Annotated in this window: 58 protein-coding genes (2 of these 58 cut by a window edge); 41 read left to right on the top strand and 17 right to left on the bottom strand. The window is 37.5% G+C overall.

Translation table 11 applies throughout. The annotated features are described in order from the left end of the window. Window positions 1-1,145: the 3' portion of a YhgE/Pip family protein gene (locus tag H0173_RS03995; RefSeq protein ID WP_483862189.1), read on the top strand. Its footprint begins 1,018 nt before the window's first position; the window shows 1,145 of its 2,163 coding nt (coding positions 1,019-2,163); the start codon falls outside the window, past its left edge; its stop codon occupies window positions 1,143-1,145. Window positions 1,146-1,206: 61 nt separating this feature from the next. On the opposite strand, the gene yhfH is transcribed toward H0173_RS03995, so the two are convergent. Continuing rightward, window positions 1,207-1,341, bottom strand: coding sequence for a protein YhfH (yhfH, locus tag H0173_RS03990; RefSeq protein WP_221844724.1), 135 nt, complete (start codon window positions 1,339-1,341; stop codon window positions 1,207-1,209). Between the two features lie 205 nt (window positions 1,342-1,546). On the opposite strand from yhfH, the gene H0173_RS03985 reads away from it, so the two are divergent. From H0173_RS03985 to H0173_RS03945, 9 genes are all read left to right on the top strand, one after another. Then, complete coding sequence (locus H0173_RS03985; protein ID WP_221844722.1) at window positions 1,547-2,281, top strand: MBL fold metallo-hydrolase; 735 nt, start codon at window positions 1,547-1,549, stop codon at window positions 2,279-2,281. Window positions 2,282-2,293: 12 nt separating this feature from the next. After that, window positions 2,294-3,280 carry a lipoate--protein ligase gene (gene lplA / locus H0173_RS03980; protein WP_221844719.1) on the top strand — a complete coding sequence of 329 codons (987 nt, stop codon included), beginning with the start codon at window positions 2,294-2,296 and terminating at the stop codon, window positions 3,278-3,280. A gap of 121 nt (window positions 3,281-3,401) precedes the next feature. Then, window positions 3,402-3,917: an RNA polymerase sigma factor SigV gene (locus H0173_RS03975; RefSeq protein WP_221844840.1), complete on the top strand. Its 516-nt coding sequence runs from the start codon at window positions 3,402-3,404 to the stop codon at window positions 3,915-3,917. Window position 3,918: 1 nt separating this feature from the next. Further along, entirely contained in the window at window positions 3,919-4,800 is an 882-nt protein-coding gene (rsiV, locus tag H0173_RS03970; RefSeq protein WP_221844717.1) for an anti-sigma-V factor RsiV, read from the top strand. A 192-nt stretch (window positions 4,801-4,992) separates the two neighbouring features. Next, window positions 4,993-6,549, top strand: a complete 1,557-nt coding sequence (locus H0173_RS03965; RefSeq protein ID WP_221844715.1) for a fatty acid--CoA ligase family protein — start codon at window positions 4,993-4,995, stop codon at window positions 6,547-6,549. Between the two features lie 115 nt (window positions 6,550-6,664). Continuing rightward, on the top strand, window positions 6,665-7,441 hold the full coding sequence (locus H0173_RS03960) for an enoyl-CoA hydratase-related protein (RefSeq protein WP_221844713.1): 777 nt from the start codon (window positions 6,665-6,667) through the stop codon (window positions 7,439-7,441). A 170-nt stretch (window positions 7,442-7,611) separates the two neighbouring features. Continuing rightward, window positions 7,612-8,631 (top strand): ABC transporter substrate-binding protein, encoded by a 1,020-nt coding sequence (locus H0173_RS03955; protein ID WP_221844712.1) that lies wholly within the window; start codon window positions 7,612-7,614, stop codon window positions 8,629-8,631. A gap of 221 nt (window positions 8,632-8,852) precedes the next feature. Further along, the gene (locus tag H0173_RS03950) at window positions 8,853-9,863 is read left to right on the top strand and encodes an ABC transporter permease (protein ID WP_221844710.1); all 1,011 of its coding nucleotides are present in this window, start codon (window positions 8,853-8,855) and stop codon (window positions 9,861-9,863) included. Continuing rightward, entirely contained in the window at window positions 9,838-10,632 is a 795-nt protein-coding gene (locus H0173_RS03945; protein WP_221844708.1) for an ABC transporter ATP-binding protein, read from the top strand. Before H0173_RS03950 ends, H0173_RS03945 begins: the two co-directional genes overlap by 26 nt. A 63-nt stretch (window positions 10,633-10,695) precedes the next feature. Here the strand turns inward: H0173_RS03945 and H0173_RS03940 are convergent, their stop codons facing one another. Further along, window positions 10,696-11,247 (bottom strand): helix-turn-helix domain-containing protein, encoded by a 552-nt coding sequence (locus tag H0173_RS03940; RefSeq protein WP_221844706.1) that lies wholly within the window; start codon window positions 11,245-11,247, stop codon window positions 10,696-10,698. Between the two features lie 141 nt (window positions 11,248-11,388). On the opposite strand from H0173_RS03940, the gene H0173_RS03935 reads away from it, so the two are divergent. The 3 genes from H0173_RS03935 to H0173_RS03925 all read left to right on the top strand — a co-directional run bounded on the left by H0173_RS03935 (window position 11,389) and on the right by H0173_RS03925 (window position 13,925). Continuing rightward, window positions 11,389-12,117, top strand: a complete 729-nt coding sequence (locus tag H0173_RS03935; RefSeq protein WP_313770593.1) for an AzlC family ABC transporter permease — start codon at window positions 11,389-11,391, stop codon at window positions 12,115-12,117. After that, entirely contained in the window at window positions 12,110-12,415 is a 306-nt protein-coding gene (locus tag H0173_RS03930; protein WP_221844704.1) for an AzlD domain-containing protein, read from the top strand. Before H0173_RS03935 ends, H0173_RS03930 begins: the two co-directional genes overlap by 8 nt. A 229-nt stretch (window positions 12,416-12,644) precedes the next feature. After that, a complete protein-coding gene (locus tag H0173_RS03925) occupies window positions 12,645-13,925 on the top strand; it encodes a M48 family metallopeptidase (RefSeq protein ID WP_221844702.1) in 1,281 nt (426 codons plus the stop codon). Window positions 13,926-14,001: 76 nt separating this feature from the next. On the opposite strand, the gene H0173_RS03920 is transcribed toward H0173_RS03925, so the two are convergent. Beyond that, window positions 14,002-14,238, bottom strand: a complete 237-nt coding sequence (locus tag H0173_RS03920; RefSeq protein WP_221844700.1) for an IDEAL domain-containing protein — start codon at window positions 14,236-14,238, stop codon at window positions 14,002-14,004. A 186-nt stretch (window positions 14,239-14,424) separates the two neighbouring features. Between H0173_RS03920 and H0173_RS03915 the strand changes: the two genes are divergently transcribed. Beyond that, a complete protein-coding gene (locus tag H0173_RS03915) occupies window positions 14,425-14,994 on the top strand; it encodes a competence protein ComK (RefSeq protein ID WP_221844698.1) in 570 nt (189 codons plus the stop codon). Window positions 14,995-15,028: 34 nt separating this feature from the next. Here the strand turns inward: H0173_RS03915 and H0173_RS03910 are convergent, their stop codons facing one another. Then, the gene (locus tag H0173_RS03910; RefSeq protein ID WP_221844697.1) at window positions 15,029-15,424 is read right to left on the bottom strand and encodes a YhjD family protein; all 396 of its coding nucleotides are present in this window, start codon (window positions 15,422-15,424) and stop codon (window positions 15,029-15,031) included. A 241-nt stretch (window positions 15,425-15,665) separates the two neighbouring features. On the opposite strand from H0173_RS03910, the gene H0173_RS03905 reads away from it, so the two are divergent. The 17 genes from H0173_RS03905 (at window position 15,666) to addA (ending at window position 40,401) form a co-directional block, all read left to right on the top strand. Further along, window positions 15,666-17,642 carry a S9 family peptidase gene (locus H0173_RS03905; RefSeq protein WP_396021177.1) on the top strand — a complete coding sequence of 659 codons (1,977 nt, stop codon included), beginning with the start codon at window positions 15,666-15,668 and terminating at the stop codon, window positions 17,640-17,642. Between the two features lie 439 nt (window positions 17,643-18,081). Next, window positions 18,082-19,020, top strand: coding sequence for an LCP family protein (locus tag H0173_RS03900; protein ID WP_221844693.1), 939 nt, complete (start codon window positions 18,082-18,084; stop codon window positions 19,018-19,020). 99 nt (window positions 19,021-19,119) lie between these two features. Beyond that, on the top strand, window positions 19,120-19,740 hold the full coding sequence (locus H0173_RS03895) for a TVP38/TMEM64 family protein (RefSeq protein WP_221844692.1): 621 nt from the start codon (window positions 19,120-19,122) through the stop codon (window positions 19,738-19,740). 22 nt (window positions 19,741-19,762) lie between these two features. After that, complete coding sequence (gene lepB, locus H0173_RS03890; protein WP_221844689.1) at window positions 19,763-20,317, top strand: signal peptidase I; 555 nt, start codon at window positions 19,763-19,765, stop codon at window positions 20,315-20,317. A gap of 168 nt (window positions 20,318-20,485) precedes the next feature. Next, window positions 20,486-23,743 (top strand): AfsR/SARP family transcriptional regulator, encoded by a 3,258-nt coding sequence (locus H0173_RS03885; RefSeq protein WP_260630987.1) that lies wholly within the window; start codon window positions 20,486-20,488, stop codon window positions 23,741-23,743. Between the two features lie 104 nt (window positions 23,744-23,847). After that, entirely contained in the window at window positions 23,848-25,125 is a 1,278-nt protein-coding gene (locus H0173_RS03880; RefSeq protein ID WP_221844687.1) for a substrate-binding domain-containing protein, read from the top strand. An 83-nt stretch (window positions 25,126-25,208) separates the two neighbouring features. Further along, complete coding sequence (locus tag H0173_RS03875) at window positions 25,209-25,982, top strand: ABC transporter ATP-binding protein (protein ID WP_221844685.1); 774 nt, start codon at window positions 25,209-25,211, stop codon at window positions 25,980-25,982. Further along, the gene (locus tag H0173_RS03870; RefSeq protein ID WP_221844684.1) at window positions 25,960-26,667 is read left to right on the top strand and encodes an ABC transporter ATP-binding protein; all 708 of its coding nucleotides are present in this window, start codon (window positions 25,960-25,962) and stop codon (window positions 26,665-26,667) included. Before H0173_RS03875 ends, H0173_RS03870 begins: the two co-directional genes overlap by 23 nt. A gap of 18 nt (window positions 26,668-26,685) precedes the next feature. Next, complete coding sequence (locus tag H0173_RS03865; protein WP_221844682.1) at window positions 26,686-27,546, top strand: branched-chain amino acid ABC transporter permease; 861 nt, start codon at window positions 26,686-26,688, stop codon at window positions 27,544-27,546. 2 nt (window positions 27,547-27,548) lie between these two features. Further along, complete coding sequence (locus H0173_RS03860) at window positions 27,549-28,550, top strand: branched-chain amino acid ABC transporter permease (protein ID WP_396021174.1); 1,002 nt, start codon at window positions 27,549-27,551, stop codon at window positions 28,548-28,550. Between the two features lie 10 nt (window positions 28,551-28,560). Then, window positions 28,561-28,740: a hypothetical protein gene (locus H0173_RS03855; protein ID WP_221844680.1), complete on the top strand. Its 180-nt coding sequence runs from the start codon at window positions 28,561-28,563 to the stop codon at window positions 28,738-28,740. Between the two features lie 14 nt (window positions 28,741-28,754). Further along, the gene (locus H0173_RS03850) at window positions 28,755-29,771 is read left to right on the top strand and encodes a 3-oxoacyl-ACP synthase (RefSeq protein ID WP_221844678.1); all 1,017 of its coding nucleotides are present in this window, start codon (window positions 28,755-28,757) and stop codon (window positions 29,769-29,771) included. Continuing rightward, on the top strand, window positions 29,768-30,664 hold the full coding sequence (phaZ, locus tag H0173_RS03845) for an intracellular short-chain-length polyhydroxyalkanoate depolymerase (protein ID WP_221844676.1): 897 nt from the start codon (window positions 29,768-29,770) through the stop codon (window positions 30,662-30,664). Before H0173_RS03850 ends, phaZ begins: the two co-directional genes overlap by 4 nt. A 13-nt stretch (window positions 30,665-30,677) precedes the next feature. After that, complete coding sequence (gene fabG / locus H0173_RS03840; RefSeq protein WP_221844674.1) at window positions 30,678-31,418, top strand: 3-oxoacyl-ACP reductase FabG; 741 nt, start codon at window positions 30,678-30,680, stop codon at window positions 31,416-31,418. A gap of 58 nt (window positions 31,419-31,476) precedes the next feature. Further along, on the top strand, window positions 31,477-32,991 hold the full coding sequence (locus H0173_RS03835; RefSeq protein WP_221844672.1) for an acyl-CoA synthetase: 1,515 nt from the start codon (window positions 31,477-31,479) through the stop codon (window positions 32,989-32,991). 173 nt (window positions 32,992-33,164) lie between these two features. After that, window positions 33,165-36,668 (top strand): helicase-exonuclease AddAB subunit AddB, encoded by a 3,504-nt coding sequence (addB, locus tag H0173_RS03830; protein WP_221844670.1) that lies wholly within the window; start codon window positions 33,165-33,167, stop codon window positions 36,666-36,668. Further along, window positions 36,646-40,401, top strand: coding sequence for a helicase-exonuclease AddAB subunit AddA (gene addA / locus H0173_RS03825; RefSeq protein ID WP_221844668.1), 3,756 nt, complete (start codon window positions 36,646-36,648; stop codon window positions 40,399-40,401). Before addB ends, addA begins: the two co-directional genes overlap by 23 nt. A 48-nt stretch (window positions 40,402-40,449) precedes the next feature. Here addA and H0173_RS03820 read toward each other — a convergent pair whose 3' ends face one another. The 6 genes from H0173_RS03820 to H0173_RS03795 are packed head-to-tail and all read right to left on the bottom strand — an operon-like array spanning window position 40,450 to window position 42,406. Further along, window positions 40,450-40,668: a spore germination protein gene (locus H0173_RS03820; RefSeq protein WP_221844666.1), complete on the bottom strand. Its 219-nt coding sequence runs from the start codon at window positions 40,666-40,668 to the stop codon at window positions 40,450-40,452. Between the two features lie 38 nt (window positions 40,669-40,706). Beyond that, window positions 40,707-41,075, bottom strand: a complete 369-nt coding sequence (locus tag H0173_RS03815) for a spore germination protein GerPE (RefSeq protein WP_221844664.1) — start codon at window positions 41,073-41,075, stop codon at window positions 40,707-40,709. Between the two features lie 6 nt (window positions 41,076-41,081). Beyond that, window positions 41,082-41,258 carry a spore gernimation protein GerPD gene (locus tag H0173_RS03810; protein ID WP_221844662.1) on the bottom strand — a complete coding sequence of 59 codons (177 nt, stop codon included), beginning with the start codon at window positions 41,256-41,258 and terminating at the stop codon, window positions 41,082-41,084. After that, window positions 41,255-41,881 carry a spore germination protein GerPC gene (gene gerPC, locus H0173_RS03805; RefSeq protein ID WP_221844660.1) on the bottom strand — a complete coding sequence of 209 codons (627 nt, stop codon included), beginning with the start codon at window positions 41,879-41,881 and terminating at the stop codon, window positions 41,255-41,257. Before gerPC ends, H0173_RS03810 begins: the two co-directional genes overlap by 4 nt. Window positions 41,882-41,931: 50 nt before the next feature. After that, entirely contained in the window at window positions 41,932-42,168 is a 237-nt protein-coding gene (locus H0173_RS03800; RefSeq protein ID WP_221844658.1) for a spore germination protein GerPB, read from the bottom strand. 16 nt (window positions 42,169-42,184) lie between these two features. After that, the gene (locus H0173_RS03795) at window positions 42,185-42,406 is read right to left on the bottom strand and encodes a spore germination protein (protein ID WP_221844656.1); all 222 of its coding nucleotides are present in this window, start codon (window positions 42,404-42,406) and stop codon (window positions 42,185-42,187) included. Window positions 42,407-42,587: 181 nt separating this feature from the next. Here H0173_RS03795 and H0173_RS03790 point away from each other — a divergent pair, with 181 nt between their 5' ends. From H0173_RS03790 to H0173_RS03775, 4 genes are all read left to right on the top strand, one after another. Continuing rightward, entirely contained in the window at window positions 42,588-44,180 is a 1,593-nt protein-coding gene (locus tag H0173_RS03790; RefSeq protein ID WP_221844653.1) for a long-chain-fatty-acid--CoA ligase, read from the top strand. A 48-nt stretch (window positions 44,181-44,228) separates the two neighbouring features. After that, window positions 44,229-45,125 carry a fumarylacetoacetate hydrolase family protein gene (locus H0173_RS03785; protein ID WP_221844651.1) on the top strand — a complete coding sequence of 299 codons (897 nt, stop codon included), beginning with the start codon at window positions 44,229-44,231 and terminating at the stop codon, window positions 45,123-45,125. Between the two features lie 144 nt (window positions 45,126-45,269). Further along, window positions 45,270-45,626 carry a YisL family protein gene (locus H0173_RS03780; RefSeq protein ID WP_221844649.1) on the top strand — a complete coding sequence of 119 codons (357 nt, stop codon included), beginning with the start codon at window positions 45,270-45,272 and terminating at the stop codon, window positions 45,624-45,626. Between the two features lie 140 nt (window positions 45,627-45,766). Next, a complete protein-coding gene (locus H0173_RS03775; protein ID WP_221844646.1) occupies window positions 45,767-48,685 on the top strand; it encodes a bifunctional diguanylate cyclase/phosphodiesterase in 2,919 nt (972 codons plus the stop codon). Between the two features lie 42 nt (window positions 48,686-48,727). Here the strand turns inward: H0173_RS03775 and H0173_RS03770 are convergent, their stop codons facing one another. Beyond that, a complete protein-coding gene (locus H0173_RS03770) occupies window positions 48,728-49,291 on the bottom strand; it encodes a DUF2777 domain-containing protein (RefSeq protein ID WP_221844644.1) in 564 nt (187 codons plus the stop codon). Window positions 49,292-49,577: 286 nt separating this feature from the next. Here H0173_RS03770 and H0173_RS03765 point away from each other — a divergent pair, with 286 nt between their 5' ends. After that, window positions 49,578-51,110: an alpha-amylase family glycosyl hydrolase gene (locus tag H0173_RS03765; protein WP_221844642.1), complete on the top strand. Its 1,533-nt coding sequence runs from the start codon at window positions 49,578-49,580 to the stop codon at window positions 51,108-51,110. Between the two features lie 53 nt (window positions 51,111-51,163). On the opposite strand, the gene H0173_RS03760 is transcribed toward H0173_RS03765, so the two are convergent. Next, window positions 51,164-51,655 carry a YajQ family cyclic di-GMP-binding protein gene (locus tag H0173_RS03760; protein ID WP_221844640.1) on the bottom strand — a complete coding sequence of 164 codons (492 nt, stop codon included), beginning with the start codon at window positions 51,653-51,655 and terminating at the stop codon, window positions 51,164-51,166. Window positions 51,656-51,822: 167 nt separating this feature from the next. On the opposite strand from H0173_RS03760, the gene H0173_RS03755 reads away from it, so the two are divergent. Continuing rightward, window positions 51,823-52,686: a CvfB family protein gene (locus H0173_RS03755; protein ID WP_221844638.1), complete on the top strand. Its 864-nt coding sequence runs from the start codon at window positions 51,823-51,825 to the stop codon at window positions 52,684-52,686. 36 nt (window positions 52,687-52,722) lie between these two features. On the opposite strand, the gene H0173_RS03750 is transcribed toward H0173_RS03755, so the two are convergent. After that, entirely contained in the window at window positions 52,723-52,854 is a 132-nt protein-coding gene (locus tag H0173_RS03750; RefSeq protein ID WP_221844636.1) for a DUF3941 domain-containing protein, read from the bottom strand. Window positions 52,855-52,964: 110 nt separating this feature from the next. After that, on the bottom strand, window positions 52,965-53,822 hold the full coding sequence (locus tag H0173_RS03745) for a DegV family protein (protein ID WP_221844634.1): 858 nt from the start codon (window positions 53,820-53,822) through the stop codon (window positions 52,965-52,967). Window positions 53,823-53,937: 115 nt separating this feature from the next. Here H0173_RS03745 and H0173_RS03740 point away from each other — a divergent pair, with 115 nt between their 5' ends. Both H0173_RS03740 and H0173_RS03735 read left to right on the top strand, forming a co-directional pair. Next, window positions 53,938-54,768, top strand: a complete 831-nt coding sequence (locus H0173_RS03740; RefSeq protein WP_221844632.1) for a YitT family protein — start codon at window positions 53,938-53,940, stop codon at window positions 54,766-54,768. Between the two features lie 20 nt (window positions 54,769-54,788). Further along, window positions 54,789-55,196 carry a Gmad2 immunoglobulin-like domain-containing protein gene (locus H0173_RS03735; RefSeq protein WP_221844630.1) on the top strand — a complete coding sequence of 136 codons (408 nt, stop codon included), beginning with the start codon at window positions 54,789-54,791 and terminating at the stop codon, window positions 55,194-55,196. Window positions 55,197-55,229: 33 nt separating this feature from the next. Here H0173_RS03735 and H0173_RS03730 read toward each other — a convergent pair whose 3' ends face one another. From H0173_RS03730 to H0173_RS03720, 3 genes are all read right to left on the bottom strand, one after another. Beyond that, window positions 55,230-55,430, bottom strand: a complete 201-nt coding sequence (locus H0173_RS03730) for a DUF3813 domain-containing protein (protein WP_221844628.1) — start codon at window positions 55,428-55,430, stop codon at window positions 55,230-55,232. Between the two features lies 1 nt (window position 55,431). Next, window positions 55,432-55,584: a hypothetical protein gene (locus H0173_RS03725; RefSeq protein WP_221844626.1), complete on the bottom strand. Its 153-nt coding sequence runs from the start codon at window positions 55,582-55,584 to the stop codon at window positions 55,432-55,434. Between the two features lie 125 nt (window positions 55,585-55,709). After that, window positions 55,710-56,525: a Cof-type HAD-IIB family hydrolase gene (locus H0173_RS03720; protein ID WP_260630986.1), complete on the bottom strand. Its 816-nt coding sequence runs from the start codon at window positions 56,523-56,525 to the stop codon at window positions 55,710-55,712. A gap of 265 nt (window positions 56,526-56,790) precedes the next feature. Between H0173_RS03720 and H0173_RS03715 the strand changes: the two genes are divergently transcribed. Then, complete coding sequence (locus tag H0173_RS03715; protein WP_221844624.1) at window positions 56,791-57,567, top strand: alpha/beta fold hydrolase; 777 nt, start codon at window positions 56,791-56,793, stop codon at window positions 57,565-57,567. 71 nt (window positions 57,568-57,638) lie between these two features. Continuing rightward, window positions 57,639-57,671: the 5' end (the start) of a metal-sulfur cluster assembly factor gene (locus H0173_RS03710; RefSeq protein WP_221844622.1), read on the top strand. It continues 276 nt past the right edge of the window; only the first 33 of its 309 coding nucleotides appear in the window; its start codon is at window positions 57,639-57,641; its stop codon lies beyond the right edge, outside the window.

Raw genomic sequence — 57,671 nt, 5'->3', positions numbered from 1 at the left:
CTCCGCAAAGAGCTGAACTAGAAGGAGCATTAAATCAGCTTAAAGCGGGTACTGCTCAGCTTGCAGGAGCAGCAGGAAAGCTCTCAGAAGGCAGCTCTGAGCTGGCAACTAATATTGGGACTTTAAATAATGGACAAAAACAGCTTCAGCAAGGCATGTCTGAGCTTGCCAAAGGAAGTGCAAAGCTAGAGGCAGGGGCAAAACAATTGGAAACGGGACAAAATGAGTTCCAAACAGGAATGGAAACCTTTGGAGAAAAGTTTGCTGAAGCAAAGAATGGGGCAGAAAAGCTTGCAAGTGGTGCCAATACATTAGCAGGCGGTCTTGGGCAATTAGAGAATGGCTCTAATGCTATTAAGGATGGAACAGATAAGTTAAAAGAAGGTTCTGGAAAACTAGAAGCCGGAACAACAAGCTTACTGAATGGATCCAATGAATTAGCTGAAAAGCTAAAGGATGGATCTGACAAAGCATCGTCTGTCCATGCGAATGATAAAACGTATGAAATGATGGGAAAACCAGTTGATGTAAAGAATGAAAAGATTAATGAAGTTCCTAATTATGGAACAGGATTTGCACCATATTTCTTATCGCTTGGACTTTTTGTCGGAGCATTATTATTATCGATTGTCTTCCCGTTACGTGAGCCGGCAGGTGTACCAAGAAGCGGTTTGGGATGGTTTGCAAGTAAATTCTTTATTTTAATAGGAGTTGGCATAGTTCAAGCGTTAATCGCGGTATGTATTCTGCTTGTTGGTTTAAAAATGGAAGTGCAAAGTGTTCCATTGTTTATTCTATTTGCGATTATGACAAGTTTAACTTTTATTGTATTAGTACAGTTTTTAGTTACCATTTTATCAGATCCGGGACGTTTTATTGCGATCATTATATTAATTTTGCAATTAACTACGAGTGCAGGAACGTTCCCACTTGAATTAATACCAAAGGCTTTACAGCCAATTAGTGCATTCCTGCCTATGACATATAGTGTTGCTGGATTTAAAGCTGTTATTTCAAGCGGTGACTTTAGTTATATGTGGCACAATGCCGGCATATTAGGCATATTTGCCGTAATCTTTATTTCCGGAACGATAGTATATTTCACAGGTATGTTCAAAAAACGTTTTTCTGCTGTAACAGAGTAATACAGAAAAATAACCAGCCGTGATTCAACGGCTGGTTTATCTATGCTTATAGGTAGCTTTTTTATATATCTTTAACACCTAGACAATGATCACACTTATTTCCATAACATTCATGCTGTTCATCAATAGGCTTCCCACACTCAATGCATTGCTTCGCCGGCAAATTCCTGAAAAATTCAATAATGTTTTGAATCATTTTCTGAAGCCCCCTAAGTTTTTAGATTAGTTTGACTAATTGGTTTTATTGTATTATAACAGTTTTATAATGTCAATATCTGTTTCAATACAAAATGACAAAAAATAAAAAATGGGCGGAGTGGAGTATTAAAGCCATCCTCGGTTTGTCGGGAATATTTGGGTATATTATCATAATAACTGTAGGATATTAGGAGGATTTGATGATGAAGTTCACTGTTATAGGATACTGGGGCGGTTATCCGAAAGCGAATGAGGCGAGTGCTGGATATTTACTTGAACATGAAGAATATAAGCTGTTGATTGATTGCGGCAGTGCAGTACTTTCCAAACTCCAGCCTATATTGCAGCCAGAGAATATTGATGGAGTCATTCTTTCTCATTACCATCCAGATCATACGGCTGATATTGGTGTATTGCAGCATGCGAGGCTCGTTCAAGGCTACTTAGGAAAACAAATGGATTGTCTTCCTATTTACGGACATTTATTCGATGAGAATGAATTTTCAAAGCTAACCTATAAAAACATTACGAAAGGAATAGCTTATGATCCGAGTCAGACTTTAACAATTGGGCCTTTTAGGGTACAATTTTTACTGACAGACCATCCTGTTCCCTGTTATGCAATGAGACTTGAAGCTGGCGGCAAATCAATTGTCTATACCGCCGATACCTCTTATAAGGAGGAATTTGTTTCTTTTTGCAAAGAGGCAGATTTATTAGTGTGTGAATGCAATTTTTATGGAAATCAAAATGGAAAAAACGCTGGGCATATGACAAGCTTAGATGCCGGGACTTTAGCAGAAAAAGCTAATGTTCGTCAGCTTCTCCTCACACACTTACCGCATTACGGTGATCCCAATCAATTAATGGAAGAAGCAGCCACCATTTATAATGGTTCAATTTCTCTTGCGTCCTATCAGTGGTCGTTAACCTTTTAAGGAGTGAATGAAATGCTATTTATTGATAATAAAGGAATAACAGATCCTCGAATTAATTTAGCTATTGAAGAGTATGCACTTAAGAACCTTGATATAAATGAGACTTATTTGCTGTTTTACATAAATGAGCCATCGATTATTATTGGAAAGAACCAAAATACTATTGAAGAAATTAATACAGAATATGTGGAAAGCAAAGGTATTCATGTTGTCCGTCGTCTATCAGGCGGAGGAGCTGTTTATCATGATTTAGGAAATTTAAATTTCAGCTTCATTACAAAGGATGATGGTGAGAGCTTTCATAACTTCCGCAAGTTCACGGAACCAGTTGTAAAGGCACTGCATAACCTTGGAGTCAATGCTGAATTGAGTGGACGCAATGACTTGACTGCTGAAGGAAGAAAAATTTCGGGTAATGCACAATTTTCTACAAAGGGGAAGATGTTTAGTCACGGAACCCTTTTATTTGATTCTGAAATTGACAGTGTTGTTTCTGCATTAAAGGTGAAAAAGGATAAGATTGAATCAAAAGGCATTAAATCCATCCGCAGCCGGGTAGCTAATATTTCAGAATTCCTAACTGAAAAAGTGACGATAGAAGAGTTCCGTGAGCTGCTTTTAATTAATATTTTCGGAGGCAAGGAAATTCAAGAGTATGTGCTGACAGATGAAGATTGGGAAAAAATTCATCAGCTTTCAAAAGAAAGATATCAAAGCTGGGATTGGAATTACGGCAAATCACCTAAATTTAATTTACAGCATTCACATCGCTTCCCAGTAGGACAAATCGATATGCGTCTTGAAGTGGAAAAGGGACTCATTGAGAATTGCAAAATCTATGGTGATTTCTTCGGAGTGGGCGATGTAGGTGAGCTGGAAGAGAGATTAAATGGTCTTCGCTATGACCGTTCAGCTATTGAAGAGGCTCTAAGTGATATTGATATTAAACATTATTTTGGAAATATTACAAAAGAGGATTTTATTAATTTAATTTATTAATGGATTCAGGCGAGCGTTTCTTAAAGGAGACGCTTTTTTCTATGGAAAAAACTTTTTATTGTGCTTTAAACGTCTATTGATTGTATACAAATTAATTGCAATAAAGGAGCCTTTTTGCGTGATGTTTAAGAAAAATAGATTTAATAGAGATGAAATATTTACTAATTTTATACGGGAAAATAAAGAGAATTTTTATCGTCTTGCCTTCAGCTATGTGAAAAATTCGGAAGATGCTTTAGATATTGTTCAAGATTCTATTCATAAAGCCATCAAGTCCATTCATTCTCTGCAAGATATGAGCATGATAAAAAGCTGGTTTTATAAGATCGTTGTTCATACATCTTTAGATTTTTTAAGAAAGCATAAAAGAGTAAGTGCTGTTGATCCAGAAACTATGGAACGAATGAGTTTGGGAAAGGAAGACCATTATGAAAATATTGATTTGGAAAGAGCTTTAGATCAACTGCCACAAGAATATAAAAGCATTATCATATTACGTTACTTTGAAGATTTAAAAATTGAAGAAGTAGCAGATGTTCTAAATGAAAATATTAACACGATAAAAACTAGATTGTATAAAGCATTGAAATTATTACGTATTGAACTGACGGATGATCGTATTAAGGAGGTTAAATAAGATGAACAAAAAATTAGAGCAGCTTAGAACAGATTATAAAAACATAGAGATTCCAGACGAATTAGATTTGATCGTCGAAAAGGCTCTAAAAAAGACTAACAAGAATCGTAGAAGTTATAAATGGGCGGCAGGAGCAGCTGCCGCAGTTATTCTTTTTATTGGCAGTTTAAATATTAGTCCGGCAATGGCTCATACACTTTCAGAAGTTCCGGTTGTAGGGAGTATCGTGAAAGTTTTAACTTTTACAGAATTTAAAGTGGATGAAAATAATTATCAGGCAGACATCAAAGTTCCAGCTATAAAGGATTTGGAAAATAAAGATTTAGCACAATATCTTAATGATAAATACTTAAATGAAGGAAAGGAATTGTATGAGCAATTTATGAAGGACACAGAGGATTTGAAGGAAAGTGGAGGAGGACATCTTGGCATAGACAGTGGCTATGAAATAAAAACCGATAATGATCAGATACTATCGATCGGAAGATATGTTGTTAATACAGCAGCTTCTTCTTCAACCGTAATGAAATATGATACGATTGATAAAATAAATCAGATTTTATTAAGTTTGCCTATTTTGTTTAAAGATGAGCGCTATGTGGACATCATTAGTGAAAATATTAAAGAGCAAATGCGTACTCAGATGAAGGAAGACTCTGGCAAATTTTATTGGGTAACGGATGCAGGGCTTGAGGATGAGGATTTATTTGAGACATTTGATTCCATAAAGAAAGATCAAAACTTTTATATTAATCAAGATGGGAAATTAGTGATTTCTTTTGATAAATATGAAGTCTCTCCAGGGTATATGGGGATAGTAGAGTTTGTTATTCCAACGGAAATTATTAACGACATATTGGTTAGTAATGAATATATTAAATAATCATTAGGAAGAGCTGTGCTCTTCCTTTTTATACTGCAATAAGATTAATTATCTAATAAAAAAATGATAACTTATTATACCAAATTTTTTCCTTAACGCTTGAATACTAAACTTTCTTTCAATATAATAAATTTAGAAAATTTTTTATTATAAAATGAATGATTATTCATTCATAAAAAGGGGGGAAGGCAGATGAATCTCACTAAGCAACTGCACGAGACAGCAGAAAAAATGGCAAATAAACCGGCCTACTACTTTATGGATCATAAGACCACTTATGGTGAGCTCAATGATGCGGTAACAAAATTTGCTGCTGGTCTAGAAAAATTAGGATTAAAAAAGGGCGATCACATTGCATTGCTGCTTGGAAATTCGCCTCATTTTGTTATTTCTCTGTATGGAGCTATGCGGTTAGGGGCAACAGTCATTCCAATTAATCCGATTTATACACCTGATGAAATTGGCTATATTGTCAGTAATGGTGATGTAAAGGCGATTGTTATGCTGGATTTGCTGTTGCCATTAGCTGATAAAATGCATAAAGTATTGCCAAAGGTAGAGCATTATATCGTTTGTGACACTCCGCAAGGGCAGGAAGCCAATCATAATATTCATAACCTTTCTATGAACCATAAAATGAAATCGTTTTCATCTGTAATTGAATTAGGAGATTTAAGTTTTAACGATCCAGAACTAGAAAATGACGATGTCGCAGTCATTCTTTATACCTCTGGGACGACCGGAAAGCCAAAAGGTGCTATGCTCACACATAAAAACCTATACAGCAATGCGAGGGACATAAGCGATTATTTATGTATGAGTGAAAACGATCGTGTTATTACAACTCTGCCAATGTTTCATGTTTTTTGTTTGACCGTTGCATTGAATGCCCCGTTAATTAATGGGGCAACGATGATTATTGATCCTAAGTTTAGCCCAAAGGAAATTTTTCAAATTGTTGAGAAATATAAAGCAACTGTTTTTACAGGAGTTCCGACGATGTATAATTTTCTGCTTCAATACGCTCAAGCCTATGGAGGCAGCTTAAGCTCGCTCCGTCTTTGCATTTCCGGGGGATCCTCTCTCCCAGTTGCTTTATTAAAAGATTTTGAGGAAAAATTTAATGTCCAGGTTTCGGAAGGGTATGGTCTGTCAGAAGCCTCCCCTGTAACGTGCTTTAATCCCCTTGATCGCCAAAGGAAGCCTGGATCAATAGGTACATCCATCATCAATGTAGAAAATAAGGTAGTCAATGAGCTAGGAGAGGAAGTCCCGCCAGGTGAGGTCGGAGAACTAATTGTCCGTGGCCCCAATGTAATGAAGGGCTATTATAAAATGCCAGAGGAAACAGCTTCAATTATACGAAATGGCTGGCTTTATACCGGAGACCTAGCTCGTATGGATGAAGAGGGGTATTTTTACATTGTCGATCGTAAAAAAGAATTAATCCTTGTCGGTGGATATAATGTCTATCCAAGAGAGATAGAAGAGGTACTGTATGATCATCCAAATGTTATAGAAGCGGCGGTTATTGGTGTTCCAAATCCTAATCTTGGAGAGGCAGTTAAAAGTTATGTAGTAACAAATAATATGCAGCTTACTGAAGAGCAGCTAATTCAGTATTGCCAGGAGCATTTAGCCAAGTATAAAGTGCCTTCAAGTATTGAGTTTTTAGATGAACTGCCAAAGAATACAACTGGGAAAATACTAAGAAGAGCATTGAAAGCTCAGCTTATCCAAAACAGCTAGCTTTAAGAGAGCAGACAGAAAATTTTTTCTGTCTGTCATTTTTTTGCTTTAAATGAAAGGGTTTTCAGTGTAATTATCGAATTTATCATATAGAAATTTTAATGAGGTGAAATAAATGAGTTCGATTGTGACAGAAGTGAAGGAGAATATTGCGGTTGTAACAATCAATCGCCCTGATGCTCTGAATGCATTCAATTACGATACGTTAATGGAGCTTCAAAAGGCTGTAGAGGAAATTCGGACTAATCCCAATGTACGGGTTGTTATATTCACTGGATCTGGTGAAAAGGCATTTAGTGTCGGAGCAGATTTAAAGGAGCGAAAAACCTTAACTGATGTAGAGGTACGCCGTAATATTTTCAAAATTGGCGAGGTTTTCTCATTAATCGATGGGCTGCCGCAGCCAACTATTGCTGCAATAAATGGGTTTGCTTTTGGCGGGGGCATGGAATTAGCCCTATCATGTGATTTTCGGATTGCTGTTTCAGGGACATCGATGGGACTGACGGAAACAAGCTTAGCGATTATTCCAGGGGCAGGCGGCACACAAAGATTACCGAGACTGATCGGTCAAGCAAAAGCACTTGAACTCATTTTAACTGCAAAACGATTGAGCTCAGAGGAAGCATTGGAGTATGGTCTATTAAATAGAGTTACAGATCAGGAGAATCTTTTAACTGCCTGTTTTGAATTAGCCAGTGCAATGCTTGCCAATGGACCGCTGGCGCTTCAGCAAGCAAAGTTTGCTATTAAGCAGGGGATGAATGGAGATTTACAGACAGGACTGCAAATAGAAAGAAAAGCATATGAAGTTATTATCCCAACAGAGGATCGGGTAGAAGCACTTGCGGCCTTTGCTGAGAAAAGAAAACCAAATTTTCAGGGTAAATGAGGAACATAGCGCTAAGCTGTGTTCTTTTTTTTGAATAATAATTTTTTGAAATAGTAAAAAAGACTTGAATTTTCTGTGTTAATAGAATTATAATTTAGTGAATAAAAGCACCAAAGCACAAAAGCAACAAAGCGTAAAAGTGGTTTATAGACTAAAGGGGGAAGCTAGAAATGTTAAAGAAATTAAAGCTAGTAGCTGCAGTTGGTATAGCGTCTGTTGCGCTTCTGAGCGGATGCGGCAGCGACAAGGCCAGTGATGAAAGTAAAGGTTCAGCTAAGGAAGCTGAAAAAACATATAAAATTGGTGTGACACAATTTGCTGAACATCCATCTCTTGATGCCGCAACAGAAGGATTCAAGAAGGCATTAGAAGATGAAGGCTTTATCGATGGTAAGAATACCGAATTTATTTTCCAAAATGCTCAGGCTGATATGAATAACACACTTACGATTGCTAATAACTTTGTTGGTGATAAAGTAGACTTAATTTTTGCTAACGCAACTCCAAGTGCAGTTAGTGCGTTAAATGCAACAAAGGATATTCCGATTGTATTTACTTCTGTAACAGATCCAGTGGGAGCAGGTTTAGTAAAGTCATTTGATGAACCAGGTGATAATATTACTGGAACAACTGATAATCATCCAGAGGGAACAGCAAAAACTATTAATTTTATTGTTAAAGAAGTGGGAGCTAAAAATATTGGGGTTATCTACAACTCTGGTGAACAGAACTCTGAAGTACAAGCAGATGCGGTTAAAAAGCTTGCAGAGGGGCTTGGTGCTAAAGTTGTCGAAGCAACAGTTTCAACTTCAGCTGAGGTGAAACAAGCAGCTGAATCATTAGTAGGACGTGTAGATGCCATTTATGTTCCAACTGACAATACAGTAGTTTCTGCTCTTGAATCCGTTATTTCTGTGGCGAAGGAAAAGAAAATTCCATTGTTCGTAGGAGAGCTTGATTCTATGAAACGCGGAGCAGTAGCTGCAAGCGGATTTAGCTATTATGACCTTGGCTACCAAACTGGTAAAATGGCAGCAGAAATTCTTAAAGGGAATAAAAAGCCATCTGAGCTTCCAGTCGAGCTTCCTAGCAGCTTAAAACTTGTTATTAATAAAAAGGCTGCAGCAGATCAAGGATTAGAAGTGAAGCCTGAATGGGAAAAACTTGGTGAATTCTACGAAGGTGAATAAATAAAAATATCAACTTTAATAAATGTCCAGCTCCAGCGCCTACTCCCGACATACAGGACGTACTAGTGTCGGCAATGCGACAGGGCGTCGCGTTTTTGCCGACCTCGAGGTCACAAGCCAATCCTCACAGAAAGGAAAGTACGCCTATCCGTGAGGCTCGTCTTGTGCTTGTCGGGGGTGACCAAGGCGCTTGCGCTTTTCGATGAGAGAGGAAGATTTTAATGTCTACAGCCATCTTTGGTTCTATAGAAGCAGGTGCAATCTATGCATTAATGGCATTAGGAGTCTATTTATCATTTAGAATACTAGATTTTCCTGATCTAACAGTGGATGGGAGCTTCGTGACAGGTGCCGCGGTGGCTGCAGTCCTTATTGTTGGAGGGACCAATCCATTCCTGGCAACTTTAATTGCTCTCATTTGCGGATTTGCAGCAGGCTGCATTACTGGCCTGCTCCATACTAAGGGGAAAATTAATCCTTTATTATCCGGAATTCTAATGATGATTGCTCTATATTCTATCAATTTACGAATAATGGGCAAATCCAATGTACCTCTTCTATCAGAAGAAACCGTCATGACGAAACTAACAGCATTTTGGCAAGGACTTGGGCTTGATAATGGAATTCAGGCAATTTTTAATCCTACTGGATTTGCTCCAAAAACATGGGGAATTCTCATCCTTATGATCATCTTAGCTTTCGTCGTAAAATTCTTAATTGATGCTTTCCTAAAAACAGATTTCGGTTTAGCGATTCGGGCTACAGGTAATAATGAAACGATGATTCGCAGCTTTTCGGCGGATACAGACCTTCTAAAAATTATCGGCCTTGGTATTTCCAATGCACTAGTTGCGCTATCAGGTGCACTTATAGCACAGTATAACGGATTCAGTGATGTTGGTATGGGAATTGGAATGATTATTATTGGACTTGCTTCCGTTATTATCGGTGAAGCGATTTTCGGTGCTAAGACAATTGTTCGGGCAACATTTGCTGTAATTGGCGGAGCGATCTTATACCGAATTATTGTAACACTTGCCTTAAGGGTCGAATTTCTCGAGACAGGTGATATGAAGCTCATTACAGCCTTTATTGTCGTTTGTGCTCTAATTCTTCCGAAAATTATTGAAAAACAGCGTGAAAAACAACGTAAAAAGAGAAGAATGTCTAAAACTCTACAAAAAGCGAATGAGAGTGGTGAGCAACTTGCTGCAATTAAATCAAATTCATAAAGTTTTTAATGAAGGGACACCTGATGAAAAAATTGCCCTCCAGCATATGAATCTGCATTTAAAACCAGGAGATTTTATGACCGTAATCGGCAGTAATGGAGCGGGAAAGTCAACCCTAATGAATCTCATTTCAGGGAAAATGCTTCCTGATGTTGGCCAGGTTGTGATTGATGGAAAAGATGTTACAAATGTGAAGGAATTTAAGCGCTCCAGACTAATTGGCCGCGTTTTTCAGGACCCGATGGCGGGGACTGCTCCTGCGATGACGATTGAAGAGAATCTTGCCATTGCTTATTCAAGAACAGGTACTAGAGGATTAAAAAGAGGCGTCACTAAAGTGAGACGTGATTTCTTTAAAGAGAAGCTTGAAACGCTTCATCTAGGGTTAGAAAACCGTCTTCAGGCTAAGGTTGGATTATTATCGGGAGGAGAAAGACAGGCATTATCGCTATTGATGGCTACTTTCACTGAACCGAAAATTCTCCTTCTTGACGAACATACAGCCGCTCTTGATCCTTCACGAGCAGAACTGATTACTAACCTAACAAAGGAAATTGTTGAAACATACAAGCTGACAACGTTAATGGTTACTCATAATATGCAGCAGGCTCTTGATCTCGGAAACAGGCTCATTATGATGGATAAAGGACAAATTATTTTCGAGTCAACGGAGGAGCAAAAGCAGCAGCTGACAGTCGAAAAGCTGTTAGAAGAATTCCAGCGAATCCGCGGAGAGAAAATGAGCAGTGATAGGGCAGTCCTTATTTAAAAAAATCCAAATCTTCAATAGAAAAGGCATATCACCTTGATGAGTGGTATGCCTTTAAAATATCTATAAGTAAAACATAACCAATTGATATTTGACTAATTCCGTACCGATATTTTTATACGTATGCTGTTTATTGGCTAGAAATCTTATGGAGTTTCCAATGCTGACTTCTTTGTTCGTTGAACCGATCTCTATTTCAAGCCTACCATTTAGCACAGTAATATATTCTTCTACACCATCATTATGTTTTTCTGAAATATGCACACAGCCTGGTTCCATTTCGACTATATAAATTTCAAACTTTTTTCTCGGATCAAATGGGAAAATGGGATAAACTCTATATTCCCCGTTACTTTCCATTATCGGGGAAATCGATTTATAATCAACAAATAATACTTCAGAAGGCTCATCTTTAATTAAAGAGGAGAAGGAGACCTGAAGTCCGCTGGCTATTTTCCATAGAGTTGTTACAGTTGGATTGGATTCGCCTCGTTCTATTTGTCCAAGCATTGCTTTGCTTACCCCGGTTAATTCCGCTGTGTTATCAAGGCTATATCCTCTCTTTTTACGAATATTCCTTAAATTTTCACCGATATTTTTTTGAATATTTTCCATTTAGTCCTCCAACTGTATTGTATAATATAACGCACAAATGTATAATATACTATATTGCTGTTTATTATAGCATACAATATGTCTAGTATAGCGTGTTTCAGGAAAAAATAACTGATTTTTCTTAAAAAGGTGGTGCAGCGAGTGGCTGAGCTTGCAATGAACAAAACACAGTCAGAATTTAGGAAAGGGTTTCAATCAGGAATTAGCATTGCAATTGGTTACATACCAGTAGCATTAACTTTTGGGCTGCTTGCAAAAACAACTGGTCTGTCACTTGGTGAAACTGTACTAATGAGTTTAATTGTATTTGCGGGTGCCTCTCAATATATATCTCTTAGCCTCTTGACACTAGGGACGGGTATTTTTGAAATTATATTAACTACTTTTATTGTGAATATTAGGCATTTTTTAATGTCTTCTTCATTAAATGAAAAATGCGAGGACGATCATTTAGTTAATAAAGCCCTTTATTCATTTGGTATAACAGATGAATCCTTTTCAGTTGCAGCTATGAGAGAAGGAACAGTCACAACTGGCTATATGTTTGGTCTAAATATTATTGGTTATATGAGCTGGGTGATGGGGACTGGATTTGGCTTTTTACTTGGGGCAAGTCTCCCGCAAACACTTCAGGAAAGTATGACCGTTGCACTTTATGCGATGTTTATTGGGTTATTAGTGCCGTCCATGAAGAAAAGTGTAAAAGTGGTATTTTTAGCTGCCTTATCGGCTTGCTTTAATACAATCTTCTCTTTAACGAATGCTCTATCGACTGGCTGGTCTATCGTTGCAGCCACACTATTATCAGCAGTAATCATTGAGCTGATTGAAGGATTCAAGAGGAAAAAGGGAGGGAAAGAGGATGAGTAGTCATATCGTTTGGATGATTATCGGTATGGGGGTTGTTACTTATATCCCGAGGATGCTCCCTTTTGTACTCTTTAAAGGTAAGGAATTGCCGGTATTTTTGCAAAATGTTTTAAGAAATGTTCCTTCAGCAACTCTCGGCGCATTAGTGTTTCCAGGTGTGTTTTTTATAAATGAAGATATTTGGTTTGGCATTTTAGGAGCAGCAGCTGCTTTTTTGGTTGCTTATTTGGGCGCAAATGTAATTATTGTCGTTTTAAGCTCCATTGTCGTTTTATCTATTTATTCTTTAATTATGTAATACAGTTGAGCCGGTTCTAATGTGAATCGGTTTTTCTATTGTTAGAGGTCTTTTGACTTTTTTTATGTGAAAATGTACATGCTATAAAGTGAAACTCGATCAGTGGGGGGGCTTCGTTAATCTGCGATAATCGGATTTAAGCTTTAGACAAGCTTGTATAATAAATTGTTCTAAAACTTGATTTTTATACTAAACTAACAATAAGGGTTGTACAAGAGGGGGGAGTGAGATGGCTAGAAAAATAGGACTGTATGGTGTTCTTTCCTATTGTTTATATGGGCTATTCTTTTATTGGTATTTATTCTATTTTGCCGATACAAGCCTGAGCTTTGAATACGAAGGGACACGTGCCGACCCAGCTACATTTTTAAATGGAAGGGAGCTCATGCTCAGCGAGGAATATTCAAAGGTAAGAGATTTATTATTTTTCTTGTCAACGCCATTCGAATGGCTGCTTTACCTTTTTATATTATTGCTCGGTTTTTCCAATGCATTTAAAAGATGGGCTGAACATTCGGCAAAAATCAAGTTTTTACGTAATGCCATTTATTTATTATGGCTTTCATTGTTTGCTTTTATTGCCACTATGCCGCTAAATTATATACGTTATTCGCTTTCTAAAAGCTATAATATTTCTACCCAAACATTCGGAGGGTGGATGAAGGATGAACTAATTGATTTCTGGGTCAACTTCGGCACGATGATTATTATCGTTACGGTTCTCTATTGGCTTATTAATAAAAGCCGAAAAAGATGGTGGTTTTATGCATGGCTGCTTTCCGTTCCATTCACCTTATTTATGATGTTTCTACAACCGGTTGTGATTGATCCGCTCTATAATGACTTTTATCCGCTGAAGAACAAAGAGCTTGAAGCTAAAATCTTAGAATTGGCGGATAAAGCGCACATTCCAGCTGAGCATGTATATGAAGTGGATATGGCTAAAAAGACAAATGCCTTAAATGCTTATGTAAATGGAATCGGCTCTAATTCCAGAATTGTTCTTTGGGATACAACACTCGATCGGCTGACTGAAAAACAAATTCTATTTATCATGGCACATGAAATGGGACACTATGTAGAGAAACATATTTATTTCGGAATTGCGGGGTACCTCATTTTATCTTTAGCTGGATTATTTTTGACTGCCCGAATAATGGAGTATGTAATAGAGAGATGGGGAAAAGCTTTAAGAGTTTCTGAAATAAATGATATTCGCTCTTTGCCGCTATTGTTAATGATCCTTTCCATGCTATTGTTTATTTCTAGCCCGTTATCCAATTTCGTATCACGCTACGAAGAGTCACGAGCAGATCATTATGCTATTAAAATGACTAAGGATACGGATGCTGCAATATCAACCTTTCAGGAATTAACTCGAGCTGGAAAAAGTCAAGTAAATCCGCCATTGTTAGTGAAAATATTCCGTTATGGCCACCCAACGATGCTGGAGAGAATATCCGTGCTTGAAGAATATGAAATGGAACATAAACCGAAAAAACATGAGTAGGCAAAGACGCCTGCTCTGTTTCGTTTACAGGAAAAAATCTCCCGGAAGGAAGGGAGATTTCAGACTAAGAGAATTTTTACGTACCAAACCGCTTTGTTAGCTCAATATACTTTTTGGATAAATGGATAAATGCGGATTGATTGCCTTCATCAAGGGAGTGGTCAATTTCTTTCATTAATTTCGCTTTTTCCGTTTCTAGGAGCACTTCAGATAGGAGCATATCAATGTAAAGATCTAAAACATAGGATTCCTTAAGCCTTTTCTTTTTCATTGCGTTTTTTTTCATCAGCTCTGTGTATGATTTTTCATTCACGAAAATCACCTCAACGCTTTTTACTATTATATGGAGTTACTCCTTTTTATTCAACTTAATTTTTAAAATTTTTAGAAAATATTTATAACCATTAAATATGAACAATTTAGCAATTTTTATAAAAATTGTAACTTTTCTGGTAATAATTTGGTATATTTGAAGGAGTAACTTAAAGGAGTTGAGGTAATGTCTGAAAAAAGGAATCCGCCAATTATTGAAGAATACGAAATTAATCCTCACACAATGATTATTTTACCTTTGACATATGGAAGCAGGATTTATTCGCAAATTCTGGAGATGGAGGATGAATTTATTTCACCATTTAAGCCCATTGAGATTATTAGGAAAGGATGTATATCGTTCGGCAGCAGCTATGAGGGAAGAAAAGAAGCTACTAAACAATTAATTGGAATTACTCATAAAGCACCTATAACAATAGACTCCACAAACTCCATTTATTTTTTCCCAACAGCATCTCCAAGCAGCCCGCACTGCATATGGATATCTCAGGAGCATATTCATTTTCATCGCCGTGAGGATTATGGACAAACACAAGTTTTGCTTAAAAATAATCAGCTGCTCACTATTCCGATTTCATATAATTCATTTCATAATCAAATTTTACGGACTGCCCTTTTAAAAACAACATTAGGTAAAAGAATTGCCAATATTGAACGTTCCGACAGATATCTTATTAACGGCAGAAATTTTGCCTCAGAAAGAGTTGGCAAATACAAAATTGGCATAAAGGAATAATGCGATTAGCGAGGGATTAATAGGGAGTATCTCCCTATATAGAATCCCTCTTTTTTTCTTGAGGAATATTTTGAAGGTGCCGCCGATATAAATAAAACTCTAATAACTCCTGTACTTTGTTGCGAATACGGGGGTTGAAATAATTATGGTGCTCCTCATAGCCTTTATATAAAAACATGAACATAGTAAATGCTTCATCTCTTTTTAGCTGTTCAACCTTAAGTTTATTCCGATGCATATATTGCTTTACTTCTTTCAGTTCCATTTGAATAATCTTCATCGTTTCCTCAATTAAATTCAAATATGGCTGTTTAAGCTTAAAAGGGCTCTTATTAACAACGATAAGATCCCGATTTAAAATAGTTAACACCATCGGCAAGTAGATAGCCTGCTCTATAATGTTACGATCTTCTTCAGGAATTCTTGTCATAATCGCTAGTCTCCCCTAAATATTTTTAAACAAATAGGAACACATGTTCTTAATTTATTTTATATGTTATTTGTAATTTTTGCAAGAGCATACCTTTGTTAATTCTTACTACACAGCATTTCCTTGTAGAAAGAATATATTTATGATTTTACTGCTTTATTAAAGAAGGATAATTATTTCTAGTGTCGAAATAAATAGGAGCTAAAATTGGGAGGGATTAAACTTGAAAGAAAAAAGAACAATGAAACCAGAAGATTTATATAAACTTAAATCTGTAACAGACCCGCAGCTTGCTGTAAATGGAGAGGATTGTATTTATGTTGAAACGGAGATGCGAGAAGAGGAAAATAAATATACCTCAAATTTGTTTTACATAAACACTAAAGAGAAAAAAAAGCCTGTTCAATGGACGTTTGGCGATCATAGAAATCACTCTCCACGCTGGTCCCCAGATGGAACAAAGCTTGCGTTTGTATCAGATCGCTCAGGAAAAGGACAAATATTTGTGATGGACACTAATGGAGGCGAAGCACGTCAGCTGACGAAATGCCCAAATGGTGCTTCCAATCCGGTCTGGTCTCCGGATGGAACGAAAATTGCTTTTAATGCAACGTTAAAAGAGAATGAATCATTGACATCACTAGAGGGGAAAGAAAAGGATAAGGAACAGGATAAAAAACCAGCCCCCCTAGAAGTCGAAAATATGAAATATAAATCAGATGCTTTTGGATTTTGGGACGGAAAATTTAACCATGTAGCCATTGTTGATCTCAGCAGTGGAGAAGCAAATCTACTTACATCAGGACTTCATGATTTTCAGCTCCAAAGCTGGTCCCCATGCGGGAAAAAATTGGCCGTTACAGCTGACTTAAGTGAGAATAAGGACCTTTCGTTTGTGAATGATGTGTTATTAATTGATTTAGAAACAAAGGAATCTCAAAAAATTACAGGCAGTACGGGGAATTTTGGACAAGTGACATGGTCCCCTAACGGAAAATACTTAGGAATGTTTGGCCACGAAAGAGAGTTCAAAAATGCCACTTTATCGAAGTTATGGATTTATAATTTAGAAGTGGGGCTGCTCCAATGTCTAACAGGAGATTCAAGCTTACTAGCCGGAGATTATGCAATCGGCGATTTTCAGCAAGGAAGCGTTACCCCAGGAATATTATGGGGTGATGATAATCATAGCTTCTACTTCTTAGCAACTGATGATGGCAATACAGTTGTTTATTATGGAACTTTAGATGGTGAGCTATATCCTGCTCTATTAGACAGACAGCATGTATATGGACTTTCAACAGGCGGAAGGGTAGACAAAGCAGTAGTTGCTATCAGTAAGCCAACAAATCCTGGGGAATTATATCTTTTACATGTTACAACTGGAGAGCTAGATCAGCTCACAAATGTAAATGAAGAAATCCTCAGAGAAGTTCAGCTTGCAAATTCAGAGCCATTGCAACTCCAATCATCAGATGGCTTAGAATTACATGGCTGGATCATGAAGCCTGCGAACTTTAAAGAAGGAGAGAAATATCCGCTTATTGTTGAAATTCATGGTGGACCACATGCGATGTATGCGAATACATACTTCCATGAATTCCAGTGTTTAGCAGCACTTGGATACGCGGTATTATTTATTAATCCACGCGGCAGTCATGGTTATGGTCAAGCATTCGTTGACGCAGTTCGTGGCGATTATGGCGGAAAAGATTACGAGGATATCATGGAGGCAGTCGATTATGTCCTAGATAACTATGATTTCATTGATAAGGATCGGTTAGGAGTAACTGGCGGAAGTTATGGAGGCTTCATGACAAACTGGATTGTAGGGCACACAAACCGTTTTAAAGCAGCTGTCACCCAGCGTTCCATCTCAAATTGGATCAGCTTTTACGGGGTGAGTGACATCGGTTATTATTTCACTGAGTGGCAAATCAAGAGCGATCTTAGTGATATCACAAAACTTTGGAAGCATTCTCCGCTTGCATATGCTGAGCAAATAGAAACTCCGCTTCTAATCCTCCATAGTGAGAAGGACTACCGGTGTCCAATAGAACAAGCAGAACAATTGTTTATTGCGTTAAAACGTCAAAATAAACAGACGAAATTTATTCGTTTTCCAGAAGCCAACCATGAGCTTTCCAGAAGCGGAAAACCTAACTTAAGAATTAGCCGTTTACACTATATTATTAACTGGTTTAAAGAGTATCTATAATTCGTATAATAGAAAAGAACCGCAATCCTCAAAGCAGGTTTGCGGTTTTTATTTAGGTTAAGGATTATTTAATCTCATTTTAAAAAAAGGTTGTTTTTGTAAAAGTTGTCTTTATAAGTGAGAATTTAATTTAATTCTCTGAGGTGATTGGAGCGGAGGGCGCTTGACTCCTGCGGGAATGGAGGGAAGCGGGAGACCCCACAGGCGTAAGCGCCGAGGAGGCTCCCGTCCCTCCCCGCGGAAAGCAAGTGCCCGCAGCGGAAATCAACGGGCAAATTACAAAGACTAAAACAACATATATGCGAAAACAGCAAAAAATTAAATATTTCTTATTAGGTTACAAAAAATACCATAGCCGAAAAGAGAAACTTTTTTACTAATAATGTAGTCTTATATGTTTGAGGGAAATTTCCTAAAATATAAAGGAAGGACTAATAAAATGAGAGCAGATAAATATCAGCAGAAAAAAAAGAAAAAGAAGAAGTGGAAATCAATAGTCCTCACTCTTTTCATTATCATCTTCGGACTTATTGGCTATGCCTATTTTCAATATAAACAAGGGATCACACAAACTTTAGAAAAGACAAATATAGAGCCTGTGGAGAAATATGAGTTTCATGGAGATAAAGATCAGTTTGGCGGAACAAACATCCTCCTTCTGGGCAGTGATGCAAGGGGAAACGAAAAATCAAGGGCAGACACAATTATGATTGCTCAATACCATCCAAAAAAAGGCACATATAAAATTATTTCCATTATGAGAGATATATATGTGGATATCCCTGGATATGGTAAGCATAAGATCAACGCGGCATTAGCTTTTGGTGGTCCGGAATTATTAAGAAAAACGATTAAAGAGAACTTTGATATCGATATTAAATATTATTCCATTGTTGATTTTAATGGATTTGTGCATGTCATTGATGAAGCATTTCCTCAAGGTGTAGAAATAGATGTAGAAAAAGCGATGTCAACCAATATTGGGGTTAATTTACAACCAGGTTTACAGCGGCTTGATGGCAAGCATCTACTTGGATATGTACGCTTCCGTCATGATAGAATTGGTGATTTTGGCAGGGTTGAGCGTCAGCAAAAAGCTATTAAGGAAGTTGCCTCACAGTTTAAAAGCATTCATACGATTGCCAAACTGCCGAAACTAGTCGGTGTGATGACGCCATTTATCAATACGAACATGGATACAGCGGATATTCTTTACATCGGCAAAGATTTTATTACAAAAGACGTCAATGACATTGGAACTTTACGAATTCCAATGGATGGGACTTATAAAAATGATAAAGTTAGCGGTTCTGGAGACGTTCTAATCATAGATCTTGAAAAAAATAAGCAGGCAATTAAAGAATTTTTAGCCAAATAATTATTCTTTTTGTCAAAAAGAGGTGTACAATTAAATAGTAAGAGGTAAAAATAAGTACGAGCACACAAAAGCAGTCATTGTTAAGCAAGGAGATTTTCAATGGATTTAGAGTGGCTTAAAGATTGGTTCACACTAGAGCATATTATGGATTTAATAGATAAATATCGTTCCTTTGGTTTGCTGCCAGGTATTCTGTTGCCTATGCTTGAAGCTTTCTTGCCATTCCTGCCGCTATTTTTATTTGTGATGGCTAATGCAAATGCCTTTGGACTATGGCTTGGTTTTTTACTCTCATGGATTGGCGCAACAGCAGGAGCTTTGCTAGTATTTTTACTTGTTCGGAAATATGGGCAGCGGCGGATTCTGCAGTTCCTAAGAAAGCATCAGCAAGTTCAAAAGCTAATGACTTGGGTGGAAAAACATGGGTTTGGTCCTTTATTCATTCTTCTATGTTTTCCATTCACACCTTCAGCAGTTGTTAATATAGTCGCTGGTCTTTCAAGAATTGGCATTGCCCAATACATGCTCGCGGTCCTAACTGGAAAACTCGTTATGATCTTTACGATGAGTTTTATCGGATATGATATTAAATCACTTATAACTCAGCCGATAAGGACTGCGATTGTAGGCGTTATTATCTTTATACTTTGGTATGTAGGCAAGAGAATAGAAAAAAGAATGAATATAAAGTTGGAGAAAGAGAAGCACTTTCAAGATTAACTATTTTGAAGGAGGGAGAAATTTGAGTGAAGGATTAAAAAAAGAAGGAATTGAATGGATAAAAGCATTTGCTGTTGGCATCATTATTTTTGCTTTTATTCGGACATTTTTCTTTTCAAATTATGTTGTTGAAGGTGAGTCAATGATGCCTACTCTTGAAAATGGCAATAAATTAATTGTCAACAAGATAGGTACACATATTGGAGAACTGCACCGTTTTGATGTTATTGTTTTTCATCACAGCAAGGAAGAGGATTTTGTAAAAAGGGTTATCGGTTTGCCGGGGGATAAAATCGAATACCGTGATGATGAGCTTTACATTAACGGTGAAAAGGTGCCTGAACCGTATTTAGAGAAGTACCGAAAAGAAGCGATTGGCAGTAAGCTGACAGGGGATTTTACGTTAATGGAGCTGACAGGAACTGAAACCGTTCCAGAAGGGAAGTTATTTGTCCTTGGAGATAATCGTGCCAAAAGCTGGGACAGCCGTCATTATGGCTTTGTCTCAATTGATCAGGTTGTAGGAAAGGTTAATTTAAGATATTGGCCACTTGATGAAATGGATATTTCTTTTTAATAAAAATTACGAATCCCATTCTTCTAAAGACTCGAAAACTCGAGTCTTTTTTTTGCAGGAAAGTATTTCATATTTAGCGAATTAAACAATTATATTAAAGTACAGTGGAAAATTTTTTTGAATACATAAGTCAGAAGATTTAGATTCTTGAGAAAAGAGGGAAGTGATTTGTTCAAATCTTTGCCCATTATCCGAACGAAGCTTCTCGTTCCTGATGTAAAAATAGAATCAATTAGAAGACCAGCACTTACGAAGAAAATGAGAAGTATTTCCCGATATCCTCTAACAATTATTCATTCAGGAGCAGGCTATGGAAAAAGTACTGCGCTTGCTCTCTATGTGAAAGATGAAAATAAAACTTGCTGCTGGTATGCAATCTCTGCTGCGGATGATGATATCCTTCCTTTTTTGACATATTTAATATGCTCTATCCAGACATCTTTCCCGGAGTTTGGAAAGAATTTAGCTCTCATGATGAAGGATATGGACAGGTATATAAGAGATGAAGAAATCAGTATGCTCTGCTCTCTGTTTATTAATGAACTGCTTTCTATACAAACAGACTTATATATCATTCTTGACGATTTTCATCAAATTGAGCAATCCTACACAGTTAATCGATGGATGGAAAAGCTGCTTGAACATATTCCTGCTAATATTCATTTTATTATTTCAAGCAGAAGCCGTCCCTCATGGAAGATGCTTCCGAAAATGAAGGTTTGTCATCAGCTGCTAGAAATAACGAAAGATGATTTAGTTATGTCAATAGATGAAGCAGAACTTCTGTTAAATGACTACTATGACATAAATATAAGCAAAGCAGAATTAGAACAGATATATTTACTAACAGAGGGCTGGGTCATTGCATTAGGAATGATAGCACAGCAGATTTCTGAAGATGGAAGTATTTCTAATTTATATACAAAATCATCACATTCCCTTCACGATTTATTTCAATACCTAGCTTTAGAGGTTTTTGCTAAACAGCCTCCGATTATACAGCAATTTCTAGAGCAGACGAGTATATTTGATGAATTTAGTGAGGAGATTTGTAACTCTATAATAGGGATTACAGGATCAGCCTCCATACTGAATCAAATTATCGAAAAAAATCTTTTCATGTACCGTATAGGGGAAAATCAATATAAATATCATGCTTTATTTAAAGAGTTCTTGGAAAATCAATTTAGGGCAAAAGATCCTGAAACCTTTCGCGCACTCCATGAACAAACAGCCAGATTCTTTGAACGAAGAATGCAATGGGAAGAAGCCGTCCTGCATTATGAAAAGGTAAAAAATTTTTCTGCAGTTGCATCTGTATTAAATGAAGTGGGATCAAGGATGCTCGAGAATGGAAAATTAGAAAATCTGTATGACCGTCTCATGTTCTTACCAAATTCGGAGAAAGATAAGTTTTCCTCTCTATGGTTCTTACAAGGGGAAATACTTAGATATTGGTCAAAGTATAAAGAAGCGGAGAGCTGCTACACTAAGGCTGCAAACATTGCAGAAGAAAAAAATAATTTGTTAGAGAAGAGCAGGGCGCTTGAAGGGCAGGCGAAAATTTACTTAGATACAATCCAGCCACATATAGCTGAAAGAATACTTTTTCAAGCAATCGAAATAAGAGAAACATACGAGATTGAATCAAAAGCAGAAACTTCAAAGCTTTATCAGCTTCTTGCAGAAAACCTCTTAAACCTCGGACAATATTTAAAGGCAGAAAAATGGATTAAAAGGGCAAGGAATTTAAATGTTTCACAATTCAATAGCAGTATTGAAGCTAGATTATATTTAAGGACCGGAAGATTCGAGCAGGCAAAAAAAGTTTTAATGGATGAGAAACAAAGAGAAGGCCATGAAAAAACAAATCTGCCGCAATCCCATCGGGAAATCGATATTCTTCTATCATTGATTGAGGCTTTAACTGGAAATGGAAATCAGGCAAAGGTTTTGGCACAGGAAGGAATTCAGCATGGTATAGGCATTAAAGCCCCTTTTGTTGAAGCTTGTGGCTGGATACGAATGGGGCATGCAATCCAAATTGTAAATGATTATGATCAAAATTTAGCAGAAAAATGTTATAAAACGGCACTCGATATGATGAATCGGCTACAAATTGAAAGAGGAAAAGCGGAGCCGTTAATGGGACTATGTTTATTGTATGGGAGCAGAGGAGAATTTGAAAGATCCATTGCAGCAGGAGAAGCTGCACTTAATGAGACGAAAAAGGTGAAGGATATATGGCTATCAGCCCTTATTCAGCTTTCAATGGGGATTTCATCTATAAATAACGGGGATTATTCCATAGCATCTGATTATATAAGTCAGTCTATTACTCTATTTAATCAATGTGGGGATCAATTTGGAAAAATGCTGTGTTTATATTGGCAATCCTATATGTTCTATAATCAAAACGAATATTCATTGTTTTTGGAATGTCTCCCGCTGTTATTTAAGGAAGTTCAGAAGGGTGAATATGAGTTTATTTTTCATAGAAGGACGATGTTTGGTCCAAAGGATTTGCAAATATTTGCGCCAGTCTTAATTGAGGCACAGAGGCAAATGGTCATGCCACACTATGTTGCTAGGCTTATGCAGGAAATGAAATTATCAAAGTTTGATTTCCATCCAGGGTATACTCTTAGGATGAATACGTTAGGAAAATTTCAAGTATGGCTCGGTGAAAAGGAAGTGGAGGAAAAGGATTGGCAGCGAGGAAAGGCGAAAGAATTGCTGCAGCTCTTTATTTCAAATCATCATAAATTGATTCCGAAAGAGGAGATATTTCAGCTATTATGGGCCGACCAGGATGAAAAAAGTGCTGCACGGGATTTTAAAGTGGCGTTAAATGCTTTAAATAACGTGCTTGAACCAAATCGGAAAGCAAGGAGGACTACTTTTTTTATCATTCGTGACGGTACAGCATACGGAATAAACCCAAGTGCTGTATTGGAAATAGACAGTCTTATTTTTGAACAATGGGTAACAGCCGGATTAGAGGAAAAGAATTCTAAGAAGGCAATGGACTATTTGGAGAAGGGTCTTGCCCTTTACAGAGGCGATTATTTGCCCGAACGCCGATTTGATGACTGGTGTCTCAATGAAAGAGAACGGCTGGCCGTATTTTTTATTAGAGCAGCGGAAAAGCTTGCACAGCTTTATGTAAGAAATGAGGAGTATGATAAAGCAATTCATTGGTGCATCAAAATTCTCGATAAGGATCGTACTTGGGAAGAAGCTTATAGGCTTACAATGTATTGTTACTATCGTAAAAACAATCGACCATTTGCTCTAAAATGGTATCAAAAATGCTGTGAAACGTTAGAAGAGGAGTTAGGAGTTTCACCACTTGATCCTACTCGCCACATGTATGAAATGATTCTGCAATCAGGGAATAAACCAAACTCAGTCAGGCAGCCATAATGGCTGCCTTTTCTAATATGTAACTCATTTGTAACCCGAATACTTTATGATGAGTTCAAAGCTAAGGGCTTTAACTTATGAAAATTTAAGGGGGAAGGAAGTTTATGAAAGCACTGTCGCGAAAAATAGGTTTTATAGGGCTGCTGATCCTCGTCATGCTTTTTAGCAGTGCATGCAGCAGTACAGAACAAGCTGGAAACGAAAATAAAAACACGAACGAAAACACAAACCAAAACACAAATAATGAAAATGAACAAAAAGAAACGAAAAACAGTGAACCTATTAAAATAGGAGTTCTTGCTTCACAAACAGGCGGGCTGGAATCGTACGGAAAGCAAACGCTGCAAGGCTTTGAGCTCGGTCTTGATTATGCGACAAACGGAACTAGAGAAGTAGCTGGAAGAAAGATTGAAGTGTTTATCGAGGACACGGAGACAAAGCCTGAAGTGGCGGTCCAAAAAGCTACCAAATTGCTAGAAGAAAAAGGAGTCGATTTCTTAGTTGGATCATCTAGCTCAGGAGACACGCTTGCTGTCCTTCCACTAGCAGAGGAGTATAAAAAAATTATGGTTGTGGAACCGGCAGCAGCAGATACGATTACTGGATCAGAATTTAATAAATATATTTTCCGGACTGCGCGAAACTCGTCCCAGGATGCAGTTGCAGGTGCAGCAGCGATTGCGGCAGAAGGAGTGAAAATTGCTACACTTGCACCAGATTACTCATTCGGTCGTGATGGAGTTGAAGCATTCAAGGAAGCGGCTATGAAGCTTGGTGCAGAAATTGTCCATGAGGAATATGCCGACCCTGCTGCAACAGATTTTACTTCAAATATCCAAAAAATTATTGACGCAAAACCAGATTATTTATTTGTAGTTTGGGCAGGAGCAAACTCCCCTTGGAACCAAATTGCTGATATGAAGGTACAGGAAAAGGGGATAAAAATTTCTACTGGTGCCCCGGATATTCCGGCGTTGGCAACGATGGAGCCGCTTATTGGCATGGAAGGCTTTACTGTCTACTATCACGAATTGCCAAACAATGATATTAACAAATGGCTCGTAGAAGAGCATAAAAAGCGTTATAACGGGGAAGTGCCAGACTTATTTACTCCAGGAGGCATGAGTGCAGCTATTGCTATTGTAGAGGCATTGAAGAAAACAGAGGGAGACGCAAGTGCTGATACATTAATAGCAGCGATGGAAGGCATGAGCTTTGAAACACCAAAGGGCAAGATGACTTTCCGTCCAGATGATCATCAGGCGCTTCAGTCCTTATATGCTATCAGATTAGAGAAAAAGGATGGCGTTCCTTATCCAGTTCCAGTCTTAATTCGTGAACTTAGCCCTGAGGAAACAGAGCCGCCAATTCGAAACAAATGATTTCAAAACGATTAAATAATGAACTTCGGTACAGTACCGAAGTTCATTATTTCTATCAAACTATATAAGGGGTGGTGAAAAAAGTGAAAGCCATTATAGAAACAAGAGATTTATCGATTTCCTTTGGCGGGCATAAGGCTGTGGACAGTGTGAGTATATCAGTTCCGGAAAATCATTTTAAGTCGATTATTGGTCCTAATGGTGCTGGGAAAACAACCTTTTTTAATTTATTAAGCGGGCAATTAGCAGCAACAAAAGGGCAGATATTTTTCAAAGGGAAGGAAATTACAAAACGATCTCCGACCGAAAGAACCCGCCTAGGAATTGGAAGGTCGTTTCAAATTACAAATGTTTTTCCGAATTTGTCAGTCTTAGAGAATGTCAGGCTGGCCGTGCAATCTCAAGCAGGGACTCGCTTTCAAATGCTCGCTCATTATAAGAAGTATAAGGAATTTGAAGAAAAGGCAGAGGCGTGGCTTGAGCTTGTTCTACTTCAAAATAAAAAGGAAATTTTGGCAAGAAATTTAGCTCATGGTGAAAAGAGAAAGCTTGAAATTGCCATGCTGCTCGCTTTAAATACTGAGGTATTGCTGCTTGATGAGCCAACTGCCGGAATGTCAGTTGAAGAAGTGCCAGCTATTTTAGAAGTGATTAAGAAAATTAAACAAGCTCGAAATAGAACCATAATATTAATCGAGCACAAAATGGACATGATTTTGGATTTATCAGATTCAGTTATGGTTTTATTCAATGGGAGATTACTAGCTGACGGAACTCCAGAAGACATAATGAAAAATGAGACAGTTCAGTCTGCGTATTTAGGAGGTCTATACGATGACAGCGCAGCTAAAGCTTAGTGAAATAGAGACGTATATTGGACAATATCATATTTTGCAGGGAATTTCTTTTGAAGCTCGTAAAGGCGAAGTTACTGTTCTTCTTGGAAGAAATGGTGCGGGAAAGACTACTACTCTGCGTACGATTATGGGGATGAATCCTCCGGCAAAAGGAAGTATTTCTTATAAAGGAGAGGAAATTCAAGGCTTGCCCACCTATTCAGTAGCTCAAAAAGGAATTGGCTACGTCCCGGAAGATCAGGGGATATTTGCCGGTTTAACAGTAGAAGAAAATATGAAAGTAGCGATGAAAGATGAAAGAGATGAAACAAAGGAAAGGCTAGACTGGATATTAGCGTTATTTCCAGATTTGAAGACATTTTGGAAAAAGCAGGGCGGTTTATTAAGCGGTGGACAAAAACAAATGCTTTCGATAGCAAGAGCCTATATTAATGACAATGATTTACTTTTAATAGATGAACCAAGCAAGGGGCTGGCGCCAATTGTCGTTGAAAAGGTGATGGAAACGATTGTGCAAATGAAGGATCAAACTACGATCGTCCTTGTTGAACAAAATTTTATGATGGCGAGCACAATAGGGGATCAATTTTACATTATTGATGATGGCAGGACGGTAAGCGAAGGTCCGATGGCTAGATTAAAAGAAGATGAAGACATGAGGAGAAAGTATTTGGGCATTGCATAAAGAGAGGAGGTAAAGGGCATGGAATTAATAATCAATTTAACATTAAACGGTCTTGCAACAGGAATGCTTATCTTTTTGCTTGCTGCTGGCCTGACATTAATCTTCGGTCTCATGGATGTGTTAAATTTTGCCCATGGCGGTCTTTTTGCTTGGGGTGCCTATAGCGGGACATGGCTTTATGCAATGACAGGGAGCTTCTTGGCTGCCATTGCAGGAGCAATAATAACAGGACTCATTTTAGGTTTGCTTACCGAGAGATGGATTATCAAGCCAGTCTATGGAAATCATATACAACAAATATTGATCACACTCGGACTCATGCTTGTATTATCAGAGCTGTTAAAAGTTGTATGGGGGCCGAATCAATTATCAGCCTCACCTCCCCCTTATTTAGCGGGAAGCTGGGAGATTGGCAATGTCATTATCATAAAATATCGGGTATTCATTATTGCTGTCGGTTTATTAGTATTCGGACTTGTTCAATACGTTTTGAAAAAGACAAAAATCGGCTTGATCGTAAGAGCAGGAGTTATGGATAAGGAAATGGTACAGTCACTTGGGATTAACATCCAACGGGTGTTTATGTTCGTTTTTATGATAGGGGCAGGAATGGCGGCACTTGGTGGCGTGATGCTTGGTCCCTATTCGGGGGTCATCTATGCAGAAATGGGACTGGAATTTGCGATATTAGCATTCATAGTTGTGGTAATTGGTGGGATGGGCAGCTTCCCAGGCTCGATTCTAGCAGCTATTTTGGTCGGATTATCTGGATCATTTATGGCTTACTATGTTCCTTCACTTTCTTTAGCTGTCAACATGCTATTAATGGCAATAGTTTTGATTTTTAGACCACAGGGATTGTTTGGATTGAAGGGGTGAGGATGATGAAAATAGGGGCTGCCAATAAAGTAAATATTGTTTATATAGCTACAGCCATTTTTCTCCTACTATTGCCGTTTTTTTATGAATCTAGAACTCTCTTTATTTTATTAACTCAAGTATTTATATTTGCTATTTTTGCGATGAGCTATGATATATTGTTAGGTTTTACAGGAATTGTCTCCTTCGGCCATGCAATGTTTTTTGGGATAGGCGCTTACACAATTGGTGTTTTTATGAAACGGTTTGAGCCAACATTACCGTATTTTTTGTTAGCGGTATTAGTAACAATTATTCTAACTGCAATTGTTAGCTTAATACTTGGTTTATTGACTTTACGGCTAAAGAGCCATTTTTATGCGATGCTGACATTGGCCTTTTCGGGTCTATTTCTCGTTTTAGCAGAAAAGTGGCGAACTGTAACGTATGGAAATGATGGGTTTACGTTTCGAATTCCAGAGATTTTTAAAGATCGAACAGATTTTTATTTAATATGTCTTGTCATGATGATAGCGGTATTTATTATTCTCAGACGATTTACTAATTCTCCATTAGGCAGGGTATTGCAGGCGATTAGAGAAAATGAGCAAAGAACAGAATCGTTAGGGTATAGCATTCTGCATTATAAGGTCATTGCCAGTGTGATCTCAGGTGTTATGGCGGGCATGGCAGGTCTTCTCTATTCGATGTCGCTGCGCTTTGTGAATACAAGCGTATTCACGATGGATATAACACTTGATGCACTGCTCATGACAATCATTGGAGGGGTAGGAACGTTAGTAGGAGCAGTTATTGGTGCAGGCCTAATTGAGTTTGCACATCACTTTCTGACTGAATTGGCAAAGGTTCATTGGATTTTTGAAAGATGGATTATTTTCTTCGGAATTATTTATATTTTGGCCGTTATGTTTTTCCCAATGGGAATTGTCGGTACCTTTAAGAAGATAAAATTTAACCACAAGAAAACAAAAACGAGTAAGTCAGAAGAAAAAATCGCCGGCTAGGAGGAGAGAGATGGAGCACCAGCAAATTGCTTCTTTTGTTGTTCGTTTTCATTTGGCAAATATTGATGTACAGAACGGCAAGAAGAAATGGCGCATTAAAGTAACACATGTTCAGGAAGATATCGAAATATTATTTGAAACACTTGATGATGCAATGTACTTTATGAGGAACATTATCGGTGACAGCTAATGGAGGGGACAGGAATGAACATAGGAATTCTAAGCACCGGGCTTTACCTTCCTGATCAATATATATATGGGGAAGAAATTGCAGAAAAGGCAGGAATTCCTAAAGAGATTGTGGAAAGTAAGATGGGAATTAAAAGGAAAATGATTCCCGGTCTAGAGGATCATACATGCCAAATGGGTATTTGGGCAGCAGAACAGGCAATGAGGAAGGCAAACATCGATCCTTTAACCATTGACCTTATCATTTATATTGGCGAGGAATATAAGGAATATCCACTTTGGACAGCAGGCATTAAGCTTCAGGAGGAAATTGGTGCGTTAAATGCATGGTCTTTTGATGCGGCATTAAGGTGTGGAACGACGGTCATGGCTTTAAAAGTAGCCAAAAATATGATGATAGCTGATCCAGAAATCAACACGGTTCTCTTAGCAGGGGGATATCGTAATGGTGATTTTATTGATTATACGAACCCGCGGACAAGATTTATGTACAATCTTGGGGCTGGCGGGGGTGCGATTATTTTACAAAAGGGACTAAAGAGAAATTTATTATTGGAAACGGAAATGAAGACAGACGGATCATTTTCAGAAGACGTTGTAGTTGTAGCTGGAGGAACGAAACATCCGCTGACAGCTAAGACACTTGCCGAAGGAAAATATAAGCTTGACGTGCTTGACCCCGAAGGCATGAAAACGCGTCTTGAAAAAAAATCAATGCAAAACTTCCTTCATGTGATCAGGCAATCTGTCCAGAAAAGCGGATATTCTGAACAGGATATCCAGTATATTGGAATGCTCCATATGAAAAAGTCGGCACATGACTATGTTTTAAAAGAATTAGAATTAACTGAGGATCAATCAATTTATTTAGATGAGTATGGCCATATTGGACAGATTGACCAAATTCTATCGCTAGAGCTTGCTGAAAGGTCAGGGAAAATAAAGAATGGTGATCTAGTTGTCCTTGTAAGTGCAGGTATAGGCTATGCCTGGGGGGCAACTGCAATAAAATGGGGGAGTGATTTAGAATGACTGAGATCATGATAAAAAATGTTGACCTTCCAAATGGTGAAACCATTTTCTACCGTGAAAGATCAGGCGGAAGTCAAAACGTTCTGCTAGTTCATGGAAATATGAATTCATCCAAGCATTGGGATGTTGTACTAGAAAGAATGGATTCAAAATATAAGCTTTACGCCATTGATCAACGGGGTTTTGGATTATCAACCTATCGTCAGCCGATTTACTCTATTAAAGACTTGGCTTACGATCTAAAGTCATTTATAGAAGCAATAGGATTAAAAGATTTTTCAATCATTGGCTGGTCATTAGGAGGAACAGTCTGCATGCAGTACGTTGCGGACAATCCTCAGGCATGTGAGAAAATGATTTTACTTGCATCAGGCTCTACAAGGGGATATCCGCTTTATGAAATTGATGAAAAAGGAATGCCGGACTTAAATAGACGAGTTGAAACTTATGAGCAGACAAAACTTGAGAAAGCGAAGGTCATTACAACTGTAGAGGCATATGCTTCGAAAAATCGTGACTTTTTACGAATGGTGTACGATGCAGTCATTTATACGAAAAACAAACCCAATCCAGAGCGTTATGAAGAGTATATTGATGATATGCTTACCCAAAGAAATTACCCAGAAATGCTTCATGCATTAAATACGTTTAATATTAGCGGGAAGTTTAATGGATTAATGGAAGGAACAGGAGAAGGTGAAAAAATAAAAATTCCTACACTTGTTCTTTTGGGAGACCGTGATTTAGTTATTTCAAGGCAAATGAATGAAGAAATATTAGAAGATATTGGTGAGAATGCGAGTTTTATAGAATTAAAAGATTGTGGTCATTCACCGCTTATTGATGACTTAGAACAGCTGCTTAATGTGATGTCTGAATTTTTAGATAGATAAAGGGGGTTTAAGTATGAGATTAAAAGATAAGGTTGCCGTTATTACAGGCGCTGCAAATGGGATTGGATTTGCAGCCGCAGAGAAGTTTGCTCGTGAAGGCTCGCTAGTCGCACTGGCAGATTATGATGCGGACTTAGGTTCAGAAAAAGCAATGGAACTAAAGGAAAAAGGATTGCAGGTTGAGTTTTTCCAGGTAAATGTAGCAGACCGGGAAAGTATTGAGGGAATGGTTGCTGCGGTTAAAGATACATTTGGAAGTATTGATATTTTAGTTAATAATGCAGGAATTACACGAGATGGAATGTTATCTAAGCTATCTGCCGAGGATTTTCAGGCAGTGCTGGATGTTAATTTATCGGGAGTTTTTCATTGTACCCAAGCCGTTCTTCCTGTCATGCTCGAACAAGGAAAGGGGAAAATTATCAATACCTCTTCTGTTTCAGGGGTTTACGGAAATATTGGCCAAACGAATTATGCCGCCTCCAAAGCAGGTGTCGTAGGAATGACGAAAACCTGGGCAAAGGAGCTTGGGAGAAAAGGAATTAATGTGAATGCAGTCGCCCCGGGATTTATTCATACTGGGATGACGGCAAAGGTTCCAGAGAAGGTAATTGGCCAAATGAAAGAGATGATTCCGCTAGGACGCCTTGGAAGCCCGGAGGATATTGCCAATGCCTATTTATTCCTTGCTTCAAATGAATCTGATTATGTCAATGGGACCGTTCTTCATGTCGATGGTGGAATTATGATGTAACTAATCTGTAACTCTCTTTTTCTACAATGGCAATATCTTGTTAGAAGGAGAGATTACAGTGGGGTGGGAACTCGATTGGCTGGAGAATAGAGCGAGATTATCACCGGCTTCTGTTGCCATCATTGAAGCCGATAAGAATCAATCATGGACATACAATGAGGTAAATGAGCGCGCAATTGCTGTCGCGAGCTGGTTATATAACCAAGGGGTAAAGAAAGGCGATCGAATTGCTTTGCTATCACCAAATGAAATATGTTATTTTGATTTTCTGTTTGCCTGCGGTAAGATTGGAGCTATTTTTGTTCCAGTAAATTGGCGTTTATCGGCTGAAGAAATCCAATATATAGTAGAGGATTGCACACCGAAAATAATTGGATGCCATTCCAGCTTTGCAAAATTGCTTAATGGACCCTTTGAGCACACAAACATTGTGCAAACAGATACTGAGGATTATGAGGGGCTGGCCACAAGCAGGTGTGAGTTTAGTCTTGATATTCACTTAACAGAAAATGAGCCGTTAGTAATAATTTACACGGGAGGGACAACTGGCAGGCCTAAGGGTGTTGTACTGTCCCATCAATCGATTATTTGGAATGCTATGAACACCATCATTAGCTGGAATTTGTCAAATGAGGATATCACCTTAACGTACTTGCCATTGTTTCATACAGGTGGATTGAATGCACTTTCGATCCCATTGCTCATGATTGGCGGAATGGTTGTTATAGCGGATAATTTTGAACCAGTAAGAGCGATGAGGCTATTAAATTTTCACAAATGTACTATTGTTCTATTTGTACCGACGATGTACCATATGATCACGGAATCACCCGAATTCTCTAAAACAGTTTTTCCTTTTATTAAAGTATTTCTCTCTGGAGGGGCTCCGTGTCCACTCGAAATTTATAATAAGTTTAAAGAAAGAGGACTTCGATTTAAGGAAGGATATGGGCTATCAGAGGCTGGACCGAATAATTTTTATATTGCTCCAGAAGAAGCTTTGATAAAAAAAGGATCAGTAGGAAAGCCAATGATTTTTAATGAGATCAAGCTTGTTAAAGAGGATGGTACAGAGGCAGGAATAAATGAAGCGGGAGAGATCCTGATCAGAGGGAAGCATTCCTTCAGTCATTATTGGAACAATGAACAAATAACAAAAGAAGCAGTAAAAGATGGCTGGCTCTATACGGGAGACTTAGCAAGGAAGGATTCCGACGGATATTACTATATAGTTGGCAGAAGAAAAGACCTTATTATTACAGGTGGAGAGAATGTATACCCGCTTGAGGTTGAGCAATGGCTATCAGCTCATCCAAGCATAAAGGGAGCAGCGGTCATTGGGCTCCCTGATCAAAAATGGGGAGAAGTCGTTTCAGCTTTTCTATGTTTAAGAGGCAAAGCTTTGCTTACAGAAGAGGATATCAAGCACTATTGCCGTGCTAAATTAGGGAAATTTAAAATTCCAAGGCATATTTTTATTCTCGAGGAATTGCCCAAAACACATGTTGGCAAAGTAGATAAAAATGAACTAAAAAGGATTGGACTTGCTAGATTAAAAGTTGAAAAGGCATGAGTGAAGTGACGGATATATTTTTAAAGCGCGATAGCAAACTCGCGCTTTTTTATATTTCATCTGTTATGATTACCATTAATTTTACACTGGCGAATCCAAACAAATGCTCTCATATATGTTAAAATATTTTATAGTATAAAGAAGGTATTTGCTGAAAGGAAGAGAGGCTGTCTATGTCCGTTCGTTTAATCATTGGCCGCTCAGGGAGCGGAAAAACAGACCGCTGTTTAAGTGAGATTCGTGATGAACTTTTTACGAATCCCGATGGTGACCCCATCATTTATTTAGTACCGGAACAAATGACATTTTTATCAGAATATAAATTAATTACAACACCTGGACTTGGCGGAATGATCCGAAGCCAAGTTTACTCCTTTACTCGCCTGGCATGGAGAATACTGCAAGAAACAGGCGGATTAAGCCGATATCATCTAAATAGCGTTGGCATTAGTATGCTCATCCGAAAGATTATTGAGGAAAAAAAGGATGATTTAAAACTGTTTCAGCGTGCTGCCGATAAAAATGGCTTTATAGGGCAAATGGAACAAATGATGACAGAGTTTAAAAGATATTGTGTTCGTCCAGGGGAGCTAGCCGAGAAACAGACTCAGCTCAAAGATGGGAAGGCTGGCAAAGCACTTCAGGATAAGCTTCATGATCTTGAACTCATCTATAAAGGCTTTGAAGAGTCCCTTATTGATAAATATGTAGATTCTGAGGATTACTTTCGGCTGTTAACGGAAAAGACGGCTCATTCAAACTATTTACGCCATGCTGAAGTTTATATTGATGGGTTTTATAGCTTTACTCCTCAGGAATACATGATTGTTGAACAGTTAATGAAAATTTGTAAGAAGGTAACGATCACATTTACTCTTGATCAGCCATTTAAAGACATTCCACCTGATGAGCTGCATCTATTTAGAATGTCTGGAGAAACATGTCAAACCATTTATGAAATTGCAGCCCAAAATAGATTAAAAGTCGAAGAAATAATTCTTAACGGCCAAAATAGGTGGGAGCATCCTTCCTTAAAGCATTTAGAAGCGAACTTTGACTCGCGTCCTGCGGAAAGCTATAGGGGCGAAACAGCTGTACACATAGGACATGCAGCGAACCGCCGGGCAGAGATTGAAGGGATAGCGAGAAAAATAAATCGTTTAGTACGAACGGAAGGACTTCGATATCGGGATATCGCGATACTATCAAGAAATGGACAAGATTATCATGATATTATCGAAACTGTTTTTCATGATTACGAAATCCCTTTTTTCATTGATCAAAAAAGAACAATGCTCTACCATCCGCTAGTAGAATTAATTCGGTCAACTTTAGAAATTATTAACGGAAATTGGCGCTATGAACCGATTTTTAGAGCGGTAAAAACGGAATTATTATTCCCTGCAAAATTAAGTGCAGCCGGGTTGAGAGAACAAATGGACAGGCTAGAAAACTATTGTTTAGCTTATGGCATTCAAGGAGACAAATGGACAAACAAAAAACGTTGGGTTTATAGAAGAATAAGAGGACTGGAATTTGCAGCGTTCGGGCAAACGGATGAAGAAAAAGAAATTGAGCAAGAATTAAATGATTTAAGAGACATCATTACGGGGCCAATCCTTAGATTATCCCGTCGCTTAAAAAAAGCTGCAACCGGACGGCAATTTTGTGAAGCTCTTTATTTATATCTTGAAGAATTAGATGTGCCATCGAAATTAGAACAATGGAAATTAATAGAAGACGAGAATGGGAATCTTGTCAAATCCCGTGAGCATGGACAAGCCTGGAATGCCATTATGGAGCTGATGGATCAGTATGTCGAAATGCTTGGGGAAGAGGACGTCACTTTGAAGGAGTTTGCTGCCATTCTTGATGCGGGGATGGAGTCTCTACGATTCACACTTGTCCCGCCAGCATTAGATCAGGTAATGGCTGCGGATTTGGAGAGATCCCGTCTTTCTGATGTAAAAGCTGCGTTCATCATTGGGATGAATGATGGCGTTATTCCAGCTAAATTTTCTGAAGATGGATTGCTTGCGGATAGTGACCGTGAGCAGCTCCTTGTCAATGGATTAAAAATAGCGCCATCAGGAAGAACACGTCTGCTTGATGAGGAATTCATCGCTTACAAGGCTTTTGCTACCCCTTCTGATTTGTTATTTATTAGTTATCCGCTTGCAAATGAAGAAGGGAAGGCACTATTGCCGTCTTCTTATATAAAAAGACTAATAGATTTGTTGCCAGATTGCGTTCAGCACGATTATTTATCTGACCCCGCAGAACTAAAAGAGGATGAACAGCTGGAGTATGCCTCCAATTTAAATACAACATTAGCCTATTTAACGTCTCAATTACAGCTAAAGAAAAGAAGTTATCCAATCTATGATTTTTGGTGGGATATTTATAATTATTATTTGCAGCATGACAGCTGGAGAAGACAAGCTCTTAAAGTATTATCAAGCTTGAATTTTGAAAATGAAACAAAACAGTTGAAAGAAGATATTAGCAGAGAGTTATACGGAGATGTCATTCAGGCGAGTGTATCGAGAATGGAGCTTTTCCACGGCTGTCCATTTTCGCATTTTGCACAGCATGGATTAAAGTTAAGGGAACGTCAAGTATTCCGTCTTGATGCTCCTGATATCGGTGAATTATTCCATGCCGCTTTAAAATTCATTGCAGAAACGGTTATGAATAAAGAGCTTTTATGGACCGATTTGACGAAAGAGCAATGTGAAATTCTTGCGCAGGAAGCAGTTGAAATGCTTGCTCCAAAACTGCAAAATGAAATCCTGCTTAGCTCTAATCGGCATTTCTATATAAAACGGAAGCTTGAACAAATTATTAGCCGTGCCTCCTTTGTTTTAAGCGAACATGCAAAAATGAGCGGATTTGCTCCTGTTGGCTTGGAGCTTGGCTTTGGGCCAAAAGCAGATTTGCCGCCATTAACATTCCCGCTGAAAAATGGCACGAAGATGGAATTAATCGGCAGAATTGACCGTGTAGATAAAGCTGAAGATGAGAATGGCGTATTTTTACGAGTAATCGATTATAAATCAAGTTCAAAGGATTTAAATGTGAATGAAGTCTACTACGGTCTAGCTCTACAGATGCTGACTTATTTAGATATTATTATTTCTCATTCGAGTACACTCATAGGAAAAGATGCTGACCCTGCAGGTGTTTTATATTTCCATGTTCATAATCCATTGATCAGTACTTCGAAAATGCTCACTCTTGATGATATTGAACAGGAAATCTTCAAAAAGTTTAAAATGAATGGGCTAATTTTAGGAGAAGAAAACGTAATTAAATTAATGGATCAAACATTAGAGAACGGTGATTCCCCAATCATTTCTGCAGGCTTTAAGAAAGATGGGACCCTTTCCAAACGTTCAAAAGTAGCAAGCAAACAAGAATTCGATCATTTACGCAAATATGTCCGCAACTTATATACGAAAACAGGAAATCAAATTACAGAAGGCAAGGTAGATATTTCACCTTATAAAATGAAGGATAAAACCCCGTGTACATTTTGTTCTTTTAAGCCGATATGCCAATTTGATGAATCATTAGGAGCAAATGAATATCGTTTGCTTGCCCCCCAAGGAAAAGAAGAAACCCTTGATTGTATTCGAAAGGAGGTAGAGGAGCATGAAAGCAGTCATTCCAGCTAAGCCTGAAAACGTAACATGGACAGATGATCAATGGAAGGCCATTATGGCAAAAGGACAGGATATTCTTGTTGCAGCAGCGGCAGGTTCGGGAAAAACAGCGGTCCTTGTTGAACGGATTATTAATAAAATCATTTCAGATGAAGAACCGATTAATGTTGATGAACTGCTCGTCGTTACATTTACAAATGCTTCGGCGGCGGAAATGAGACATCGAATTGGGGAAGCTCTCGAAAAGGCGATTAATGAGGACCCTAAGTCCTCTCATTTGCGAAAACAGCTGAGCCTGCTAAATAAAGCTTCAATCTCTACTCTGCACTCTTTCTGCTTAGAGATGATCAAAAAATATTATTACATGATTGATATTGATCCTGGCTTTCGAATAGCGGATGAAACAGAGGCACAGCTTTTGAGAGATGAGGTACTGGAGGACCTCTTTGAGGAAGAGTATGGGAAAGAAGGAAATAATCAATTTTTTGCACTTGTTGATACGTTTACGAATGACAGGAGTGATGCCGCTCTACAGGATATAATCATGGATATTTATGATTTTGCAAGATCAAATCCTTCACCCAATCATTACTTGGATTCCATTATCGAGATGTATAATGTTGATGAAAATACGGAGATTGAGGGAATGCCTTTTGTTCAGGCACTTCTGAGGGATATTGATTTGCAATTAAAAGGGGTAAAGGGGCTGCTGGAATATGGGCTTGAAATCACGAAAATGCCTGGCGGTCCTGCCCCTAGAGCAGAAAACTTTTTGGATGATATACATGTTGTTCACACTCTAATCGAAGCAAAAAATGATTCATGGGTAACACTTTACCAAGCGATGCAATCATGGTCATTTGGGAGAGCAAAAAATTGCAAGGGCGATGAGTATGATAGCGAGTTAATCGAGAAGGCAAAAAAACTGAGAGATAAGGCAAAAAAGATTATACAGGATCTTCAAGATGAACTTTTTTCGCGCAAACCGGAGAGCTTTATTCGTGATATGAGAGAGATGAAGAAGCATATTGAAATGCTAGTCTATATCGTGAAAGAATTTTCAGCTCGCTTTCATCAATTGAAGACAGAAAAAGGGCTGGTGGATTTTGCTGATCTAGAACATTATACTTTAGAAATATTATCAGAAGTGGATGATACAGGAAGGTTAATGCCATCAGATGCCGCCATTGCTTGCCGGAATCAGTTTAAGGAAATACTTGTGGATGAATATCAAGATACAAATATGGTGCAGGAAGCCATTCTCCAGTTAGTGACGATCGATTCCGAGCAGGCAGGAAACTTATTTATGGTTGGCGATGTGAAGCAATCTATTTATCGATTTAGATTAGCAGAGCCTAATTTATTTTTAGGCAAATATAATCGATTCGCTTCAGATGGAGAAGATACTGGATTAAGAATTGACCTTGCTCAGAACTTCAGAAGCCGGAAGGAAGTCCTTCATGGCACAAACTATATTTTTAAACAAATTATGGGTGTTTCTGTTGGGGAGATAGAATATGATGATGCTGCTGAATTGAAAGCAGGTGCTCCGTATCCTGATGATACTCATTACCCAGTTGAACTGGCTGTCATTGATTTAGAAAGCACTGATGAAGACGTGTCGCAAGAGGATGAACAAGCTGGCTTTGATACAGCTGACCTAGCACAATCACAGCTAGAATCCCGATATATGGCAGCAAAAATAAAAGAAATAATTTCAGAGCGGAAAGAAGTATATAATCCAAAAACCAAATCTGGGCGTCCAGCACAATACCGCGATATTGTCATTCTTCTGCGTTCTATGACGTGGGCACCACAGATCATGGAGGAATGCAGGCAGCAGGGAATACCTGTTTACGCAAATTTGTCTACAGGTTATTTTGAAGCAACTGAAGTATCCGTTATGATGTCACTTTTAAAAATAATTGATAATCCATATCAGGATATCCCGCTTGCAGCTGTATTAAGATCACCAATCGTTGGCTTAACCGAGGCAGAGCTTGCTGCTATAAGAATTCAAAATAAAAGAGCTTCTTATTACGAGGCTATGACAGGCTTTTGTATAAATAAGCCCTTAACGGAACATGAAGGCTTATATGAGAAGGTTCGTCCATTTTTTGATGGACTGATGGAGTGGCGAGTAATGGCAAGAAAAGGAGCTTTATCAGAGCTTATTTGGCATTTATATCGGGAAACGGGTTTTTATGACTTTGTTGGGGGAATGCCCGGTGGGAAACAAAGACAGGCAAACCTTAGGGCTCTTTATGATCGGGCACGGCAATATGAATCTACCTCATTTAGAGGGTTATTCCGCTTTTTAAGGTTCATAGAGCGCATGCAGGATCGCGGAGATGATCTCGGTGCTGCCCGTGCATTGGGAGAACAAGAGGATGTTGTTCGTCTCATGACGATCCATAGCAGTAAGGGGCTAGAGTTCCCATTTGTTTTTATTGCTGGACTGGGCAGGAATTTCAATACGATGGATTTGAAAAAATCCTTTATGCTTGATAAGGAATTTGGCTTCGCTGCAAAATATGTAAATGCTGAAAAACGCATTTCTTATCCATCACTTCCTCAGATTGCATTTAAAAGGAAGAAGAAAATGGAAATGCTATCAGAGGAAATGCGAGTTCTCTATGTAGCTTTAACTAGGGCGAAGGAGAAGCTTTATTTAGTAGCTTCTGTAAAAAGTGCCGCAAAGAAACTGAACATATGGAGGCAATCTGCTGAAATCGAAAGCTGGCTGTTAAATGAATTTGATCGGGCTTCTGCAGGTAGTTTTCTTGATTGGATTGGACCGGCTCTAATAAGACATAAAGGTTGTGAATCTTTGAGAGGAGATGGGAGTATTAGCCCGCTCATTTCAAGTGAAATTACTAATCATTCGTCAGTATGGGATGTACAATTAATAAAAAGTGAAGAAGTGGCAAAGCTTACAGAAGAAATTGAATCGGAAAAAGATGCTTATTTACAAATGGTCTATTCTGGTAAGGAAGTTCCCGTACAATCTCAATTTAAAGGTATTGTTGAAGAACAGCTATCTTGGAAATACTCTCATATTGAGGCTAGCCAAAATCGTTCAAAGCAATCTGTTTCTGAAGTTAAACGACAAAAGGAAATTTTTTCGCTTGAAGAAAGCGGCTTAGATATCATAAAGCGTTTGAGCAAACCGATATTAAACAGACCGCAATTCATGCAGGAAAAGTCTTTATCTCCTGCTGAACGGGGAACGGCTATGCATATGGTTATGCAGCATATTGACTTGAATCAGCAAATAACAGTAGATTCGATCGCAGATAAAATGAATGAGATGGTACAGAATGAACTACTGACAAATGAGCAACGGGAAGCAATCGATCCCGATTTAATCGAGCAGTTTTTTCACTCTGATTTAGGAAAAAGAATGGTAAGAGCAAAGGAAGTTAAGAGAGAAATTCCATTTAGCATTTCTTTTCCTGCAAGCGAGATTTACCCTCAATGGAAAGGCGAGGAGGAAGCTGTACTCATTCAAGGGATCATTGATTGTTTATTTGAAGATGAACAAGGACTAGTCCTTGTAGATTACAAAACAGACCAAATAAACGACCGTTTTAAAGGCGGAATGGCTGAAGCAAGACCTGATCTTGAAGATCGGTATCGAGTGCAAATTGATATGTATGGCAGAGCATTAGAGCAAATATTCAAAAGAGAAGTGAATGAGCGATATTTATTTTTCTTTGATGGCGGTCATACGATAAAAATTTAATTAATAAAAAACGGTAAGGCTTTTACATTAGGTCCTTACCGTTTTTTATTAATTATTACCAGCGATAGGCTGGTCAATTAGATTTGTATCGACCGTATTTGTAGCACTTAAACCATTATTTGCAATAACTAAGCCACCTGTACTTAATGAACCTTGGCCAGCAAATGATTTTGCAGTGCTTTTAGGTGATAGATAAAGAGAATCCCCGAAATGAACAACCCCACCTCCGACATTCAAAATTTGTACCGGACCAATAATTGCGGGCATATAAATCTTCCTTTATTAATTTTTATTTCATGCTATTTTTACCTCGGCAACAATTCTCTAATATGCTTGATTCTTGCTTCCAAAGATATATGCTGGCTGCTGCCGATATGAACAATTCCAGTTGTAGATACCCCGTTAATGAATATATTATTAACTTTAATTGCTGGGCAAAGGTTGGTCGTTTGCATAGCAACATAGTCATTAATGGGGGGGATTGGAATTGGTTTAGTAAAGGCATAAAAGGCTTCAAAGCTTCCTTCATTGCCAAAAAAAACATCTGTTTCCCGCTGATCAGCTAAAGCGCGGGAGAAGCCTTGAATAAATTTTGAATCCCCAATTTGGACAACCGATGAAAAAATCGTAGTATCTACATGTAAATGATCGACAATGGACGTTCTGCTAAGCATGTAGAATCACTTCGGTGCTAATGGGACCGAGGGGCCAATTATTAATGATTCAGCAGGGGTATCAAAAACCGAGGCCAGTTGGATCGTTTGTGCGTCTCCAACCATAAGTAAAGCAGAACTGGAAACACCAATAACTCGAATGTTTCCAACAGATATATCCCGATTATACACTTCAAAATTCATTCATTTTTCATTCCTTTCGTGTTGTCTGGCAGATTGCTTAGAAAAATATGAACACCATTCTTAATTTCACTTTTTAGCTTATCAAGTATTTGTTCATTACCATTGTCTGTTCGGCCATCATTCATATTTTGCCCTGCAGCTTGTTGTTGTTGTTTCAAATAATAATCAATTCGGCTAGGTAATTGTTTTGTTATGTCTTCCTTGATAAAAGTTAAATAGTTTTCATCAACATTTATATTCATTGGAGCTGCAGTTTCTTGTATGACATTTGGTAACTCGGTTTCTAAATATTTATAGATTTCATCCTCTATTTCCATTGATCTTTGAAACTGAACTTTTGGCTGAAACGGAGTTTTTATTCCTTGATTATTTACTGCAAAATCTTCAATCCCTTGCATATCGGCCGGATTTAACCCGATATTTAATGTTCCATCAAGGGACTCAACTTTTAATTGATCAAATTTGTATTCTATCCTGTCAACATTAATAGGTGGTCGGGACTGCAATTCTTTTGTTTGCTTTTCTAATTGTTTTACCTTTTGTTCCAATTGGCTAATTCGTCTTTCCTGGGCTTCGATAAAGATGTGCATCTTTTGAAGGTAAGAGTATATATCTTGATTCAATCAAACCACCTCACTTGTTTCCAAGTCAGAACAAAAAACTTATTTTTTCATCATCTTCCAGCAGAGTGCAGCGGCACAGAAGGAGCCTCTAATAATCCTTCACCTCCGATTACTTCACCTCCAGGCTGAACAGCTTTAGGAGCAGGCTGTGTAAACCCTCCAGTGTTATATAAATAGGAAGCGGGTCTGATCACTCCAGCACTGCCGATTTGAAGAACAGAGGAGTTTGTAATACCGCCAATTTTAATAAAATTAATATTAATGGATTGATTAATATAGAAGTTCATTTCTTCACCCTAATTGTTAAGCATTTAATAAAATTCCTTGATCTATCCCATCTGTATCATAGGTGTTCGTACTGCTCTGGCGATTATAAATAGTAAGGCCATCACCCGTATTAAAGGAACCAGCTCCTGAAAAGGTTTTAGCATTTGCTACTGGCATAATCTTATAGACGTCTCCAATATGAAATACTCCGCCGCCTGATATTGAAACGACTTGAGCAACTCCAACGATAGCCGGCATGTATAACATCCCTTTACAATTATTTCTCTTACTATCCTATGTGCCTAAGCACAGATTGTGCCTAGAAACAAATTCTTCTTCAGTAAAACATACACCATAAAAGGTAAAATAAACCTATTCCATCCGATAATGTGTTAATATATTTTTAGAATTTATCAAATATTCAGTGAGGTGTTGGATTGTGTATGTCCCTTTAGTTTTAAGCCAGTTTTTAGACCGTGCCGTATCATTGTATGGTTCAAAGGAAGCGATTTTTTGTGATGATCGAATTTTTACATACAAGGAATTAAATAATCGGGTGAATCAATTATCTCATGGCTTAAAGGAGCTAGGAGTGAAAAAGGGAGACAGGATAGCTTATTTAGCGCCTAACACGGTTGAAATGCTGGAAGGTTTTTACGGAGTTTTTCAGCTAGGGGCTGTCATGGTTCCGTTGAATATTCGTCTAAAGCCAGATGACTACTTATTTATCTTAAATCATAGCGAAACAAAAGTTTTGTTCGTTGACCAGGATTTATATAATCTGATAGCTCCGATAAAAGCTGAACTGAAAACAGTTGAAAAAATCATTATCCATTATAAGGAGGATGAATGTGAGGAGACAGATTATGATGCATGGCTATGTAGTCAGCCAGAACAGCCATTCAATCGAGAACCTTTAGATGAAAACGATGTTTGCAGTTTATTATATACGAGTGGAACAACAGGTAATCCAAAGGGAGTAATGCTGACACATCGAAATAATTATTTGCACGCGCTCTCAACCATGCATCATCTTCGAGTTCAAGATTCTGACGTACTCTTGCATGTCCTCCCAATGTTCCATGTAAATGGATGGGGATCACCTTTTTATTACACTGCCAACGGTTCTTCACAAGTATGTTTAAGAAAAGCATCTCCAGAGGCAATCTTTGCCGCTATTGAGAAGCACAAAGTATCAATCATCCATATGGCACCAACGGTTTTGAATTCGCTCATTCAATATCATGAAAAAAATAACATAACAACCAAGCAGAGTTTGAGAGTAGTCATTGCCGGTTCGGCCCCGCCACCAGCTTTTGTTTCTACAGTTGAAAGAGTACTAGGATGGGAGTTTTTACAAGTATATGGGATGACAGAATCATCTCCGTTAAGTACTGTTTCTGCGATCCGTTCCCATCTTGCATCTTTGCCAATAGAAAATCAGTATAGAATGAAGGCAAAGGCAGGATATCCGATGATTGGCTGTGAAGTAAAGGTGGTAAATGAATACGGGGAAGAGGTAGTCCATAACGGAAAGGAAATTGGAGAGGTCATTACTAGAAGTAACGGTGTTATGAAAGGATATTGGAAAAACGAAGAGGCGACAATGGAGGCAATTAAAAACGGCTGGCTTTATACAGGGGACATGGCAACAGTTGATCAGTATGGAAATATAGATATTGTCGATCGGAAGAAGGATATTATTATAAGTGGAGGAGAAAATATTTCTTCTATTGAAATTGAAGGAGTATTATATGAGCATCCGGCAGTTTTAGAAGCGGCTGTCATTGCTGTTCCTCATGAGAAATGGGGAGAAACACCACACGCATTTATTGTTGTACGAGAAAATCAAAATGTTACAGAGCAGGATTTTATTTCTTTTACTAGAGAAAAGCTCGCTCATTTTAAAACGGTTTCAGGTGTTACGTTTGTGGACGCTTTGCCAAAAACAGCTTCAGGAAAGATTCAAAAAATTCATCTGCGAAATGATTATTGGGAAGCAAAAGGGAATTCCAGCAAATTTGTAAATTAAACAGATATGAAAAACGATGCATGTAGTTCAAAAAAATGAGGTGTTATTATGAAATTTGTTACAGCAGAGTGGGCTGGAGAAATTTTTGTTGGTATTTTAAATAAGGATGAAACGAAAATTCTGCCACTTAATAAGGCAACAGAATTAAAATCAGGACATAGGGTATTTCCAGATACATTAGCAGAATGTATTGCTCTAGAGAATAATTTCATTGATAAGGTAAATGAAATAGTAGATTGGGCTTGGAGGAATGAGGATATTTTTATTCCGATTGAAGCGGCTACACTTATGGCGCCAATTCCAAGACCAGCAAAGAATATCTTTTGTGTTGGTAAGAATTATGCTGAACATGCAATTGAAATGGGAAGCAAGGATGATATTCCAGAGCATGTGATGGTGTTTACGAAAGCACCAACGACAGTTATTGGCAATAATGATTCTGTGCTAAGCCATGCAGACATAACCGAACAGCTGGATTATGAAGGTGAATTGGCAATTGTTATTGGCAAAAAAGGCAGAGGGATTACGAAGGAAGAAGCGCTGGATTACATTTTCGGCTATACAATCATTAATGATATTACGGCAAGAGATTTGCAGGCACGGCATAAGCAATTCTTTATTGGTAAAAGTCTTGACACGACATGCCCGATGGGACCATGGATTGTCCATGCTTCAGCTGTTGGAAATCCGAATCATCTACATATTGAAACAATCGTCAATGGAGAAATAAGACAAAACTCTAATACAGAAAATTTTATATTTCCTGTTGAAGAGGTGATTTCTGTACTCTCAGCAGGTATGACGCTTGAACCGGGAGACATTATTGCAACTGGGACACCTGCAGGGGTAGGAAAAGGCTTTAAGCCGCCAAGATTCCTGAAAACAGGGGATAAAGTGGAGATTACTATAGAAAAGATTGGAACTTTATCAAATAGAATTGAATAACTATCGTTGAAATAAAGGGGTCAGACACTTAACAGTTATAGGGTGTGACCCCTTTTTTGGATAAATAATTATTAAAGCTAATACTTAGGAATTATGTGCCAAATGTGATATGATGAAAACGATTTTAGTTAAGGAGGCTGCATAATGATTCATGCACACATTACAACTTGGGTTTTAGCAATTGTACTTTTCTTAGTCGCTTTAGGTTTACATAAAAGCGGGAAAACAAGGGCATTAAAAGTCGTTCAAATGATTTTGAGACTATTCTATTTATTAATAATTGGGACTGGTATTTGGATTTTAAGTTCACTTCATAGTATTAGTATGCTTTATATCTTAAAGTCATTACTTGGAGTAGTCGTGATCGGATTTTTTGAAATGATCCTTGTCCGTACTATAAAAGGAAAGAATACAGCTATGTTTTGGGTATTGTTCCTAATCGCTTTTATAGCGGTTTTATATTTAGGTTTTGTTAAACTTCCGTTAACTTTCCTATCATAAAGCGAATTTTTGATAAAAATTGTCAAATTTCTAGTAAAAAGCTGCTAAAAAGGCAGCTTTTTCTTTTTTTAGACATATGAACATTTCGGTTTTTGTGGTATTTTTATCATATAAATATGTCACAAATTAGTGGTGGATCGATGGCAAAAACAATGACTAGTCTTTATGAAAATAAAAGTCAATTAAATAGTTTTATAGAAAAGCATGAACTGAGTGAGTATCCTAGCCTGCTCGTTCAAATTTTTTCAGGGATTACAGAAAGGGAGTACATAATAGATTTGCAATGCACCCTAAAAGAAATGCTCCCTCAAGCCACAGTCATCGGGTGTACAACTTCATCTGGTATTTTTGAAGGAAGGATTAAAGAAAATAACACAATCCTATCTTTTACAATATTTGAAAAAACAGAATTGCGTACAATCCTCCTTCAACAAAAATCCTTTGAAAATAGCTATGATATGGGCAAAAAAATTGCCCAGCAAATAATAGATTTTGATACAAAAGCACTTATTTTATTTGCTGCTGGGGAAAAAGTGAATTATCAATCTTTATTGGAGGGTGTATATGATGGAAATCCACAACTAGTCGTTTCAGGAGGGACGGCTGGGACTTGTGGATTAAATCATGTATCCTATTCAATGGCAGGTAATGATTTAACCAGTCAAGGAGTCGTTGGGGTTGCGCTTCAAAGTAAACAGCTGTATGCCCAAGTGAATAACCACTTTAATTGGCAGGAAATTGGAAAAACTTTTGCAATTACAAAGGCAAATGAAGATACTATTTATTCCTTAGACAAGAAAAAGCCTGTTCAAATTTTAAAACAATATTTGGGTGAAGGCTTTATTAAAGAATTTGCTCACTCAAAATTTGAATTTCCATTCATCAGTCATAAAGGAGAAAAAACCCCGATATATATTTTGGGAATTTTGAAAAATGGAGCAATTAGGGTAAGTAAAAGCGTAAGCGAGGGTGAACTACTTTCCTTTTCCTATCCTGATATAGAGGCAACGATTGAGAGTACATTACAAGGGTTCAAGCAAATAGCGAAGAAATCGGTTGAAACTATTTTTGTATATAATAGCTTATCCCGTCAGCGGATTGCACATGACTTTTCAGAAAAGGAACTATTGATGCTTCAGACTATTGCTCCTGCAAATGGCTTTTTCACGAATGGGGAGGTATTTACAGTAAAACAAGGTACATCTCTGTTTGGTGGAGGATCTTTAACGTATTTATCTCTTTCTGAACAAACATCTGAAAATAAATCGAACCGCGGACTAACCTTTAAATATGCAATGCCTGAACATTTAAAAACTTTAACTTCGCTTACGCAATTAATGGAAGCATCACAAGAAGATTTTAGACAATTGAATGACAGCTTAACGATATCTGAGCAATTTCATCAATCCTTGTTCAATAATAATACAGATATAGTTTACTGTACTGATTTACAAGGCCACTTCACAAATGTGAATCCTATATTTAATGAGATATTTGGATATGAGCGTGAAGAAGTGATTGGCACTTCCTCCTTAAAATACGTTATTAGTGAAGATATTCCTAGGGTTCGAATGCATTTTTTCAGAGCTATTAAGGGGAAAGAACAATATTATAACGCTACTATTCTATCAAAGAATGGAGAAATGAATCTAATTCATTTTAAGAATATACCCATTTTTATAGATGGCGAATGTATCGGGCTCTATGTAATTGGCAAGAACATGACCGAGCAGAAGAAAATTGAGGAAAAGATCACAGAATTAGCGAATTTTGATCATGATACAGGTCTGCCTAACCGAATGAGGTTTACTGAACAGCTTGAAGAAATGCTGCGGCGCGCAAAAAAGAAAAAACGAATGCTAGCTGTCCTTTCGATTGATATTGACCGTTTTAAATTAATCAATGATAGTTTGGGGCATTTTGCGGGAGATTTGATTCTTAAGGAGCTCGCTTATCGAATAGAAAAGGTTCTTCCAAGCGGATCTTATATTGGAAGATTTAGCGGGGATAAATTTACTGTGATCCTCTCAAAGGATGTACAAATAGATGAGGTAATGAAAGTATCAAAATCGATACTAACAGAGATTTCGAAGCCAGTTCATCACGAAAACCAGGAATTCTTCGTGACTGCAAGCATCGGAGTGAGCTTTTATCCTGAAGACGGCACAAATGAGCATGAATTATTAAAGAATGCTGATAATGCCACAAATCGTTCGAAAGATCAGGGAGGGAACCGGATTACATTCTTCTCTACTGAAATGAATGATCAAGCTATGAATAGGCTAGAATTAGAGAGCTATTTGCGAAAAGCCCTCCATAAAGATGAATTTTATTTAATGTATCAGCCTTTAATAGATTTAGAAACTGGAAAAATTTACGGCAGTGAAGCACTTATTCGCTGGAACCACCCAAAGCTTGGGCTAGTATCGCCTGCAGAATTTATCCCACTTGCAGAGGAAACAGGGATTATCCAAGAAATAGGAAGATGGGTGCTTCAAACTGCATGTAACCAAAATAAAAAGTGGCAGACACTTGGAAATCATCATCTATCTGTTGCTGTCAATGTTTCGGCCTATCAATTTCAGCAGCCTGGATTTATGAATGACGTTAAACAGGCTCTAAATGAATCAAATTTGGATCCCCAATACTTAACGTTGGAGTTAACTGAAAGTACGATGTTGACTAATATAGATTACAGCATTCCCATAATGCGGGATCTTCAACAACTAGGGGTAAAGGTTTCAATTGACGATTTTGGCACGGGTTACTCTTCATTGAGTTATTTAAAGGATTTACCGATCAACACATTAAAGATTGATCGTTCTTTTATAAATAATTTACGTGAAGACACATATGATATTGCCATCGTAAAAGCTATTATTACAATGGGTCATGGTCTCGAGGTAAAGGTAGTAGCAGAAGGAGTTGAAACAAAGGAACAAATTGAGCTTCTTAAGGAGCTTAATTGCCATTATGCTCAAGGATTCTATATTCATAGGCCGCTTAAAATTACCGATTTTGAAAAAGGCTTAAAGGAATTAGCTAAAATGGAGAGATAGAAGAGATTTAAAGGTGACTCACCTCAGCAGTGAGTCACCTTTTTATGAAGATATTTTTTCAATAACCATTCTTTTACCACTGTTTAATGTAAATTCAAAGCGGTCATTCATTTTTTCAAAATAGCTAAAATGATGCTGTACATTGCAAATATGGTCCTGATTATCAAAAACAATAAAGTTCACACCGCTTTTCCTCTCGTTGTGATCAAGGAAAGAGAGCTGGTTATAGCAATAAATGCAATCATAAACTGAAAACCGTAAGGAATTTAATGTTGTGATGAATTGGAAAAACGCATCATCATTCATCCCTTCAAGCAGCTTTTCAAGCGAAAAAACCAGATGCTTTCGTATTCTAATGGTGTCTTGATCTTTAAGCAGTAGAACTTCATTGTCAGCTGATAATTTACCTTCCTCATGTAAAATTCCTTTTTTCCAGCGCTTTAAGCGAAAAACCTCAATATCCTGGTGGAGGAATTCTTCAAGTAATGATGCTTCATCAGTTTCTTTATCAAAAAATACCCATTGATCATTAATATATTCAATGGTCCCTTCGATAAAGGCACGGGTTTGATATTCTATCAGTTTCGTTCGCTGCTGTTTATTCATATTAAACCTCCATCTAATTCCCTCAAGAATCTTTTTAGACAGTTTCTTCTATTTTTATAACTTTAAATACATTATTATTTTCCATTTTAATTATTTGAAAAATTATCCCTATAAATAAAGATATTCTCTAATTAGATTTTCTGATAGGGATGAATACCTAAATTCATCTACATAAATAAAGAAAAATATAGGTGAGACACCTCAAAAATTTGACGGAATAGGGGGAAAAAGGCTAATCTAAAGGAGTTGTATATTAGCTTGTTTGTAATAGAAGGGGGGAGCGGAGATGGTGAAAAGAGTGTTGGCTCTGAGCTTAATTCCGTTGCTTCTTTTTTACGCTCTGCCAGTAGGAGCAGTAGAAAAAGAAGATAGAAGATGGCAAGATGAATCAATTTATTTTTTAATGGTGGACCGCTACGAAAATGGGGATTATAACAATGATTTTCATGTAAATGTTAAGGACCCGCTAAGCTATCATGGCGGAGATTTTCTGGGAATCATAAAAAAGCTTGATTACATAAAAGATATGGGCTTTACCACAATATGGCTCACACCTATATTTGATAATGAAGACAAAGGCTACCATGGGTATTGGATAAAGGACTTTTACAATACGGAGGAGCATTTTGGTACGATTGATGAGTTTAAAAAGCTTGTGAAGGAAATACATAACCGGAATATGAAAGTGATTTTAGATTTTCCGATTAATCATGTTGGGCCAAATCATTCGTGGGTGAGTGACCCGGCAAAGAAAGATTGGCTTTCAGAAGCCAGCCATCCTCATGATGGAGTGGATATTGAAAATGATTGGCTGAACAATCTTCCTAGCTTGAATCTTGACAACACTGAGGTAAAAGATTATTTATTGGATGCTGCAAAATGGTGGATTACGGAAACGAATATAGATGGATATTATCTTGATGAAGTTACCGGAGTTCCTAAAGGCTTTTTAACAGATTTTGTTAAAGGAGCAAAAAATGTTAAGAAGGACTTTTACATTTTAGGAGAGGTTAGATCTAATGATCCTCAAATGATAACTGAATATGAAGATACAGGAATCGATGGGTTTTTAGATTTTCCGCTTACAGAGTCGCTAAGACCAGCTTTTGTGGAAGTCGACCAGTCCTTGAATAAGCTTTCGGCCAAAACGGAAGAGTTATTGTCAGTCTACAAAAACCCATACTTAATGGGTTCATTGCTAGATGATCATAAATTAGTACGTTATACCCGTGACATCATTTCAAAAAATCAGCATCCTGGTCCAAGATGGAAGTTAGCATTAACGTACCTTTATACAGTTCCAGGCATACCTATTTTATATTATGGCAGTGAAATTGCTTTAGATGGAGGACTTGGTCCCGATAATCATAGAAAGATGGACTTTAGGACGGATAAGGATCTTATTGATTATATAACTAAGCTCGCAGAAGTCCGTAACTCTTATCCTAGCTTAACAAGAGGAGATTTGAAGCTGCTTGCTGAGGAAAATGGGGTTCAAGCGTATAAACGGACATATGAAGATGAAACGACTGTTATTCTTATTAATAACAGTTCAGAGTCACGGAATATTACAATAAATGCAGATGAATTAGCTGATAACAAAGAGCTTCGTGGTTTATTGACAAATGATCTTGCTAAGAGTGAAGATCATCAATATAAACTTTTTATTGATAGAGAAGAAGCCGAGATTTATGTATTATCACCGAAATCGGGTATTAACATCCCATATGTTATTGCTACCATTGTAGTATATGGAGCGTTTATTGGATTCATCATCACTGTTTGGAGAAGATCGAAGCGAAAGCAATCTCAAGAATAATTAATAAGTAAAAAAGCCAAAGGATGCCCCTTTGGCTTCTTTTGTGAATAATATTAACGGTAATTAACAAATTGAACTTCTACTGTTAAGTCAGCATCTTTAACCGCTGTAATAATCTTTTGCAGTTCGTCACGGCTTTTTCCGGTAACACGTATTTGATCATCCTGAATTTGGCTTTTTACTTTTAGGCCGCTGTTCTTAATAAGAAGATTAATTTTCTTTGCATTTTCTTTGTCAATTCCTTGGGCTATCTTAGCTCTCTGGCGTACGGTACCGCCTGAAGCTGGTTCAATTTTCCCGTAATCGAGATTTTTTATCGGGATGCCTCTTCTTATCATCTTACTTAATAATACATCTTTAAGCTGTCCAAGCTTGTACTCATCATCGGAAATAAGCACGAGTTCTTCTTTATCAAGTGAAGCTGTACTCTTGCTGCCTTTAAAATCATACCGTGTTTGAATTTCTTTCAGTGCAATATTAATGGCGTTACTTACTTCCGAAAAGTCAACTTTGGATACAATATCAAATGAACTCTCTTTTGACATAAATGCCTCCTTAAGCTTCCTATCTTCTCAAAAGCTATAAAGATGGGGACTTTTGAAAAGAAGTTTTACTTTACTTATAATTATAGTAAAATATAGCAGTCCAAACAACTTTAGGAGTTCATGCTCATTTAGTATAGATTAAGGGTTTTATTTAAAGGAGGATATAAATGTCGATTAATGAATATATTGGCCGAATAGTTACGCTAAAGGTTGAAAGACTTGCTGATTTTGGTTATTTTTTATCAGATGGTACTGAGGATGTTCTTTTGCATCAGAATGATGCAGACAAAGAATTAGAAGAAGGTCAGGAAGTAGATGTTTTCCTTTACACAGATTCAAAAGGAAGAGTCGCGGCGACCACAACAATTCCTAGCATTACGACTGAATCCTACGGATGGGCAGTTGTTGGTGATGTTCAAGCAGGACTTGGTGTATTTGTAAATATTGGCATAAAAAAGGATATGCTGCTTGGCAAAGAAGATCTTCCAGTCCATAAATCTGTATGGCCACAAGCAGGGGATTTACTTTACATTACACTTAGAGTGAATCGTAATAACCGTATTTATGTGAAGCTGGCTACTGATCCGGTTATTGAACAACTGTCAGTAAAAGCAACGAGGCAGGATTTTAATAAAAACATTCATGGACATATTTACAGAACAGCAAAGGTTGGAAGCTGGATTATAACGGCTGAAGGCTTTAAAGGTTTCATCCATGAGTCTCAGCGCGGTACAGAACCACGGCTGGGAGAACGAGTGGAAGGAAGAATTATTGATGTAAAAGAAGACGGAACAATCAATGTTTCGCTAGCTCCGAGAAAACAAGAATCACTTGATGAGGATTCAGATAAAATTCTTTCTTATTTAAAATTACGGAATGGGGCTATGCCTTATAGTGATAAGAGTGCTCCGGAAGATATACAAGACCGTTTTCAGATGAGCAAGGCTTCCTTTAAACGAGCACTGGGTCGGTTAATGAAGGAAGGAAAAGTCTATCAGGAAGAAAACTGGACTTATATAAAGGAGGAATAAAATAACCGAGCAAGTGTAAAGCTTGCTCGGTTATTTTTATAAATGATCGGTCTTTTTCGAATACTGGTTTTTTCCTGCTTTTCGATTTTTTTCACGCATCATATTTTTTTCATGGCGAAGGGCATTATTATCCTTCGCTTTTTTATCATTATCAGAAGTACGGGGCATAATATGATTACTCCTTCCTTATCTTGCTAACAAATTTCAACCTTTTATCAAGGTTGTCTAATGATAGTGTCTGTAAAAATAAAAGGAGTATTCGTATGTATGCCAACTGGCTATTTTGCTTTATTTAGGAAAAAAATTGCGATTGTACCCGGTCCTGTATGGGAACCAATTGCTGCACCTATTGAGGAAATGAAAACATTTTTTACGTTAAATTCCTGAGTAATCATTTCTTTCATTTCTAAAGCAGTTTCTTCATCATCTGCATGGCTAATACCAATAACTTGACGATCAAGAGCTTCTCCGCGTTCTTTCATAATTTCAAGAATACGGCGCATAAGTTTCTTTTTGCCTCGATGTTTTTCAATGGGAACAAGCTTTCCATCTTCAACATTTAATAATGGCTTAATGTTTAATAAACCGCCAAGGAAAGCTGAGGCTTTCGAGACACGGCCGCCCTTTGCAAGATAGTCAAGATCGTGGACAGTGAATAGATGCTCCATATGCTTGGATTGGAATACAATTTCTTCTAAAATCGTTTCTTTAGAAGCGTTTTCCTTAGCAAGCTTTACAGCCTCTTGAACAATTATTCCATACCCAAGTGATGCACATTTTGTGTCTATAATGGTTAATTTAAAATCGGGATACTGCTCCTTAACTTGCTCAAGAATCATAACTGCCGTTTGATATGTACCAGATAATTCTGAAGAAAATGCAATATATATTCCATCTTCATTGTTTTTTGCCATGTTTGTAAAAGCTTCTTCAAACGCTAACGGTGAAGCCTGGGATGTTTTTGGCACCTTTCCCTGGCGTATTGCTTCATAAACGGTTTTCGGATTTATCGTAACTAAATCTTCATATTCAGTATCGTCTAAGTGGACTTTTAATGGAAAAAGAGTAATGTTATTTTCTTCATAATAATGTAAAGGTAAATCACATGCGCTGTCTGTCAAAATTTTTACTGACATACATATTCACCTGCTTTCCAAACTATATAATCTTAAGTTTATAGAAAATAGGAAGAAAAGACAATATAAATACCATTTTTGGGTAATAACTAATAAGTTAGGTAGGTGGTAACATATGATTTGGCTAAGAATAAAGAAGTTTATTGTTGTTTTATTTGGTGCTTTGCTTGGAGCAATTGCTATGAATTTTTTCTTAATTCCCGCCAATATTTATTCGAGCGGATTTGCTGGAACGGCTCAGCTAATATCAAGCATTTTAGGAGGGAGTCTTTCAACAGGAGTGCTCCTGTTTCTCTTAAATATTCCAGTTGCTATTCTAGGATGGAAAAAGGTAGGCAGATCATTTACTCTTTATAGCTTCTTGAGTGTGTTGCTAATGTCATTCTTTTTGGAAGTGATTCCTGAAAAGCAATTTTCGGATGATATTTTATTAAATGCGGTCTTTGGCGGAGTCATCGGAGCTGTTGGTGTAGGATTAACTTTAAAGTGGGGTGCTTCAACAGGGGGGATGGACATTATTGCAATGATTCTTTCTCGTCTAAAGGATAAGCCGATCGGTACGTATTTCTTCATCCTTAATGGAATCATTATTATTACGGCCGGTGCTCTCTTCGGCTGGGAAAAAGCATTGTATACAATTGTAACTCTTTATGTTTCTACAAGAGTTATTGATGCAATACACACGAGACATGAAAAGTTAACAGTCATGATTATTACAAAAAAATCAGCAGAAATGAAGAAAGTCATTCATGAAAAACTGCTAAGGGGCATTACGATTATACCTGCAAGAGGATCATTTACGAATGAGGATAAAGAAATTCTTATGACTGTTATAACACGGTATGAATTATTTGATATCGAGAGGATAATTAAAGAAGTAGATTCAAATGCTTTTACTAATATTGTGCAAACTGTTGGTGTGCTTGGGTTCTTCCGAAAGGAATAATTAACCTCTGGAGGGATAAAATGCTTTATGCTATTTTAACTTATTTATTCATTATTGGCTCTTATTCGCCATATGCTGAAGAAATGGTACATTCTTTGGTTAGCTATAATGAAAAGGAGGAGGCTGCCATGGAAGCATTTCAAAACATAGAGGTAAGCGGTAATAAAGGGCGCTATACTGTAACTGGTGAGGCACGACCTGAAAGTGGCGAATTTTATTATTTAGTGGAGGATGGGCATAACGAATTTATCTCAGAAAAGAAGCAAACAACGAAGAAACACTTTCCTGAATGGTCACCTTTTACAATAAATATTAACATTCAAGAGGAAAGCTTTCCTAATAGCGGAACAATCATTCTTTATTTATATGAACGTAACAAAGAAGGAAAAATGATCAATGCACTGCCTGTGACATTAGAAAAAATTTAACAAGCTGACATTTAATGTCAGCTTGTTAAATTTTTATGATTGGAGATTAGAGGAAATGCTGTCCAGCTCCTGCTGCATTTCCGCAAGCTGCGCTTGCTCTGCCCTTGTCGAGTTTGCATAGGCTGAGCTTAAAGCGTTCTTTGCTTTATTCACAGCTGCTAATCGATCAGAGGAATCAGCATTTTTAGCCATGTCAACAGATTGTCTAGTTTCTTGAAACAGCCTGTTCCCCATGCTAAATTCCTCCAAGAGTGGATTCTTTCACATTAGCCATTTTTTCAGCTTCAGCCTCTGCGTAAGTTGAGCGATATGGGATACGTTCTGCATGCTTTTTAACTGAATCTGAACCTTGTTGTACAAAGCGTTTAGATTTATTACGTTTACCCATTCGAATCCCCTCCAAGTGAAGTTGATTGTGAAAGCAGGATAACTGCTTCCTCGTTGATTAGTATATGCTAATCAGCCATTTTAAAAAGGGGAATATGATGGTGCTTTTTCTACAAACAGTCAAAATTATAATTTTAAATTTAATAAATCATTTAAGTAAACAGCGACCCCATCTTCTTCATTTGTTAAGGTCACTTCTTTGGCAATTGATTTCAATTCATCAATTGCATTTCCCATTGCAATTCCATAGCCTGCATAATCAAGCATTTCGAGGTCATTATCTTCATCGCCAAAAGCAATAATTCTTTCTGAAGGAATTTGGAAATAATCAGCAGCTTTTTTGAGACCAACCGCTTTATTCAATCCAGCTTTCACAATTTCAATGACATGATAAGGAGCAGCCCAGCTGCGGTGATCGATTACTTCTGCATGCAAACTTGATAGGTGATCACGAATCGATTTCACATGCTCCTGATCAGTATGAATCAGCATACTGGTAGGGGATGTTTGAAGAAAACTTCTCAAATCACCAGTCGTTACATGAGGCTCGCCAAAGCCAAATATTTCTAATAGTTTCTTATCCTGATAATGAAAATAAACGTCATCAATGACTTCTGCAATGATGTTATGAAAATGAAATGAGCTGCATGCTTCAACAATTTCTTTTGCGATATCGACTTCAAATGGGGAATGATAAACTCCCCAGCTCTTATCCTTTGGATGATGCACAAAGGCACCATTGAAATTAACAATTGGAGTATCAAGATTCATTTCTTTATAATAAATTTCACTTGAACGAAAAGGTCTTCCAGTTGCAATCATGACAATATGCCCTTCTTCGCGGGCTTTTTGTATTACTTTCTTTGTATTTTGGGATATTGTTTTATTGTCTTTTAATAAAGTCCCGTCAAGATCTAGTGCAATTAAATGTTTTTCTGCCATAATAACAACACCTTCTTATACATTTTTTTCTATTTCAAGTGCAATGCTTAGGAAAATAAAAGTCCACATGGTACACTAAAATTATCTGTTCCCTCTACGTACCCTTTAATCCTTATTTTGAAACAGAATAATTAACTATAACCACTATGTTAACAAATATTCGTTCGTTTTGTAAAAAATTAACGATTTCATTATTAATTAACATAAATTTTAAATTTGTTTAACGTGTAATTTCGCTATGGCGAAATCAGTAGGAGGTTTAACATTGATTACAGTAGAAAATGCTAAAATTAATGACATTCCTTTTTTGCATATAGTTTGTGCGAACAAACGAGAGGAAAAACTACCGTTAGTGATATTTATTCACGGTTTTTCAAGCAGGAAGGAGTTTAATCTGCATTATGCTTACCTTCTTGCTGAAAAAGGGTTCCGTGTTGTACTGCCTGAGGCGCTACATCATGGGGAAAGAAGTATCGGTTTAACAGGACAGCAATTAAATATCCACTTTTGGGATATAATTATTCAAACAATAGAAGAGCTTGCTAAAGTAAAGGACTTTTTTGAAGAAAAGAAATTGATTGACCCAGAAAGAATAGGTGTTGTCGGTACATCAATGGGCGGTATTATTACATTAGGTTCACTTTCGCAGTATTCCTGGATTAAGGCAGCAGTGAGCTTAATGGGGATGCCATATTATGAAAAGTTTGCTCTTCAGCAAATTGATGAACTTAAACGCAATGGAATTGATCTTCCTTTAACAGAGGAAGAGATGACTCAACTAATGAACAAAATTAGAAATCTTGATTTAAGCTTACAGCCGGAAAAGCTTAATAACAGGCCGTTGCTGTTCTGGCATGGCAAGCAGGATTCAGTAGTACCATTTGGCCCTGCCTTTCATTTTTATGAAACGGTTAGACCTTTATATGATGAAGTGCCTAATTATCTACAGTTTATTAGTGAGGAAAAAGCAGGTCATAAGGTTAGCACGAATGGAGTTTTAGAAACAGTAAAATGGTTTGAAACACATTTATTGTCAAAGTGATGCTAATCATTCATTATTCAAATTATTTTTGATAAGATAGCATAAGATACATAGAAGAAGGAGTGTTTGAAATGGATCAAGATTTAAAGGACAGTATTATGGGA

The organism is Bacillus sp. S/N-304-OC-R1, from assembly GCF_019749375.1.
Taxonomy (GTDB): domain Bacteria; phylum Bacillota; class Bacilli; order Bacillales; family Cytobacillaceae; genus Cytobacillus.
This window is presented reverse-complemented; position numbering and strand designations above follow the sequence as displayed.

Excerpts from the sequence above, each read along its gene's own strand:
- yhfH (WP_221844724.1), bottom strand. The coding sequence starts at position 1,341 with ATGATTCAAAACATTATTGAATTTTTCAGGAATTTGCCGGCGAAGCAA.
- H0173_RS03985 (WP_221844722.1), top strand. The coding sequence starts at position 1,547 with ATGAAGTTCACTGTTATAGGATACTGGGGCGGTTATCCGAAAGCGAAT.
- lplA (WP_221844719.1), top strand. The coding sequence starts at position 2,294 with ATGCTATTTATTGATAATAAAGGAATAACAGATCCTCGAATTAATTTA.
- H0173_RS03975 (WP_221844840.1), top strand. The coding sequence starts at position 3,402 with ATGTTTAAGAAAAATAGATTTAATAGAGATGAAATATTTACTAATTTT.
- rsiV (WP_221844717.1), top strand. The coding sequence starts at position 3,919 with ATGAACAAAAAATTAGAGCAGCTTAGAACAGATTATAAAAACATAGAG.
- H0173_RS03965 (WP_221844715.1), top strand. The coding sequence starts at position 4,993 with ATGAATCTCACTAAGCAACTGCACGAGACAGCAGAAAAAATGGCAAAT.
- H0173_RS03960 (WP_221844713.1), top strand. The coding sequence starts at position 6,665 with ATGAGTTCGATTGTGACAGAAGTGAAGGAGAATATTGCGGTTGTAACA.
- H0173_RS03955 (WP_221844712.1), top strand. The coding sequence starts at position 7,612 with ATGTTAAAGAAATTAAAGCTAGTAGCTGCAGTTGGTATAGCGTCTGTT.
- H0173_RS03950 (WP_221844710.1), top strand. The coding sequence starts at position 8,853 with ATGTCTACAGCCATCTTTGGTTCTATAGAAGCAGGTGCAATCTATGCA.
- H0173_RS03940 (WP_221844706.1), bottom strand. The coding sequence starts at position 11,247 with ATGGAAAATATTCAAAAAAATATCGGTGAAAATTTAAGGAATATTCGT.
- H0173_RS03930 (WP_221844704.1), top strand. The coding sequence starts at position 12,110 with ATGAGTAGTCATATCGTTTGGATGATTATCGGTATGGGGGTTGTTACT.
- H0173_RS03925 (WP_221844702.1), top strand. The coding sequence starts at position 12,645 with ATGGCTAGAAAAATAGGACTGTATGGTGTTCTTTCCTATTGTTTATAT.
- H0173_RS03915 (WP_221844698.1), top strand. The coding sequence starts at position 14,425 with ATGTCTGAAAAAAGGAATCCGCCAATTATTGAAGAATACGAAATTAAT.
- H0173_RS03910 (WP_221844697.1), bottom strand. The coding sequence starts at position 15,424 with ATGACAAGAATTCCTGAAGAAGATCGTAACATTATAGAGCAGGCTATC.
- H0173_RS03905 (WP_396021177.1), top strand. The coding sequence starts at position 15,666 with ATGAAACCAGAAGATTTATATAAACTTAAATCTGTAACAGACCCGCAG.
- H0173_RS03900 (WP_221844693.1), top strand. The coding sequence starts at position 18,082 with ATGAGAGCAGATAAATATCAGCAGAAAAAAAAGAAAAAGAAGAAGTGG.
- H0173_RS03895 (WP_221844692.1), top strand. The coding sequence starts at position 19,120 with ATGGATTTAGAGTGGCTTAAAGATTGGTTCACACTAGAGCATATTATG.
- H0173_RS03880 (WP_221844687.1), top strand. The coding sequence starts at position 23,848 with ATGAAAGCACTGTCGCGAAAAATAGGTTTTATAGGGCTGCTGATCCTC.
- H0173_RS03870 (WP_221844684.1), top strand. The coding sequence starts at position 25,960 with ATGACAGCGCAGCTAAAGCTTAGTGAAATAGAGACGTATATTGGACAA.
- H0173_RS03865 (WP_221844682.1), top strand. The coding sequence starts at position 26,686 with ATGGAATTAATAATCAATTTAACATTAAACGGTCTTGCAACAGGAATG.
- H0173_RS03860 (WP_396021174.1), top strand. The coding sequence starts at position 27,549 with ATGATGAAAATAGGGGCTGCCAATAAAGTAAATATTGTTTATATAGCT.
- H0173_RS03855 (WP_221844680.1), top strand. The coding sequence starts at position 28,561 with ATGGAGCACCAGCAAATTGCTTCTTTTGTTGTTCGTTTTCATTTGGCA.
- H0173_RS03850 (WP_221844678.1), top strand. The coding sequence starts at position 28,755 with ATGAACATAGGAATTCTAAGCACCGGGCTTTACCTTCCTGATCAATAT.
- phaZ (WP_221844676.1), top strand. The coding sequence starts at position 29,768 with ATGACTGAGATCATGATAAAAAATGTTGACCTTCCAAATGGTGAAACC.
- fabG (WP_221844674.1), top strand. The coding sequence starts at position 30,678 with ATGAGATTAAAAGATAAGGTTGCCGTTATTACAGGCGCTGCAAATGGG.
- addB (WP_221844670.1), top strand. The coding sequence starts at position 33,165 with ATGTCCGTTCGTTTAATCATTGGCCGCTCAGGGAGCGGAAAAACAGAC.
- addA (WP_221844668.1), top strand. The coding sequence starts at position 36,646 with ATGAAAGCAGTCATTCCAGCTAAGCCTGAAAACGTAACATGGACAGAT.
- H0173_RS03820 (WP_221844666.1), bottom strand. The coding sequence starts at position 40,668 with ATGCCCGCAATTATTGGTCCGGTACAAATTTTGAATGTCGGAGGTGGG.
- H0173_RS03815 (WP_221844664.1), bottom strand. The coding sequence starts at position 41,075 with ATGCTTAGCAGAACGTCCATTGTCGATCATTTACATGTAGATACTACG.
- H0173_RS03810 (WP_221844662.1), bottom strand. The coding sequence starts at position 41,258 with ATGAATTTTGAAGTGTATAATCGGGATATATCTGTTGGAAACATTCGA.
- H0173_RS03800 (WP_221844658.1), bottom strand. The coding sequence starts at position 42,168 with ATGAACTTCTATATTAATCAATCCATTAATATTAATTTTATTAAAATT.
- H0173_RS03795 (WP_221844656.1), bottom strand. The coding sequence starts at position 42,406 with ATGCCGGCTATCGTTGGAGTTGCTCAAGTCGTTTCAATATCAGGCGGC.
- H0173_RS03785 (WP_221844651.1), top strand. The coding sequence starts at position 44,229 with ATGAAATTTGTTACAGCAGAGTGGGCTGGAGAAATTTTTGTTGGTATT.
- H0173_RS03780 (WP_221844649.1), top strand. The coding sequence starts at position 45,270 with ATGATTCATGCACACATTACAACTTGGGTTTTAGCAATTGTACTTTTC.
- H0173_RS03775 (WP_221844646.1), top strand. The coding sequence starts at position 45,767 with ATGGCAAAAACAATGACTAGTCTTTATGAAAATAAAAGTCAATTAAAT.
- H0173_RS03770 (WP_221844644.1), bottom strand. The coding sequence starts at position 49,291 with ATGAATAAACAGCAGCGAACGAAACTGATAGAATATCAAACCCGTGCC.
- H0173_RS03765 (WP_221844642.1), top strand. The coding sequence starts at position 49,578 with ATGGTGAAAAGAGTGTTGGCTCTGAGCTTAATTCCGTTGCTTCTTTTT.
- H0173_RS03760 (WP_221844640.1), bottom strand. The coding sequence starts at position 51,655 with ATGTCAAAAGAGAGTTCATTTGATATTGTATCCAAAGTTGACTTTTCG.
- H0173_RS03755 (WP_221844638.1), top strand. The coding sequence starts at position 51,823 with ATGTCGATTAATGAATATATTGGCCGAATAGTTACGCTAAAGGTTGAA.
- H0173_RS03750 (WP_221844636.1), bottom strand. The coding sequence starts at position 52,854 with ATGCCCCGTACTTCTGATAATGATAAAAAAGCGAAGGATAATAATGCC.
- H0173_RS03745 (WP_221844634.1), bottom strand. The coding sequence starts at position 53,822 with ATGTCAGTAAAAATTTTGACAGACAGCGCATGTGATTTACCTTTACAT.
- H0173_RS03740 (WP_221844632.1), top strand. The coding sequence starts at position 53,938 with ATGATTTGGCTAAGAATAAAGAAGTTTATTGTTGTTTTATTTGGTGCT.
- H0173_RS03735 (WP_221844630.1), top strand. The coding sequence starts at position 54,789 with ATGCTTTATGCTATTTTAACTTATTTATTCATTATTGGCTCTTATTCG.
- H0173_RS03730 (WP_221844628.1), bottom strand. The coding sequence starts at position 55,430 with ATGGGGAACAGGCTGTTTCAAGAAACTAGACAATCTGTTGACATGGCT.
- H0173_RS03725 (WP_221844626.1), bottom strand. The coding sequence starts at position 55,584 with ATGGGTAAACGTAATAAATCTAAACGCTTTGTACAACAAGGTTCAGAT.
- H0173_RS03720 (WP_260630986.1), bottom strand. The coding sequence starts at position 56,525 with ATGGCAGAAAAACATTTAATTGCACTAGATCTTGACGGGACTTTATTA.